The 57412-nt window shown below is 41.4% G+C and carries 58 protein-coding genes (1 of these 58 cut by a window edge); 30 read left to right on the top strand and 28 right to left on the bottom strand.

What is annotated here, in order from left to right; translation table 11 throughout:
• Nucleotides 1-395, bottom strand: the 5' portion of a protein-coding gene (locus LRQ06_RS21225) for a methyl-accepting chemotaxis protein (protein WP_232768969.1). It extends 154 nt beyond the left edge of the window; 395 of the gene's 549 nt are visible here — the first part of the coding sequence; it begins with the start codon at nt 393-395; its stop codon lies off the left edge, out of view.
• A gap of 798 nt (nt 396-1193) precedes the next feature.
• On the opposite strand from LRQ06_RS21225, the gene LRQ06_RS13710 reads away from it, so the two are divergent.
• Nucleotides 1194-1472 carry a YhdT family protein gene (locus LRQ06_RS13710; RefSeq protein ID WP_232767282.1) on the top strand — a complete coding sequence of 93 codons (279 nt, stop codon included), beginning with the start codon at nt 1194-1196 and terminating at the stop codon, nt 1470-1472.
• The gene (gene panF, locus LRQ06_RS13705) at nt 1465-2922 is read left to right on the top strand and encodes a sodium/pantothenate symporter (protein WP_232767280.1); all 1458 of its coding nucleotides are present in this window, start codon (nt 1465-1467) and stop codon (nt 2920-2922) included. Before LRQ06_RS13710 ends, panF begins: the two co-directional genes overlap by 8 nt.
• Nucleotides 2923-3034: 112 nt before the next feature.
• Here panF and LRQ06_RS13700 read toward each other — a convergent pair whose 3' ends face one another.
• Both LRQ06_RS13700 and LRQ06_RS13695 read right to left on the bottom strand, forming a co-directional pair.
• Nucleotides 3035-3337, bottom strand: coding sequence for a hypothetical protein (locus tag LRQ06_RS13700; RefSeq protein WP_232767279.1), 303 nt, complete (start codon nt 3335-3337; stop codon nt 3035-3037).
• Between the two features lie 378 nt (nt 3338-3715).
• Complete coding sequence (locus tag LRQ06_RS13695) at nt 3716-4726, bottom strand: threonine ammonia-lyase (RefSeq protein ID WP_232767278.1); 1011 nt, start codon at nt 4724-4726, stop codon at nt 3716-3718.
• Between the two features lie 104 nt (nt 4727-4830).
• Between LRQ06_RS13695 and LRQ06_RS13690 the strand changes: the two genes are divergently transcribed.
• Nucleotides 4831-6222, top strand: coding sequence for an aminotransferase-like domain-containing protein (locus LRQ06_RS13690; RefSeq protein WP_232767277.1), 1392 nt, complete (start codon nt 4831-4833; stop codon nt 6220-6222).
• Here the strand turns inward: LRQ06_RS13690 and LRQ06_RS13685 are convergent.
• Nucleotides 6217-8541 carry a sensor domain-containing protein gene (locus LRQ06_RS13685; protein WP_373054851.1) on the bottom strand — a complete coding sequence of 775 codons (2325 nt, stop codon included), beginning with the start codon at nt 8539-8541 and terminating at the stop codon, nt 6217-6219. The genes LRQ06_RS13690 and LRQ06_RS13685 overlap by 6 nt on opposite strands.
• A 289-nt stretch (nt 8542-8830) precedes the next feature.
• On the opposite strand from LRQ06_RS13685, the gene LRQ06_RS13680 reads away from it, so the two are divergent.
• Nucleotides 8831-9205 (top strand): hypothetical protein, encoded by a 375-nt coding sequence (locus LRQ06_RS13680; RefSeq protein WP_232767275.1) that lies wholly within the window; start codon nt 8831-8833, stop codon nt 9203-9205.
• A 48-nt stretch (nt 9206-9253) separates the two neighbouring features.
• Entirely contained in the window at nt 9254-9721 is a 468-nt protein-coding gene (locus LRQ06_RS13675; RefSeq protein ID WP_308218844.1) for a 2-thiouracil desulfurase family protein, read from the top strand.
• 53 nt (nt 9722-9774) lie between these two features.
• Here the strand turns inward: LRQ06_RS13675 and LRQ06_RS13670 are convergent, their stop codons facing one another.
• Nucleotides 9775-11145, bottom strand: a complete 1371-nt coding sequence (locus tag LRQ06_RS13670; RefSeq protein ID WP_232767273.1) for a GGDEF domain-containing protein — start codon at nt 11143-11145, stop codon at nt 9775-9777.
• A 212-nt stretch (nt 11146-11357) separates the two neighbouring features.
• The gene (locus LRQ06_RS13665; protein WP_232767272.1) at nt 11358-12167 is read right to left on the bottom strand and encodes an AraC family transcriptional regulator; all 810 of its coding nucleotides are present in this window, start codon (nt 12165-12167) and stop codon (nt 11358-11360) included.
• A gap of 74 nt (nt 12168-12241) precedes the next feature.
• Here LRQ06_RS13665 and LRQ06_RS13660 point away from each other — a divergent pair, with 74 nt between their 5' ends.
• On the top strand, nt 12242-13636 hold the full coding sequence (locus tag LRQ06_RS13660) for an SLC13 family permease (RefSeq protein WP_232767271.1): 1395 nt from the start codon (nt 12242-12244) through the stop codon (nt 13634-13636).
• A 78-nt stretch (nt 13637-13714) separates the two neighbouring features.
• On the opposite strand, the gene glpX is transcribed toward LRQ06_RS13660, so the two are convergent.
• On the bottom strand, nt 13715-14734 hold the full coding sequence (gene glpX, locus LRQ06_RS13655) for a class II fructose-bisphosphatase (RefSeq protein ID WP_232768968.1): 1020 nt from the start codon (nt 14732-14734) through the stop codon (nt 13715-13717).
• 317 nt (nt 14735-15051) lie between these two features.
• On the opposite strand from glpX, the gene LRQ06_RS13650 reads away from it, so the two are divergent.
• The 8 genes from LRQ06_RS13650 (at nt 15052) to LRQ06_RS13610 (ending at nt 23460) form a co-directional block, all read left to right on the top strand.
• On the top strand, nt 15052-16383 hold the full coding sequence (locus LRQ06_RS13650) for a four-carbon acid sugar kinase family protein (RefSeq protein ID WP_232767269.1): 1332 nt from the start codon (nt 15052-15054) through the stop codon (nt 16381-16383).
• Between the two features lie 2 nt (nt 16384-16385).
• Entirely contained in the window at nt 16386-18449 is a 2064-nt protein-coding gene (locus LRQ06_RS21105; protein WP_308218832.1) for a RuBisCO large subunit C-terminal-like domain-containing protein, read from the top strand.
• 51 nt (nt 18450-18500) lie between these two features.
• Nucleotides 18501-19475 carry a DctP family TRAP transporter solute-binding subunit gene (locus tag LRQ06_RS13635; protein WP_232767267.1) on the top strand — a complete coding sequence of 325 codons (975 nt, stop codon included), beginning with the start codon at nt 18501-18503 and terminating at the stop codon, nt 19473-19475.
• Between the two features lie 51 nt (nt 19476-19526).
• Nucleotides 19527-20045 carry a TRAP transporter small permease gene (locus tag LRQ06_RS13630; RefSeq protein ID WP_232767265.1) on the top strand — a complete coding sequence of 173 codons (519 nt, stop codon included), beginning with the start codon at nt 19527-19529 and terminating at the stop codon, nt 20043-20045.
• 2 nt (nt 20046-20047) lie between these two features.
• Nucleotides 20048-21313 carry a TRAP transporter large permease gene (locus LRQ06_RS13625; RefSeq protein WP_232767263.1) on the top strand — a complete coding sequence of 422 codons (1266 nt, stop codon included), beginning with the start codon at nt 20048-20050 and terminating at the stop codon, nt 21311-21313.
• Between the two features lie 33 nt (nt 21314-21346).
• Nucleotides 21347-22105, top strand: coding sequence for a DeoR/GlpR family DNA-binding transcription regulator (locus LRQ06_RS13620; protein ID WP_232767261.1), 759 nt, complete (start codon nt 21347-21349; stop codon nt 22103-22105).
• Nucleotides 22106-22200: 95 nt separating this feature from the next.
• Entirely contained in the window at nt 22201-22659 is a 459-nt protein-coding gene (gene rpiB / locus LRQ06_RS13615; protein ID WP_232767260.1) for a ribose 5-phosphate isomerase B, read from the top strand.
• 24 nt (nt 22660-22683) lie between these two features.
• Complete coding sequence (locus LRQ06_RS13610) at nt 22684-23460, top strand: triose-phosphate isomerase (protein WP_232767258.1); 777 nt, start codon at nt 22684-22686, stop codon at nt 23458-23460.
• Nucleotides 23461-23558: 98 nt separating this feature from the next.
• Here the strand turns inward: LRQ06_RS13610 and LRQ06_RS13605 are convergent, their stop codons facing one another.
• The 4 genes from LRQ06_RS13605 to LRQ06_RS13590 form a co-directional block, all read right to left on the bottom strand.
• The gene (locus LRQ06_RS13605) at nt 23559-24515 is read right to left on the bottom strand and encodes a bifunctional helix-turn-helix transcriptional regulator/GNAT family N-acetyltransferase (RefSeq protein WP_232767256.1); all 957 of its coding nucleotides are present in this window, start codon (nt 24513-24515) and stop codon (nt 23559-23561) included.
• An 85-nt stretch (nt 24516-24600) separates the two neighbouring features.
• Nucleotides 24601-25434 (bottom strand): pyridoxamine 5'-phosphate oxidase family protein, encoded by an 834-nt coding sequence (locus LRQ06_RS13600; RefSeq protein ID WP_232767254.1) that lies wholly within the window; start codon nt 25432-25434, stop codon nt 24601-24603.
• 109 nt (nt 25435-25543) lie between these two features.
• Complete coding sequence (locus LRQ06_RS13595) at nt 25544-26065, bottom strand: GNAT family N-acetyltransferase (protein ID WP_232767253.1); 522 nt, start codon at nt 26063-26065, stop codon at nt 25544-25546.
• A gap of 80 nt (nt 26066-26145) precedes the next feature.
• Complete coding sequence (locus LRQ06_RS13590) at nt 26146-26865, bottom strand: type 1 glutamine amidotransferase (protein ID WP_232767252.1); 720 nt, start codon at nt 26863-26865, stop codon at nt 26146-26148.
• Nucleotides 26866-26961: 96 nt separating this feature from the next.
• Between LRQ06_RS13590 and LRQ06_RS13585 the strand changes: the two genes are divergently transcribed.
• Nucleotides 26962-27783 (top strand): helix-turn-helix transcriptional regulator, encoded by an 822-nt coding sequence (locus LRQ06_RS13585; protein ID WP_232767250.1) that lies wholly within the window; start codon nt 26962-26964, stop codon nt 27781-27783.
• Here LRQ06_RS13585 and LRQ06_RS13580 read toward each other — a convergent pair.
• The 4 genes from LRQ06_RS13580 to ada form a co-directional block, all read right to left on the bottom strand.
• Nucleotides 27780-28289, bottom strand: a complete 510-nt coding sequence (locus LRQ06_RS13580; RefSeq protein WP_232767249.1) for a DUF6653 family protein — start codon at nt 28287-28289, stop codon at nt 27780-27782. The genes LRQ06_RS13585 and LRQ06_RS13580 overlap by 4 nt on opposite strands.
• Nucleotides 28290-28328: 39 nt before the next feature.
• Nucleotides 28329-28733 carry a GNAT family N-acetyltransferase gene (locus LRQ06_RS13575; RefSeq protein WP_232767247.1) on the bottom strand — a complete coding sequence of 135 codons (405 nt, stop codon included), beginning with the start codon at nt 28731-28733 and terminating at the stop codon, nt 28329-28331.
• 188 nt (nt 28734-28921) lie between these two features.
• The gene (locus LRQ06_RS13570) at nt 28922-29761 is read right to left on the bottom strand and encodes a class I SAM-dependent methyltransferase (protein ID WP_232767245.1); all 840 of its coding nucleotides are present in this window, start codon (nt 29759-29761) and stop codon (nt 28922-28924) included.
• A 185-nt stretch (nt 29762-29946) separates the two neighbouring features.
• Nucleotides 29947-31011, bottom strand: coding sequence for a bifunctional DNA-binding transcriptional regulator/O6-methylguanine-DNA methyltransferase Ada (gene ada / locus LRQ06_RS13565; RefSeq protein ID WP_232767244.1), 1065 nt, complete (start codon nt 31009-31011; stop codon nt 29947-29949).
• 275 nt (nt 31012-31286) lie between these two features.
• On the opposite strand from ada, the gene LRQ06_RS13560 reads away from it, so the two are divergent.
• The gene (locus LRQ06_RS13560; protein ID WP_232767242.1) at nt 31287-31910 is read left to right on the top strand and encodes a DNA-3-methyladenine glycosylase family protein; all 624 of its coding nucleotides are present in this window, start codon (nt 31287-31289) and stop codon (nt 31908-31910) included.
• A gap of 81 nt (nt 31911-31991) precedes the next feature.
• Nucleotides 31992-32633, top strand: a complete 642-nt coding sequence (locus LRQ06_RS13555) for a LysE family translocator (protein ID WP_232767241.1) — start codon at nt 31992-31994, stop codon at nt 32631-32633.
• Nucleotides 32634-32639: 6 nt separating this feature from the next.
• Here the strand turns inward: LRQ06_RS13555 and LRQ06_RS21100 are convergent, their stop codons facing one another.
• The 9 genes from LRQ06_RS21100 to LRQ06_RS13510 all read right to left on the bottom strand — a co-directional run bounded on the left by LRQ06_RS21100 (nt 32640) and on the right by LRQ06_RS13510 (nt 43266).
• Complete coding sequence (locus tag LRQ06_RS21100) at nt 32640-33077, bottom strand: acyltransferase (protein WP_232768966.1); 438 nt, start codon at nt 33075-33077, stop codon at nt 32640-32642.
• Between the two features lie 50 nt (nt 33078-33127).
• Nucleotides 33128-34093 (bottom strand): sensor domain-containing diguanylate cyclase, encoded by a 966-nt coding sequence (locus LRQ06_RS13545; protein ID WP_232767239.1) that lies wholly within the window; start codon nt 34091-34093, stop codon nt 33128-33130.
• Nucleotides 34094-34373: 280 nt separating this feature from the next.
• Nucleotides 34374-35828, bottom strand: coding sequence for a pyridoxal-phosphate dependent enzyme (locus LRQ06_RS13540; RefSeq protein ID WP_232767237.1), 1455 nt, complete (start codon nt 35826-35828; stop codon nt 34374-34376).
• A gap of 136 nt (nt 35829-35964) precedes the next feature.
• A complete protein-coding gene (locus LRQ06_RS13535) occupies nt 35965-36432 on the bottom strand; it encodes an Lrp/AsnC family transcriptional regulator (RefSeq protein ID WP_232767236.1) in 468 nt (155 codons plus the stop codon).
• 215 nt (nt 36433-36647) lie between these two features.
• On the bottom strand, nt 36648-36959 hold the full coding sequence (locus LRQ06_RS13530) for a hypothetical protein (protein ID WP_232767235.1): 312 nt from the start codon (nt 36957-36959) through the stop codon (nt 36648-36650).
• A gap of 361 nt (nt 36960-37320) precedes the next feature.
• Complete coding sequence (locus LRQ06_RS13525; protein ID WP_232767234.1) at nt 37321-38478, bottom strand: benzoate/H(+) symporter BenE family transporter; 1158 nt, start codon at nt 38476-38478, stop codon at nt 37321-37323.
• Between the two features lie 236 nt (nt 38479-38714).
• Nucleotides 38715-41339 (bottom strand): S8 family serine peptidase, encoded by a 2625-nt coding sequence (locus LRQ06_RS13520; protein ID WP_232767233.1) that lies wholly within the window; start codon nt 41337-41339, stop codon nt 38715-38717.
• Between the two features lie 146 nt (nt 41340-41485).
• Nucleotides 41486-42502 carry a LacI family DNA-binding transcriptional regulator gene (locus tag LRQ06_RS13515; protein ID WP_232767232.1) on the bottom strand — a complete coding sequence of 339 codons (1017 nt, stop codon included), beginning with the start codon at nt 42500-42502 and terminating at the stop codon, nt 41486-41488.
• Nucleotides 42490-43266 carry an MBL fold metallo-hydrolase gene (locus LRQ06_RS13510; RefSeq protein ID WP_232767227.1) on the bottom strand — a complete coding sequence of 259 codons (777 nt, stop codon included), beginning with the start codon at nt 43264-43266 and terminating at the stop codon, nt 42490-42492. Before LRQ06_RS13510 ends, LRQ06_RS13515 begins: the two co-directional genes overlap by 13 nt.
• A gap of 171 nt (nt 43267-43437) precedes the next feature.
• Between LRQ06_RS13510 and LRQ06_RS13505 the strand changes: the two genes are divergently transcribed.
• The 4 genes from LRQ06_RS13505 (at nt 43438) to LRQ06_RS20935 (ending at nt 47414) form a co-directional block, all read left to right on the top strand.
• Complete coding sequence (locus LRQ06_RS13505; RefSeq protein ID WP_232767225.1) at nt 43438-44475, top strand: ABC transporter ATP-binding protein; 1038 nt, start codon at nt 43438-43440, stop codon at nt 44473-44475.
• 9 nt (nt 44476-44484) lie between these two features.
• Nucleotides 44485-45633, top strand: coding sequence for an ABC transporter substrate-binding protein (locus LRQ06_RS13500; protein WP_232767223.1), 1149 nt, complete (start codon nt 44485-44487; stop codon nt 45631-45633).
• Between the two features lie 87 nt (nt 45634-45720).
• Complete coding sequence (locus tag LRQ06_RS13495; RefSeq protein WP_232767222.1) at nt 45721-46557, top strand: ABC transporter permease; 837 nt, start codon at nt 45721-45723, stop codon at nt 46555-46557.
• Entirely contained in the window at nt 46554-47414 is an 861-nt protein-coding gene (locus tag LRQ06_RS20935) for an ABC transporter permease (RefSeq protein ID WP_232767220.1), read from the top strand. The genes LRQ06_RS13495 and LRQ06_RS20935 overlap by 4 nt, the downstream gene beginning before the upstream one ends.
• Before the next feature lie 372 nt (nt 47415-47786).
• On the opposite strand, the gene LRQ06_RS13485 is transcribed toward LRQ06_RS20935, so the two are convergent.
• On the bottom strand, nt 47787-48074 hold the full coding sequence (locus LRQ06_RS13485) for a hypothetical protein (protein WP_232767218.1): 288 nt from the start codon (nt 48072-48074) through the stop codon (nt 47787-47789).
• A gap of 293 nt (nt 48075-48367) precedes the next feature.
• Between LRQ06_RS13485 and sbmA the strand changes: the two genes are divergently transcribed.
• Complete coding sequence (sbmA, locus tag LRQ06_RS13480) at nt 48368-49654, top strand: peptide antibiotic transporter SbmA (protein WP_232767216.1); 1287 nt, start codon at nt 48368-48370, stop codon at nt 49652-49654.
• A 100-nt stretch (nt 49655-49754) separates the two neighbouring features.
• On the opposite strand, the gene LRQ06_RS13475 is transcribed toward sbmA, so the two are convergent.
• Nucleotides 49755-50930 carry a dicarboxylate/amino acid:cation symporter gene (locus tag LRQ06_RS13475; RefSeq protein ID WP_232767215.1) on the bottom strand — a complete coding sequence of 392 codons (1176 nt, stop codon included), beginning with the start codon at nt 50928-50930 and terminating at the stop codon, nt 49755-49757.
• Between the two features lie 403 nt (nt 50931-51333).
• On the opposite strand from LRQ06_RS13475, the gene LRQ06_RS13470 reads away from it, so the two are divergent.
• The gene (locus LRQ06_RS13470) at nt 51334-52257 is read left to right on the top strand and encodes a LysR substrate-binding domain-containing protein (protein ID WP_232767213.1); all 924 of its coding nucleotides are present in this window, start codon (nt 51334-51336) and stop codon (nt 52255-52257) included.
• Between the two features lie 75 nt (nt 52258-52332).
• Here the strand turns inward: LRQ06_RS13470 and ansB are convergent, their stop codons facing one another.
• Together ansB and LRQ06_RS13460 are read right to left on the bottom strand one after the other, a co-directional pair.
• Nucleotides 52333-53394, bottom strand: a complete 1062-nt coding sequence (gene ansB, locus LRQ06_RS13465) for an L-asparaginase 2 (protein WP_232767211.1) — start codon at nt 53392-53394, stop codon at nt 52333-52335.
• Between the two features lie 59 nt (nt 53395-53453).
• Complete coding sequence (locus LRQ06_RS13460; RefSeq protein ID WP_232767210.1) at nt 53454-54686, bottom strand: aspartate ammonia-lyase; 1233 nt, start codon at nt 54684-54686, stop codon at nt 53454-53456.
• A 498-nt stretch (nt 54687-55184) separates the two neighbouring features.
• Between LRQ06_RS13460 and LRQ06_RS21050 the strand changes: the two genes are divergently transcribed.
• The 7 genes from LRQ06_RS21050 to LRQ06_RS13435 all read left to right on the top strand — a co-directional run bounded on the left by LRQ06_RS21050 (nt 55185) and on the right by LRQ06_RS13435 (nt 57115).
• Nucleotides 55185-55361 (top strand): anaerobic C4-dicarboxylate transporter family protein, encoded by a 177-nt coding sequence (locus LRQ06_RS21050; protein WP_257794110.1) that lies wholly within the window; start codon nt 55185-55187, stop codon nt 55359-55361.
• Between the two features lie 29 nt (nt 55362-55390).
• Nucleotides 55391-55912: an anaerobic C4-dicarboxylate transporter family protein gene (locus tag LRQ06_RS13455; RefSeq protein WP_257794109.1), complete on the top strand. Its 522-nt coding sequence runs from the start codon at nt 55391-55393 to the stop codon at nt 55910-55912.
• 181 nt (nt 55913-56093) lie between these two features.
• On the top strand, nt 56094-56372 hold the full coding sequence (locus tag LRQ06_RS13450; protein ID WP_232767209.1) for an anaerobic C4-dicarboxylate transporter family protein: 279 nt from the start codon (nt 56094-56096) through the stop codon (nt 56370-56372).
• Nucleotides 56275-56505, top strand: coding sequence for an anaerobic C4-dicarboxylate transporter family protein (locus LRQ06_RS21315; RefSeq protein WP_505513519.1), 231 nt, complete (start codon nt 56275-56277; stop codon nt 56503-56505). The genes LRQ06_RS13450 and LRQ06_RS21315 overlap by 98 nt, the downstream gene beginning before the upstream one ends.
• Before the next feature lie 97 nt (nt 56506-56602).
• Nucleotides 56603-56779: a hypothetical protein gene (locus tag LRQ06_RS13445; RefSeq protein WP_232767208.1), complete on the top strand. Its 177-nt coding sequence runs from the start codon at nt 56603-56605 to the stop codon at nt 56777-56779.
• Nucleotides 56766-56957, top strand: coding sequence for a MarR family winged helix-turn-helix transcriptional regulator (locus LRQ06_RS13440; protein ID WP_232767207.1), 192 nt, complete (start codon nt 56766-56768; stop codon nt 56955-56957). The genes LRQ06_RS13445 and LRQ06_RS13440 overlap by 14 nt, the downstream gene beginning before the upstream one ends.
• Nucleotides 56954-57115: a hypothetical protein gene (locus LRQ06_RS13435; protein ID WP_232767206.1), complete on the top strand. Its 162-nt coding sequence runs from the start codon at nt 56954-56956 to the stop codon at nt 57113-57115. Before LRQ06_RS13440 ends, LRQ06_RS13435 begins: the two co-directional genes overlap by 4 nt.
• Nucleotides 57116-57412 lie beyond the last annotated feature (297 nt).

Raw genomic sequence — 57412 nt, 5'->3', positions numbered from 1 at the left:
TGGGCTGATTTCTGTGTTTCTCCTACAATAGACTCAATACTTTGTTCAATCTGTGTGCTGGAAGAGTGGGCCCGGGTTGCCAGATTCCGGACCTCATCAGCGACAACCGCAAAACCTCTTCCCTGTTCACCGGCTCTGGCCGCTTCAATAGCCGCATTCAGCGCTAATAAATTGGTTTGATCCGAAATATCCCCGATATCCTGAGCCAGGTTATTAATGGCGGATACGCTGACGCCTAAATGTTCAATTTGAGCTTTGAAGTTGCTTATGAATGTTGCATCGTCTTTTGTCGCTGATACCGATGCTGACAGGTTCTGACAACTTTTTGCTACATCTTCTTTGATGGTCAGTATGTATTTTGATGATTCTGCCACGTCTAGAGAGAGTTGTTGCATTATATTCGTCAACTCATTCAGGGCTGTCTCTTTTTCATTGATGATCTGTTCCTGGCCAGAACGCCGCTTTTCATTGTCAGAATTAATGCGGTTTATCTCAGCTTCGTAATGAGCATTTTCAATTTTGATTTGCTTGAGTTTTTTCTCATTCTCATCATTGTATTTAAATAAAACAGACAATTTCCCTGATAAGAGAGTGGAAGGATGATTTTTTTTGGTAGTAAACGGAAAAGCCCCTTTATCTGTTAGATAAGATGAAATGTCTTTATCTATTTGATTGACAAAATGATAAAGGGCATGACACACAATATAAACGTTGAGCAAACCAATTAAACACAGCGCGGTAATTATGTGAGCAATACTGGTGGTCTCTGAAAACAGAAAATAGGACAGGATAACAATCAGAGCGACAGTATTACCTATTGCTAATTTTCTTTTAATAAATGAATTGGAAAACATAAACGATCTCGAAAGTACGGCGATAAAAAAGCGTTGAGAAAGGATTAAATCAAAGATTTACTGAAAAAACTAATTATTTTCTCAATACCGATACTGTTTGCTGAAATTGTTTTCACTGAAGCATTTGATTTTCTTAATGAGAACAGTGAAATTTGCCTTTGACCTTGCCTGTTGATTGCACTGATTACCACGGAGAGGTAAATTATGCGCAAAATTTTGTAGGTATCTTGTTCTGACTATGGTAACCCGATGGTCCTTATACGAACAGAAAAGTGATTGCCTTGTCATGGGGTGAAGAAGAACATCGTCATGCATTTTCTTAGATTTATGGAGTTATTAATGCAGATCGAAAAAATATATAAGCAGGCAACAAGAGAAGCCATCTGGGCTGTGGCTCTTGCCTTAGGATATTTTGTCTGGTGGTATGTGACTGCCTATGGTTTTTCACCAGCTCCGGGCGATTCCTCAATGCCTGCTTTGTACTGGGGATTTCCTCTTTGGTTTTTGCTTTCCTGTATTGTTGGGCCGGTAATCTTTACAATATTATGTGCACTGATGGTGAAAGTGATTTACCGGGATGCCCCTTTAGAACCACAGAATGACACTGATTATGAATAGTTCTCTTATTATTCCACTTATTATTTATATACTGACTGTTTTTGCATTAGCATTTTTGACTCAAAAACATAAAAAGGCTGGTAATTTTCTAAAGGAGTACTTTGTTGGCAACCGCAGTATGGGGGGATTTGTTCTGGCAATGACTCTGGCTGCGACCTATGCGAGCGCAAGTAGTTTTATTGGTGGTCCCGGAGCCGCTTATAAAATGGGGCTGGGGTGGGTATTACTTGCTATGGTTCAGCTTCCAGCCACATGGTTGACATTGAGTGTTTTGGGCAAACGGTTTGCAATAGAAGCCCGTAAACATAACGCTCTGACTCTGAATGATATTCTGTTTGCCCGTTTTCAAAGCAGAGCGGTGGTGATTCTTGCTTCACTGACGTTGTTACTTGCCTTTTTCGGTACCATGGTAGTGCAATTTGTCGGTGGTGCCCGGTTATTGCAAACCGTAACCGGCTTACCATATGAAGTCGGATTGATGATTTTTGCCGGAACGGTTGCGCTCTACACCACGATTGGTGGTTTCCGGGCTGTGGTATTAACAGATACCGTTCAGGGAGTCATGATGCTTATTGGTACAATGGTTCTTTTATGTGGTGTTATTTATACTGGTGGGGGGCTTGGGCATATCATGACTAAATTGCATGATATTGATCCTGCTCTGGTTACACCTTATGGTCCGGATCATTTTATCAGCCAGCCATTTATTCTGAGCTTTTGGGTATTGGTGTGTTTCGGTGTTATTGGACTTCCTCATGCTGCTGTCCGTTGTATGTCATACAAAGACAGCCGTTCTCTTCATAAAGGTATGATCATTAGTACCGTTATGATGGCTTTACTCATGTTAGGTACCCATTTATCCGGTGCGTTGGGAAGGGCTATTGTTCCGGATGTCGGCAGCCCTGACCAAATTATGCCAACCCTGATGATGACAGTGCTGCCTCCCATGTTTGCGGGGATTTTTCTGGCCGGCCCGATGGCCGCAATCATGTCAACCATTGATTCTCAATTGATTCAGGCTTCTGCTACCTTACTGAAAGATTTATATATGAATTATATAAACCCAAGAGTACTGGAAGAGCAAAATGCGGAACGTAAGCTCAATAAATTATCATTATGGATTACCGGTGTGTTTGCTCTGTTGGTGTTTTTTGCGGCAACGAACCCACCGGATATGATTATCTGGCTTAATCTGATGGCCTTAGGAGGATTACAGGCCGTTTTCCTCTGGCCATTAATTTTGGGTTTGTACTGGGTCAGAGCTTCAGCTTCGGGAGCTATTTGTTCCATGGTAACCGGTCTTGGAACGTATATTGCCTTAATGTTTATCAAGCCTGATATGATGGGGATTCATCCTATTATTCCGACATTGTTGCTGGGGTTATTTGTATTTGTTGCGGTCAGTTTGTTCAGGCCAGCTGTTTCAGCGAAAGCAATAGCAGAAAGCTAATAAAGATAAAAAGGATAGGGATATTAGGTGACAAAGTAACCAAAAAACTATCGATGGCAATTATTTAATCGTGTCACCGATAGTTTCATGTTTTCGTCTTACAGGCGAACCATTATTTACCCATAAGGGTTACCAACCTTAAGGCTGCCGGTAAATGTCTCATTCTATCCAAGTTAACAGATTTAATTGCGCTGACGGCAAAAACACGTCCCCACCTGTCATTCTTGACATAGTCACCATGTAATTCGTAAATAGTATCATCGTCAATATCTATTCTGCTTACTTTATCTTTAAATCTGAGAAGACTTTTTACATCCGTATCAGCCTCGGGCTCAAGATTCCGTACTTCAATTACTGCCATATGACCATCTGCGGATTGTTGCAATACCTGATTTAATTTACCGATAATCATCATAGGATCACCTTATTATTTTAATAAACTCTATTAAAGCAACGATGATAAAATCCTATTAATACTCTGCCTCATTACCGTCAGTATGAATCAAACTGAATTGGATAAGGCTTTAGCTCCCTCTTCAATTTTTCAATTGCTCGCTAAATGAGAAAATAGGCCGGTAATTCTAGCCATCCCGCTAATTAGTCCTCCTCCTGAATGATCCACCGTCATATCTTCATTCTGTGGTTTTGCAGATATTTTCTACCACTGAGGCAAAGTCTACTACTTTAGATTGACAGTTTGTATACCTTGCTCACGTCGCTGGTTTATTTTTTTATAGCAACGCAAATTTGTGCACTTCCTCAACTTAATAACCTGCTGATTTAACATTATTAATTATTCGCTTCCATTGATAATGACTTGTCCATCCCGGAATGTTGATAAATTAAGAGCCCGATTGATTTCCTCCGCAGAGGCATTGGCTCCACTGAACTGCATAACAACATTTTTTCCTTCTAATTGTTTTCTTAGCTTCCAGGCCGCCATAAGTGTTGCTCCTCCGGCCCCTTCGACCATATTATGTGTGTAGTGAGCGGACAGTGCGATGCCTTGCAGAATTTCGTTCTCGTTTAACAGAACAAAATCAGTTAGTGAATTTTTATAAATATTGAATGTTGTTGAGTAGGCTGTCCCGGTTGCAAAGCCACCGGCAAACGTCGTGTTATCACGCTCACAAACTGATTTAGATTTCCATGATACATAGGCCGCATCAGAAGCTTTGGCCTGAACTGCATAAATTTCAATTGCGGGTTTCAAAGCTTTGAAAACCGTGATTGCAGCTGCAACTTCACTTCCTCCTCCCAGAGGAAGAATAATGGCATCAATATTATGAAGCTTGTCCAGAATTTCCAGAAATTCAGTCGCAACACCATTGATCAACAATGGTTCATTTGCTGGGTGTACATTATAAAACCCTTTGTTTTCATTGATATCTAAAACCACTCTGGCAGATTCATCGAAGTTGCTACCGGCTTCGATAACCTTTGCGCCGGCATTTTCGATTAGTTGAACTTTAGCTCGTGGCGTTCCTTCCGGGACAACAATAATGGACGGAATGTTATTCATACTGGCCGATGTCGCAACGGATAAGCCATGATTCCCGGTTGAGAAGGTAACTACTCCGTTTATATGATTTTGCCTGATGTGTGACATCAGATTGAGTCCTCCCCGGATTTTAAAACTACCGGTCATATTGTAATTTTCGTGTTTAATGTAGGCGTTGCAGTTTAGAAACTGGCTGAGGTTTTCATATCTGTATAATGGTGACGCCGAGAGATATCCAGAGATGACGGATTTTGCTTTGAGTGCCTCATAGAGTGAAATTGGGTAGTTTTTTAAACTGTCCATTGTTATTTCCTTTTGTATCGATACAATTTTAATTTTTAAGTTTAAATGTCTTAATTTTTATGGTATCAATGGTTATTAATATAAACAAATGATTTATTGTTACCATGACAATTATAAAGATAGACATATCTAAGCAAAGTGGAACGGCAATATATAAACAAATTGCCGGGCAGATTTCTGAATTGATAAACAAAGGTATTTTAGAGCCAAATCATAAATTGCCGACCCACAGGGCTTTAGCTGAGCAACTTGGGGTGACGGTTGGCACAGTAACAAGAGCTTATGCAGAAGCGGAGCGGCTTGGGGCCGTGGAAGCCAGAGTGGGCGCTGGAACTTATGTCGTTGATAAACAGAAAGGGTACTGGGAGTTCGATGGACTGGGTGATGGAAAGTCGGATAAATGGAATTTTGCATACAACGTACCACCGTCGGTGGGGCAGAACTCAGCAATACGTCGTGCTATGGTGGCATTATCCGAATCGGATTCATCTTTAATGCCATTGTTAGCATATCAGCCTTCTGTTGGTTGTGAATCTCACCGGGCAATTGTTGCATCCTGGTTGCAGGAGAAAGGTCGGGCCATTAAAAAAGAACGGTTTTTATTTACGTCAGGTGTCCAACATGGAATTCAGATGATTCTGGATACATTTACCCGGTCCGGCGATACCATTTTAACAGAGACGTTGACCTATCCGGGCCTATTCAGCATGGCTCGTCATAAGCAGATTACTATAAAAGGGGTGGCGTTTGATAGTGATGGAATGTTGCCTTCTGCGTTGGAAAATGCCTGTGTTCAGTACCAACCGCGGTTTGTGTATTTAAATCCGACGCTGCAGAATCCGACGACTTTGACGATGCCGACTGAACGGCGTGAGGAAATCATTGAAATATGTGACCGCCACAATGTATATATCATCGAAGATGACGTAAACGGATTTCTGCCAGAGAATTCTCCTGTTCCTTTTGTGAATTTATCGCCGGAAAGGGTGATTCATATCGGCTCTTTTTCTAAATGTTTAGCGCCGGGTTTACGGGTTGGCTATATCCAGCCGCCCAAAGCGTTGTTTCAACAACTTTCAGTTGTCTTAAAAAACCACAGTTGGATGACAAGCCCATTATTAACCGGATTAATTTGCGAATTGATTTACTCTGGGAAACTTGATGTGGTGCTGAGAGATATTCGCTCAGAGAGCGCTCAGCGTATGCAGTCTGCACTTGAGTATATTGGTGATGTATCCCCTGATACCCATGGTGACGGCTTTCATATTTGGCTGCCTTTACCTGAAAACTGGCGTTTGAGTGATTTTATGAAATCTGCGCAGGAAGAAAATATTTTGATTAAGTCGGCCGAGCAATTTACGCCGCCAGCCGGTCATATTCTACCGGCTATCCGGGTGTCGCTAAGTTCAGCAGTGAATCAAAGTCAAATGATGAAAGGACTTCAGGCGTTAAAACGGCTTCTGGTATCAAGCCCGGTTTATGATTTTGATTTATGAGCCACTGTGTGCCGGATTGGCTTTCAGTAATGCTGTGATTTTTGCTTTCGGCAATGGCCGTGAGTAATAATATCCCTGAATTAGCTGACAACCTTTTCCGGAGACAAAGTCTAGCTGCTCTTTGGTCTCGACACCTTCGACAACAATATTCAGTTTCAGTGCATGAGCCATTTGTATGATGGTTGATGTTAGCTGGCATTGTTCCGGGTTTTCCGGTATATCAGAAACAAAACTCCGATCAATTTTTAATGTATCCCAGGGCATTTTAGAGAGATAGGATAAAGATGAGTAGCCCGTACCAAAATCATCAATTGCCAGACCGATTCCCAGCGTTTTTATTTTTTCCAGTACCGGTAATACTTCTTTTTCCCGTTCTATATAACCAGATTCCGTAAGTTCCAGTTCTAAAAGATGAGGTGGATAATTTGTCTGTTTTAAAATGTTCTCCAACCGAGTAATAAACCGCCCTAACCGGACCTGGTAGGCTGAAACGTTGACCGATATTTTTAATTCTGAAAACCCCTTCTCTGTCCATTCGCAGCCATTAAGACAGGCTGTTCTTAAAACATAACTGCCTAATTTTTCGATGAGGCCGGTTTCCTCGGCAACCAGAATAAATTCTTCCGGAGACACCCATCCTAACTCGCGGTCATTCCAGCGGGCTAATGCCTCCAATGCTACTGGTTTTTCGGTTTTTGGATCGTATTGTGGTTGGTAATAGACTTCAAGTGCATCATTCTCAAGCGCAACTTTCAGTTTTGAGCTCAAAGTGAGTTTTCTCTGGCTTTCTCTGGTCAGTCTGTCTTCGTAGATGCCATAGCTTCCTCTTTGGTTCCGCTTGGCTTCATATAATCCGGCATCCGCTTCCTGAAGAAGATCCCGGGTTTTGCCAATTGACTGAAAACTAACTCCTATTGTGGCTGAAATATACACTTCGGTATGATTATCTAACACAATGGCTTTCCGGAGCTTTTCCTGAACTGACTTGATGATCTCTTTTGTAATCTCAATATCATATGACTGAATCAGCAAGGCGAATTCATCACCACCGGTACGACACAGACAGCCGGAGTTTTTTACATATTCATTTTGAATGAGTAACAGTCTGGTGGCGATTTCTTTGAGAACCTTGTCTCCGGAAGTATGGCCGTAACTATCGTTGACGTCTTTAAAATGGTCCAAATCAATGAGTAACAGGCTGGCTGGTTGACCTTCGAGAGATGATAACTTGTCATCAAGGACCCGGCGGTTTGGTAATTGAGTCAGTTGGTCATGAAGGGCAAGATGATTTAATTTTTTCTGAATGTTTTTTTGTTCATCAATATTGACCAGAGAAAAAACATAAGTTGCCTGCTTCTCCGTCTCTGACATGACTTTGGTGACGGACAGTAATCCCTGATGTCTGAATTTTTCACCGAATGTAACTTCACCGCGCCATTTATCTGAAAGCACCTGGGAGTGATTAATTAACAATCCGTTATGCTGAAATAGCGAAGTGATAACACTTTTGCCATTGGTCACATCGTCATGACATAATTTTAGCATTTTGGTGAATGACTGATTTGCTTGCAGAATATGTCCGGAATTATTAACAAAAGCCAGGCCATAATTTGAGTTTTTAAACACGGTTGCTGCCTGATCAAGGCTGTACTCTTTTTCTGTCATTTCTTCCATTAGCTGTGAGCTGGTTTTAAATAACAGTTTCCAGCGGAAATGGTCAGATTCGAGGTAATAGATAAAAGATTGCCGCTTTATGAGAGCAAACAGTAAAAGCGGGATGCTAAAAAATGCTGCTGTGAGGATTTTTCCATCCAGTCCTCCGAAAACGATAGTAACAATTTCCGGACTGAATCCAAAGGCAATAAGAGGAAAAGCTATTCCATCGAAACATAATATGGCGATAAAAGCGATGATGTATAAAATTGCCGTGAAGATAGGATTAATGTTAATTTTTTTTAATTTTTCAAAAATGAACAGTAATGACAACAGCTCAAATATGATTAAAACCCCACCTAAAGTAATAAATGGTATTGATATGTCGAATAAAGACGAGGATGTGTTATGAGGATTAATAATACCGCTACTTTGCAGACTTTTTGCGGCCAGAGAAGAAAATAGCACATTAAAAAGATCCACAAAAATAACCAGCCTTACGATATGTCTGAGTATGAACAGATCTTTTTCAATCAGAACAAACAGTACAGTTGCCATCATAAATGCGCCGTAACATAAGTTACCGCCAGAGACATTGATGCCGGACGCAACGGGTAAAGAATAAACATTACCGAAAAAACCACCGATTAGCAGCACCAACGAAATATAAATATAGAAAGATACTTTTCTGACAGGGCCTTACAGTGAAGTAAAATACAAAGGAAATATCGAAAACAGAGCAACCTGAAGGATAAACAGTCCAAACATGTCCATGAGTCACCAGCCTGATTTATTATAAGTACGATTTTACACAGTGTGAGTCTTTTACATTTGTTTAAAATGCATTCAGCTCGTAAAGTTGTTTCTGAGTATAGTACTTGTACTGGTGTTGAACTCAACCATCTGGAAGTTCATTATATTGCAGTGACGCATAAGTTGGACAGGATCTGAGCTGGTGTATGTTAGAAAAATTGAAGGGAGAGAAATAATGGACAATTTGTTTACTTATGTATCCCTGATTAAAAATTCTCCTGAAAGTGAGTGGATTGTTAAGCAGACAGTGGAGCAAGAAACAGTTGAAGATGATTGGAGTGTTTCCCATTATTCTGAACAACTTTTCACGTTCAAAAATGGTGTTGTTATCAGGAAATGCATGGAAAAAGAACTTGGAGATACCAATCCTGATATTGTTTGTGAAGAATGTTTTATTAATTATGAAGTGTTGGCAGAGCCTGAACATTTAAACGTTTCACCCAAATCTAAGAACTTCATTAACCTGTGTCAGGAAGCATTTTGGTTAAAAATCAATAAGGCTCAGAATCAACAATAAATCGGTATTGTTTCTGAAAATGAGGGAAATTATTTGGACAAAATATTAGTGAGCTCCTGTTTGATGGGGAGTAAAGTACGTTATAACGCTAGCTGTGTAAACATGAGCAGTTCAGATTCAGACTGGATTCAGACTCATTTTAACATTGTGACATTTTGTCCGGAAGTCGCCGCAGGATTGCCTATTCCAAGGCCTTCAGCAGAAATAAACATAGGAACAGGTGCTGACGTTCTGATTGGGAAAGCAAAGGTTATTGATCTGGAGGGCAGCGACGCTTCACAAGCCTTTCTCCATGGTGCTAAATTAGCATTAGCAATGTGCCTATCGGAAAATATTCGTTACGCTTTGTTGACTGAAGCAAGCCCATCGTGTGGAAGTGCCCTCATTTATGATGGCAGTTTCAACGGGATAAAGAAGGTTGGGGAAGGCGTGACAGCCGCACTTTTAAGACAAAATGGTATTCGGGTTTTCAGTCCCAATACCATTGACTTGTTAAAACAGCTAGTTAGTGAATAAGCGACTGCCAGGAAAGGTCGGCGAGTGGGTCGCTAAGAGAAGCTTTTCAACGATTAGAGATCATTTTTCTCACAGATTACCTGATTTCTCCCTTTCTTTTTGGCTTTATACAGTGCTATGTCTGCCCGTTTAAATAAAGTGGCTGCCGTATCGTCTTCGCGGTAAGTAGATACTCCCAGGCTGACAGTAAAGCCCGGCAGTCCATCGACTTTTAAACGTTCAATATGTGAACGTATTTCGTCTGCGATTTTCTGTGTGTGAGAGGTATCTTTCATTGGACAAATAATGGCAAATTCTTCTCCGCCCATACGAAAAATTAAATCAATATCTCTTAAGCGTTCGGTTAGTTCTTTAGCGAGTCTGATAAGTAATTGATCGCCGGTAGGATGACCATAGCGATCATTGATTTTTTTGAAATGATCAACATCTAAAAAGATCAGACCGAACGGATAGCCTCTCTGTGCCCGTTTAATATGTGCGTTGATTTCTTCTTCCCATTTATGGCGGTTAAACAGGTCTGTAAGTTTATCTCGTGTTGCCAGTTTAAGAAGTTGTTTCTCTACCTGTTCCCGGGTTTGTATTTCTTTGGTTAGTTTTGACATTAATGCCTGAATATCATATTCAAGTTCTTCCAGTTCGTCCTTGGTTTTTAATTGCTGAGAAGCTGGTGATTTAACCGTAGCCGTTTCATTTAATGAGGCATCAAATGACTTTATTTTATCCTGAATATTGTTCACCCGGTTCATAATAAGCCGGATAATATAGACGGTCAGGAAAAAGCCCAGAATTAGAGCACAAATACCAAGGAAAGAGTTGATGATAAAAAAATCTTCTTCATGTTTTTCGGTATAGTATGAATCTTTGGTCGATAAGTTATTCAGCAAAGAAAGCAATGATTTTTCTTCTTTTTCCAGGCGGAAAGAAAACCGTTCCACTTTATTCAGTTCGTCTTCGCTTACACTGTCTTTACTATAAATATAATTCAGATGTTTTTCATAAGCTTCACTTTCTGAATGGTATTTTTCTAATTGATTTAGTACATGTTCATGATCGGATTCATCCAGAATAATGGTTTTTTTGTTTAAACTTGTGTCGAGAAGTCCAACGGCTCTGTCCAATAATTTTTTTAATTTTCTCTTTTGTAAAACCAGTTCTTGGTGAGGCTTTAGATCCTGAGCTGTTTTATCCTGTTCTAGTCGGTATTCTTCCAGTTGGAGGTGTTGTTCCATTTCAATAAATTCGATTTGAGTAACGATTTGGTTTAGTGGAATATCGAGGTAAGCAACCTCCTTCAGGTCCTGCTCCAGAATTTTTAATTTGTAGATAGAGAAAATGATGACGCAAAATAAAAATGTCAGTAAAACAATGAACAGGCCACTGATTTTTTGTTTAATAGATGCGCGTTTGAAATTAAAAAATGCCATATGTGGTTATATCTGAGCTCAATTTATGTCTTATATACTAATAGATCGTGATGAATAGTGACAATTTTATGTTTAATACGGAGACTTATTGTTCTGGTGAATTCACTTTATTCAATTCATATTGAAAATTATGTATAAATAATAAGAAAAACAGAAGAAAAGTAGAAATTAGGTTGTATTTTCGGTTGGTAATGTGAATTGGATCTTTATTATTACCGGGTTAATTTAAGATATTCCTGTGGCGTAGTGCCGAATCGTTTTTTAAACGCAGCGATAAAAGCGCTGGTAGATCGATACCCTAATGTTGCGGCAATTTCTATGCTGCTTTTATTTTCGTTGAGTAGTTCAATAGCCTGGATGAATTTCATTTTGTGTATCCATTCAGAAAAAGTAAGTCCCGTTTCTTTCTTAAAAAGGCGCTCTAGTGTTCTTGAACCAATGGCAAAGTTATCGGCTATCTGACTTAAAGTAAATGAACCGGATTTGTTTTGCATTAAATGCGTTGTGATTTGTTTGAAACGTTCACTGTATCCGGCCGGTAGATCGAGAGGTGTTTCAGATAATTGTGCTAATTCATCAAGAATCACTAAAGACAGATGCTGAAGTCTTTGTTCTTCAGGGACATCGGATTCTGATAAATTTAAGAAATGGATCAATAGCTGCTGCATCAGTTTTGTCATATGTAAAACGGAGCACTGATCTGGCATAGAATGGCAGGCATTTTGATCAACAAAAATGAAGCAGGTGGATATTTTTGTGTTAGCTGACATCTCATGCTCAATACCGCCCGGAACCCATATGGCATGACTGGTAGGGACCAGCCATTTTGCTCCGGGAACCGTGACTTTCATTATCCCCTGATTTGACCAGACCAATTGTGCTCTGGGATGAGAGTGAGCCGGACGGGTTAATTCGCCTGAATCAAATTGTTTTCCGTGGACAATGATAAGTCGCGATGGGTCATCAATGTGGCCGGGACCCGACGGATAATAGTTTGTCGAATTTTCGTTATCTATTGTCATGATATCGATATTTTCTATTTATCTGGAAAGATTAGAATAATACGAAAGCTCTTTAATCTGAACGGTTTTACGTTATGTCGTGTAAAAAATGGATTGTCTTTGTCGTCTTCTTATTTGCTGTCGTGATCTCAATTTTATCTCCTGAGAATATGAATCAGCAGCAATCATTAACGTTTGGTCTGGTATTGGTTGTGCTTAGTTTGTGGGGTACCAATATTATTCCCAATTATCTGACTAGCCTTGCTTTTTTTGCTTTTTTGTTAATTTTTAAAATAGCGCCGCCAGCTGCTGTCTTTTCCGGATTTTCTTCAGCGGCTATCTGGCTGGTTTTCTCCGGATTTATTATTGCTATTGCGATTAAAAATGTTGGACTCAGTGGGTACATAAGCCAGCTTTTTGAACGCTATTTTTCAAAAAGTTATCTGGTTTTAGTGTCTGGGGTGATGTTGTTTACCATGGCGCTTGGCTTTTTGATGCCATCCTCTTTGGGTAGGGCTGTTCTTATGGTGCCAATTGGTATGGCACTGGCAGATCAGGTTGGATTTGTACCAGGGAGTAAAGGGCGTACAGGAATTGCATTAGCTTTAACATTGGGCTGCCATGTCCCTGGTTTTGCTATTTTGCCGGCGAATGTCCCTAACCTTGTTTTGACAGGGGCTGCTCAAACGCTATATGGTTTGAATCTTACCTATGCTAATTATCTTTTACTTCATTATCCCATTCTGGGTATTGTTAAAAGTGCGTTGATTACCGGATTGATTGTTTTGTTTTTTCCAGACAAGCCGGTATATCAGACATGTCTTCATTCTGAGAAAATTCACTCGGATTCCGGTACAAAAACAGAGCGAAGAAAACGGTATTGGATTTCCGGGATTTTGATTATGACGTTATTGTTTTGGATGACCGACTCTATTCACAATATCAGTCCGGCCTGGATTGGATTAGTTGCTTCTGTTGTATTGATGTTACCAGGGCTGAAGTTGGTGGAGCCCGGTCAGTTTCAAAAAAATATTAATTTTGGTTTATTACTTTTTATTGCCGGAATTCTGGGACTGAGCGCTGTGATGAAACATACCGGATTAGGTAACGTTATCGCTCAGTGGTTAATACACGTTTTACCCTTGGCAAAAGGGGCTGATTTTACAAACTTTATGTCTCTTTGTGTGATGTCGTTTGTTACCGGGATTGTGACTACTCTTCCGGGGGTTCCAGCTGTTCTGACGCCTATGGCGCATCAGCTATCTGATATCACCGGTTTAAGTGTCAGTGCAGTTCTGATGACACAGGTTATCGGCTTTTCAACGATTCTGTTTCCTTTTCAGTCAGGTCCAATGACCGTCGGAATGCAGTTATCTAATGAGCGTTTAGGGTATGCAATGAAAATTACGGTTCCGTTAACCATTATTACTCTTTGTATTCTGGCTCCTCTGGATTATGTATGGTGGGAATACCTGGGGATGTTTCAGTGAGTTACCAGAGGAAATTTTATTGCAGAGTCTGGTCGTTAGGGCCTGTAGGCCCTAATCATGTACCCCAAGTCCCGGGTATCAGGCGGTACTTTTTAAGTGCACGGGTTTGACTGAACGATTCGCATTAGGGGGTAATAGCTTAGTATTACGGATTAACCTGACGTTACCACAGCCATCTATCAGTAAGCTTTCACAACTTATTGTACGATCAGTTTTTTTTATTCCGGTGTTTATGTGACCATCCGTAATTCCTGTTGCACAGAATAGGATATCTTGTGAACAAATAAGCTCATTCATTGAATAAACTTTTCCTAGCTGCGCACCATATTTTTTACATTGTTCTAATTCAATCGAATCGTGTGACAGGTTTTGCTCATTTTTTCCTTTTACCTGACTACGTAGAAGGAGTCTTCCCTGCATTTCTCCACCCAGAGCTTTGACGGCAGCTGCTGATATTACCCCTTCAGGGGCTCCCCCTATGCAGTACATGACATCAAAAGGACCGTAAGGAAGGCAAGTCTGTAAGCTGGCGATTACATCACCATCAGGGTACTCAAAGATTTGAACCCCATGGTCTCTCAGCTCATTTATCATTTTCTGATGACGTGGTTTTGCTAAGGTGACAATACGTAATTGGTTTATAGGTTTAAATAATGCCCGAGCAATATCTCTTAAGTTTGTTATGAGTGGCCGTTCAAGATCGATGACTCCTTTAGCCTGAGGAGATACTACCAGTTTTTCCATGTACATATCTGGTGCAGCTAACATTTGGTCTTTTGGGGTGGCAGCAAGGACGGTTATTGCATTATCCTGACCAGTCGCTACCATTCGGGTTCCGTCAATAGGGTCAACGGCGATGTCTAATGCGGTTCCACCTTGACCCAGTAGTTCGCCAATGTATAGCATAGGAGCTTCATCTATTTCTCCTTCGCCAATGACAATTCGTCCATCAATATTCATTTGATTCAGTTCATAACGCATCGCATCCACTGCAGCCAAATCTGCTTTGTTTTTATGTCCTTGTCCCAAGTGGTCATAACTGGCTATTGCAGCAGCCTCGGTTACTTTAACGAAAGAGTACGTAAGTTGTTCATCCATCATATAATCCCATTTTGATTGAATTTAATCATTTGTGAATGTATTTAATCAATTCAGTATTTTCTGTTAACTTAATCATAAGTTTAAATATTAAAATAAAATTTTAAAATAAAGTATTATTTTAGTGTTTTATTTCAATTTGATTTATTTTTGTGGATTTCGTCAATTTTTTAATAGTTGTTGATTGAATGTTAATCATAAATCTTTATTGTTTATTTATGATTTAATTTGATTGAATGATTGTAAATAATCAGCTTGTGGAGATTGGAATGACATAAGTTGTTTGGTAAATGTTTGACAAATAGGTAGTGAGAACAATGGCAGAAACAACGGTGTTAACCAGAAAAAAAGAGTTAGTTTATTATGGTGACGATTTTACCGGTTCTACAGACGTTTTAGAGAGTCTGAGTCTTAAAGGAAAGCGGACAGTATTATGGTTGCGAATTCCAGAGCCATCAGAACTGGCTCAGTTTGAAGAGTATTCATGCATTGGTCTGGCAGGCGTGAGCAGGAGTAAAGATCCCAAATGGATGAATACTGAACTACCGGCTGTTTTCCGGTTCCTTAATTCGATGAATCCTAAATATGTTCACTATAAAGTTTGCTCAACTTTCGATTCAAATGTTTCAAAAGGAAATATATCCGCAGCAATGCATATCGGTGTCGATATCATTAAGCCTGCCTGGACTTCTATTCTTGTTGGTACCCCTAAAATTAAAAGATACGTATGTTTTGGCCAATTGTTTGCGGATTATAAAGGAGAAGTGTTTTCCATTGATAGACATCCGGTAATGAGCTGCCATCCGGCAACACCAATGAATGAATCCAATTTAATTCAACACATGAAGGCATTGGGTAGTGATAATTGTGTGTCTCTTAATCTATCTATGTATCACCTGGAAAACACAAGCTCAATTTTGTCCGATTATATCAGAAATGAAAAAGTGGTTATTTTTGACACCTATGATGCTCAATCTCTGGCCTGTGCTGGGGCTTTGATTAGGGAGCATAGTCAGAGCGGAACTCATTTTACTGTGTCTTCATCAGGGTTCGAAGATGCCATTTATTCTAAAGACACTGATATTAAGAATATTGCTATCAAGAGTAAAAAAAGAATTCTCGCTTTGTCAGGTAGTTGCTCGCTAATAACCAGTGCACAAATCGACTACGCAATCGAACATGGTTTTTCACCGATCAAACTCAAAGTCTCCCGTCTCTTAAATCCAAGTGAGCGCAGCTCTTATTTAGATGAAGTAACAGGATATTGTATGTCGTTATTAGCTGATGACATCTCACCATTGGTTTATTCGGCTAAGGGACCCACCGACGAAAGTTTATCGCTAATAAAAGAAAGTGACTGTGATTCTTTTGATCAGATTCTCGGGCAATTTCTTGGAGATATAGCGGTGCAGCTTGCGAATAATAAGATGATTGACAGATTAGCTGTGGCAGGCGGTGATACTTCAGGATATTGCTTGCAGTGTCTGGATGTTGATGCATTGACATTTGTTGCACCTTTTTGTCCCGGAGTTCCTTTGTGCCGAACTTATTCCAGAAAAAACAATGTTGATGGACTGGAAGTCGCCCTTAAAGGCGGACAGTTAGGTGGTGATGATTTTTTTGTAAAGTTGCTTAACGGTGAGGAATAACCATGGATAGATTTAATGTTACGTATCGTGTAAGCAGTTATTTAAGTTTGGAAAAAATTGCAGAGAAAATTTGTAATGATCAGACTACCGGAACATTTATTAAAATTCCTGAAGTGTCAAAAGAAGCGTTTCGAAATTTTAGCGCTGATATTATTTCCGTTGAACAAATCTTTAACGGACTCCAGTATCAGGGGAAAATCGTTATTTCATATCCAATTGATTTATCAGGTTATGATTTATCGGCTATTTTCACTATTGCATGTGGCGGTGTTTCTTCAATAAAGCCAATTAATAGTTTAATGGTTGAAGACATTCATTTTTCACCGTTATTTATAAGTCAATTCCGGGGGCCTAAATATGGTATTTCAGGAACTTATAAAAAGTTGGGAATACATCATGGTCCTGTAATCGGTGGAATATTGAAACCTAATATTGGTATTACTCCATCAGATAGTGCGGAACTAGTCAGGTTATTAGTGGAAGCCGATATCGACTTTATAAAAGACGATGAAAAATTACAGAGTCCTCCATATTCAAGTGTCAAAAACAGAATTGATTCTATTATGCCGGTCATTCATGACTGGCAGCAAAAAACCGGAAAAAAAGTGCTCTATGCATTTAACATTTGCCACTCTGACATCGGTGAAATTGAACGAAATCATGATTATTTAATAAAAAAAGGCGGTGATGCCGCAGTGATAAACGTCAATCAGGTTGGAATTTGTGGCTTAGACTCCATCAGTAAATTTAGCGATGTGATTTTGCATGCTCATACGAATGGGCTGGCATTCAATGAGAGAAGCGAATGGGGTATTTCTTTCCGAGTCTGGCAAAAAGTCTGGCGTATGCTCGGGATTGATCATATGCAAATTAACGGTATTGATGGCAAGTACTGGCAGGACAATGATTCAGTTATACAGGCATATGAAGATGTGACGCAGCCACTTGGTGAGATGAAAGCCTGTTTACCCGTCTTCTGCTCTGGGCAATGGGGTGGGCAGGTTCCGGAAACCTATCTTCGTACTAATAAATCGACGGATCTAATGTATCTGGGAGGCGGTGGCATACATGGGCATCCATTGGGGGCTCAGGGGGGTGTCAAAGCTATCCGGCAGGCATGGGACTCTTGCCTGCGAAATAAGAGTCTGAAGGAATATGCCTCTACTCATAAGGAGTTAGCATTGGCATTAGATTATTTTTCAAATAACAGAAAAAAGAATGGAGTGAATATGACCACAATATCTTTAATTGGAGCAGGTGGCAAAATGGGTATGCGTTTGTCAAGAAACCTGCAAAAATCGAATTATGAAGTAAATCATGTGGAAATCAGTGAAGAAGGGCGTCAACGTTTAAAAGAATCGTTAAATATCGATGCTATCGGACCACAGGATCAGACGGAATGTCTGAAGAAATCGGATGTGGTCATTCTTGCTGTTCCGGATACGTTGATCGGAAAGATAAGCGCGGAAGTTTGCGAACACCTCAATTCTGGAACTATGGTCGTTATTCTTGATGCTGCAGCACCGTTTGCAGGACATCTTCCTGACAGAAAAGACTTGGTATATTTTATTACTCACCCATGTCATCCAATTATTTTTAATAAAGAGCTGGATGAAAATGCCAGAAATGATCATTTCGGTGGCTTATATGCTAAACAAAGCGTTGTTTCCACTCTGCTTCAGGGGCCAGATTCTTCGTGGGATTTAGGTGAAGATATTGCTAAGACCATTTTTGCTCCTATTAAGGACTCTTATCGTGTGACATTGCACCAGATGGCAATGCTTGAGCCCGGTTTAACAGAAACTGTGTGTGCCACGTTACTGACTGCGATGCGTCAGGCTATGGACGAAGTGATTGACGCTGGGGTTTCTTATGATTGTGCACGGGATTTCCTGCTGGGTCATATGAATATACTGTCTGCAGTTATGTTCGATGAAGTTGAAGGTCAGTTTTCTGATGCCTGTAATAAAGCCATCGAAAATGGGTTGGGGAAACTGTTGTATCCAGACTGGAAAAAGGTATTTAACAAAGAAGAGCTTGCACACAGCATCCAGCTTATTACCTAACTGACAGATACCTTTATTGAATGAAACGTGAAACAAAGTGAGAGAATAACAATGAATAATTACAAGCTCTTTAAATACATAGCGCTGGGAGGGTTACTGATGGCTCCGGTACTTTCCTCTGCTAAGACGATTAATATCGCATTTACTCAGACTCTTGATTCTCAACATGGTGAGGCGGCAAAAGCATTTAAACAGAAACTGGAAACGTTAAGTAACCATGAGTTTAATGTTGTTCTAAAGCCTGCCGGAGCCTTAGGTGGAGAGCGTGAGGTGGTAGAAAGTTTGCAGCTCGGCATCATCGAAATGACGATCTCATCTACAGGGCCGCTCGGGAATTTTGATAAAGATGTTTATCTATTTGATTTCCCATATGTATTTGAAAATTATCAACACGCTCATAAAGTCCTGGATAGCCATATAGGCCAGGAAATATTAGATGGTATGTCGCGCTATCAAATTAAAGGGCTTGCCTGGGGAGAGAATGGGTTCAGGCAGATTACCTATAACGGTAAACCCATTCTTAAACCTGGGGACTTGAAGGGACGTAAAATTCGTACAATGGAGAATAAAGTGCATATTGCGACGTTTAAAGCGTTGGGGGCATCTCCGGTGCCTATGTCCTGGACAGAAGTATTCACCGCGTTGCAGCAAGGGACAATTGATGGACAGGAAAATCCAATTAATTTAGCTGTAACGTCTAAATTATACGAAGTACAAAAGGAAGCATCACTGACACAGCATTTATACAGTCCTGCTGTTATCGCAATGTCTCAGAGTTATTGGGATGGGTTGTCCGGTCAGGAGCAGAAGTGGGTTGAAACATCTGCTCATAAAGCGGCAATTGTGATGCGCCAGACCCGGGCGAAGCTGGAAAGCGAAGCGTTTGATCAATTGAAAAAAAGAGGTATGACAATCGATAAAGTCGATATACATCCGTTTATTACTGCAACAGAGCCGATGAGGGAAAAATTAGCTAAACAAATGGGATTTACTAAGCGTTTAGCTGAAATTAAGTCTATGCAATAGCAAACGTTATGTTGAGGCCAGAGTGCATGCTCTGGTCTTAAGGAGTTAATTATGTCGATGTTTATAATCAGATTTAATCGATGGTTATCTTATTCTGTACTTATGGTATCAGCCGTTCTTCTTGGTTTAATGGCCTTGTTAGTTTTTTATCAGGTAATTACAAGATTTGTGTTTGACGCTCCATCAACATGGTCTGAAATTACAGCCAGAATTATGATGGTGTGGATGGTTTATATAACTATGGGGTGCGTATTCAGAGAAGGAAGTATGATCACGATTGGTTTTTTTGTGGATTTGCTACCGAATGCATTGGGCCTGTGGGTTAAAAGAATGGTAACACTCTCAATTATTCTTTTTTTGATGATATTAATTTGGTATGGGTGGGAAATGGCGATCAGAGTTAAGTCGCAGAATGTTTCTATGGTTAATATTTCTGCTTTTTGGCTTTATATCAGCATTCCTGTTGGTGCATTATTTTCTTTACCTGCATTAATTGAGTGGCATTGGGTTAATGTAGAAAGAAGAGTGGACTCAGATACCTTAAAGATTCATGATGCAACTGAGGTTTGATTATGCCAACTGCTATAGTTTCTCTATTATTATCTTTTATTACGTTATCCGTACCGATTGCTGTTTCAATTGTCATTGCCAGTGCAGTAGGGTTGTATTTCTTCAGTAATCTTCCTTTGATCCTGATTCCTCAGCGGATGTTTATCGGATTGGATAGTTTTCCATTGATGGCGGTACCTCTCTTTATTCTTGCCGGAAATATAATGGGGCAGGGTGGTGTGTCCAAACGCTTGGTAAAGTTTGCTAAATCGCTTGTGGGAAATATACAGGGTGGGCTGGCAATGTCTTGTGTCATTACCAGTATGATTTTTGCTGCTGTATCCGGTTCAAGCGTTGCCACAACTTATGCTGTTGGTTCTATTCTTCTGCCCGCCATGATTTTGCACGGTTATCCAAAACCGATGGCGACTGCGATTCAGGCTTCTTCTGCTAATTTGGGTATTGTTATACCTCCTTCCGTTCCTTTGATTATGTACGGTGTGAGTACAAATACATCGATCGGAAAACTTTTCCTTGCTGCTATTGGTCCCGGGCTTTTGATGGGTGCAGCGCTGATCGTCATGGTTATCTTGTGGTGTTGGGTAGGCAGCCATGGAAAAAATGATTCTGTTGGCAGGGAAAACTTCTGGAGGACTTTAAAAGACGCTGTTCTGGCTATATTGATGCCTACCATCATTCTTGGCGGGATTTATGGTGGTATGTTTACGCCTACCGAAGCATCGGCTGTTGCCGTTATTTATGGCTTGATATTAGGCTTATTTGTTTATAAAGAAATTACCTTAAGAGATATCCCTACAATTTTGAAGCGATCTGCGTTGGCCACAACATCGGTTATGCTTATTATCGCCGCTGCATCATTACTTAGTTTTCTGGTCAGCCGCTCGGATATACCCCAAACATTATCTGCGTTCGCTGCAGATAGTTTTTCAACCGGGATACAGTTTTTACTGGCAGTGAATGTTTTGTTGTTGATTGTTGGTATGTTTGTTGAAACCTCCGCCGCAATCTTATTGTTAGCACCTATACTAACCCCTATCGCTGTTAGCTATGGTATTGAGCCTGTTCATTTCGGTGTGGTTATGGTCGTAAATTTGGCGATAGGAATGTTTACACCTCCGTTAGGGGTAACATTATTTGCTGCAAGTCAGGTTGCAGATATTCAGGTTGAAAAAGTGGTGAAATCGACACTGATTCCATTGTTCACTTTGATATGCTGTCTAGTTGTTATTACAATCTTTCCAACCCTTACTCTTATGTGGGTAAATTGAATAGTGAATTGAATAAGTGAGTGTTACTTCTTGATGAAAAAACAACAGAGATTTAAAGAAATTGTTGACTATCTTAAAGATACGAATTTAACGACAGTGGAGGAGCTGGTTCATTATGTCAATGTATCACCGGCAACCATTCGTCGGGATCTGGTTGAGCTCGATAGCCAGGGGGTTGTGAGAAGAACACACGGAGGTGTGACATTAAATAATTTCGTAGCAACCCAACTTTCTTTTCAAGAAAAGAATGCATTATTTAAATCTGAGAAATCCAGAATATGCAAAGAGGCTGCAAAATTAATTGAGTCTGGAAATACTATTATTCTTGATGCTGGTACAACAACAATGGAAATTGCAAAAAACATTACTCATTTGCCATTGAGGGTTATTACGCCAGATTTAAGAATTGCGTTATTTTTAAGTCAGTTCAAGCAAATAGAAGTAACTGTATTTGGAGGGCAAATAGACAGTTCCAGTCAATCGTGTATTGGAGACCATGCGCGAAAATTACTTCAGTCTATTATTACGGATATTTCATTTATTAGTTGTAACTTCTGGAATATAGAATATGGAGTCACAGCGCCAACGGAGCATAAATCGACATTAAAAATAGACATGATGAACAGCTCAAGGAGAAGCGTTTTAGTTGCTGATAGCAGTAAATATGGGAATAACGCGCTATTTAAAATAGCTGAACTAGAGCAATTCGAAGAAATATATACAGATAGTAATATGAGTGATAAAAATAAAGAATTATTACTTTCTGTAAATTCAAAAATTAATTTCATTTAAATATTATTTAATAAATTTAAAATCACTTATTTAATTAATCCTGTGTGAATGAAATTCATACAGGGACTCCTACACGTAAACAAAAGGAAATAAATATGAAAATAGTAATCGGATGTGATGACGCTGCATTTGAATTAAAGGAAATTATAAAAAAACATTTGTCAGATAAACATATTAATTTCTGTGATATGGGATTAAAACCCGAAGATTCTTATTATTATCCTGATATCGCTAAGAATGTGGCACTAGCTGTTAAAAAAGGTGAATTTGACCGAGGAATTCTGTTATGCGGTACGGGAATTGGTGTTTGTATTGTCGCGAATAAGGTACCGGGTATCCGCGCTGCGCTTTGTCATGATACGTTTTCAGCTGAGCGAGCCAGAAAAAGTAATGATGCTCAAATAATCACCATGGGATCAAGAGTTATTGGCCCTGAACTGGCCAAAAGTATCCTGGATACCTGGTTAGAAGCTGAGTTTTCCGATGGTCCATCAACACCTAAAGTCAATCGTATTAAAGAAATTGATTCTGAATTTCATGCGGTTCGTTTTTAACCGTCAATCGATTAAGGAGATATTATGAAACCTTGTTGGATCGGAACCAGTTGGAAAATGAATAAAACCGGCCGGGAGGCTACAAAATGGATAGAAAATGTCGTGGATTATTTGCAGACAGCAAATTGTCATCATCAGATTTTTGTTATTCCTCCTTTCCCATATATTGAGCAAGTGAGCAGAATGGCTCATGTTGGTAAAGTTCTTGTTGGGGCGCAGAATATGTGTTGGGATGATGCCGGTGCTTATACCGGAGAAATTTCACCGATCATGTTGAAAGACTGTGGTGCTACTCTTGTTGAAATAGGGCATTCGGAAAGACGTCACTGGTTTAATGAAAGTGACGAAACAGTAAATAAAAAGGTACTGGCTGCCTTGAAACATGGTTTAAGGCCCTTAATTTGTGTCGGAGATACTGAACAGGAAAAAAACTGGTCAGTGTCGGTGGAATCGGTTGTTCGTCAGGTAAAAATTGCATTACATAATGTTCCTCATGAGAAGTTATCTTCTGTGATTATTGCCTACGAACCTGTGTGGGCTATTGGTGATAAAGGAATACCAGCGACAGAAGAAGAGGCAGAGTTCATTCATTCGGCTATCCGGACAGCACTTACAGAGATGTATGATAAGGAAATAGCGGATTCTATTTATATTTTGTACGGTGGTAGCGTTAATCATAGTAATGCTGTAGGACTTTTAAAGAAACCAAATATAGATGGTGTATTTATTGGACGATCAGCATGGGATTCTGAGGACTTTTGTCGGCTAATACAAATAAGTGAAACATTAAGTGTTGAATAATCAATCACAAAGAGTACGCTGCTGAAACCTGATCTTTCTGGCAGCGTTTCTGATAGTCACATTATTGGACGGTTAGATTAGCCATATTCTGACAATACTCAGTCTGTTTGTGTTGATGGGTTTAATCTGACAAAACGAAGTTCTTTCATTTGTTTTCCCCATTGATGGCCATACTGTTCGTCTGTGCAGGAAAATCCATTGGCAATGTACAGATGATGTGCGGCGCCCAGTCCCTCGATGGTATTCAAATGAGTTTCACGAAATCCTGCATTATCAACAAAGTTAAGTGCTTCGTTGAGTAAACGATGGCCAACGCCTGTTCCTCTTGAGTTTTCGCTTACGATGAACCAGCGAAGATGAGCCCTGTTTTGTCCTAAATCATCACCATCAATAGCAACAGAACCAACGATTTCATCTCCTTGTCTGGCCAGCCAGATTTCGTTTTGAGGTTTACTCAGTCTCTGACTAAATTCTGCTAAACCGCCTGCAACAGTAGATTCGAAAGACAAACCAAATCCTACCGTTTTTGAATAATAGGAACTGTGCAATTCCGTTATTTTAGAAATCATTCCATTATAATCGCCGGTTGATATTTTGATCTCCGGGCGAGTAATCTCTGAGCATGACTCACCGGCTAACGCATCAGCGTATAATTTTAATCCTTTGATGATGGTTTCTTTATCTTTCTTATTTAAATTTTTCAGCGCCTGCACTATCTGATTGCGGGCGTATTTATGTATTTCAGCAACCCTTTTCTCACCTGAGGGTGTTAGTATCAGTTGTTTGCTTCTTGCATCATTGGAATGCGGTATTTCCATAATATCTCCCGTTTGCAAGAGCTTTTTAAGCATCCGGCTTACAGAGGATTTCTCCAGTTGGAGACAACCACATAAATATCGGGCAGTAACCGCATGGTTTTTATCGATTTCCAGTAATGTATGAACGGCCGAGGGAGACAGATTTGTGCCTGCAAATGCGCCTCCCATAAAGCCTAATTCTCGTACGAGTTGTCTTGATGATGAGCGTATAGACTCAACCGATAGCGATGAAATCATAGAATCTTCCCCCCTTATATGGTTGTACTACACAACCATATAATTAACCCAATAATGTGTCAAGGGAGCAATTGGTCTCGAAAGATTACATGATGTTTGTCGAACGCTTAGGACAGACAACGTGCGCGGCTTTTAAATGATATAACTGAATGTCCGGATGACTAAAGAAACCGACTTCCCATGGATTTTTAGCGATAAAGAGTTCCTGAATTTGTTCGAATACCGGCGATGACTTTGGTATTTCATAAACTTCACCACTGATGATACTGTAATTCCACTCAATGGCTTTTTCGAAAGTAAATGTCGCCCGGCTATCGATGGCAAAGTAGCAGCGGTTATCGCGGCTCAGAACCTGACCTTTAAACGTCGAAGGGAAAGTAATAAAAAAGATATCATCTTCCTCAGAAGATAAAAATGCCATCACCGTGGTATGGGGTCTTTGTTTTGCAAAGCTGAGCAGAACACCTATTTTATTATCATGCTCTGTTGCATCAATAACCGGTGACTGTTGTATGAGTGAAATGGGCAGAGCTTTAGACGGCCGGTCATCGTCCGGGAACTCGTAGTTCTCAATTTGAAACGCTTTAATGAGGGACAATCCATAGTAGACCTGATATTCAACCGCACTGACGATTGCTTCGTATTCGTTGAATCTCTCCACCGTTCCTTTGAATGATAAACGATTTACGTTAAGTTCTGCATCATATTCAGAGATACCGGTACGGTTATCAAGGTGCAGAGTGACTGGTTGATTCTGTAATAAACTGTGACCATGTGGGAAAGACAGTTTCAGTTGGGTATCGGACTGAATTTCGATACCACAAATATAGACATCCATACCTTCTGCATCTTCGGTATAGGTTCCCAGAACACCGATAACCTGATGTCCAATTAATTCTCTTAGTGACTGATATTCCATATTTTTATTCAATTTTTGATTTAATTTTATTTGTGAGACATCGTTTTAATCAAATGTCAGAAAATGGTTTAAGTTCGTAGCGGTTCTGAAGCCTTTTTGAACCGAAAAATCACTTATTTCCGTGTAATGATTTAGCCATAACCAGCATGCCAATCTCATATTTATCGGTTTTATATGGGATTTCATCGATAACATGAAAGCCATGTTTTTGATAAAAATTTTGAGCCTGAGTATTGGTTTTCAATACATCCAGCCAGATATATTTACTGCGGGTTTCAGAGGCCAGCTTTGCGACTTTCTCCATTAAAATGGAACCAATATTCATTCCGACACACTCTTTTTTAAGATAAATTTTTTGCAACTCAATACAGGGGCATCCTCGGTCATGCAGTTCTGTATTTAAGTTTAATTTTGCGAAACCGACTAATCTGTTTTCATGCATGGCCAGATAATAGCGTGATTCAGATGGAGAATTAATGCATGTCTGGATTGCATCCTCGGTGAAATCGTTATCTAAAAATGTATCGATGTCGTGCCATATATCGCTAAAATGATCTTTATAAGTTGTACGTCCAAGTTCTGATATTACACTGATGTCTTTTACGGTGGCTTCCCTGACTTGTAAATCCATTTTAATCTTCTCTGTGTTCATCCGCTGGATCATATACTTATTATACATTTTGTTGAATGTACTGGCAGATAAGAAACCGGTTATTTGGTTATTGACTGGTAATATATGGTCAGTTTATCTAAAAACGCATACAGTTTCCGGTTCATGTCGTCGTAATCATAGTTCTTTAACTTATCCGGGCTGTCAACAAAAGGGAATTTCTGCCCCGGTTGAGGAGTGTCATGGATAATTAACTGTTCGACTACCTCTTTTGTGAACTCCATATGGCACTGAAAACCGAACACCAAATCGTTATAAGCGACGATTTGCCTTGGACACCCATCGCTGTAGGCGATGATGACCGCATTCCGGGTAAGTCCTGGCATATCATTGTGCCAGTGAGCGACGGAAAGTGTCTGACCAAAATGAGAAAATAAGGGATGCGACAGGCCATTTTGAGTTAAGAAAATAGGGAACTTCCCGATTTCTTTTTCGGGACTATGGTCATATTGGGCTCCCAGTGCTTCACCAATCAATTGCGATCCCAGACAAATACCAAGTACAGCTTTCTTTTTTTCTATCGCTTTGGCGATAAAGGCTTGCTCATTTTTTGAATTGAAATGAGAACATTCTTCGATCGTTGTTGCCGGATTCTGTGGGCCGCCCATAACAATGAGGAAGTCGATATTTTCCACTGTTTCCGGAAGTTGGTCACCTTCGTATACACGGGAGTATGTGATCGTATGCTGATTCTTGTTTGCCCAGTATTCATAAGCACCCGGGGCTTCAAATACTTCGTGAATAATAAAATGAATACGCATTTTCTTTCCTTGTCTTATCTTTGCTGACAATGCTATATAAAAAAGAAATGGCATGTTTTATATTAACAGACATAAAACATCGATAAGTTGCCAATAATGAAAGCCAATCAACTCATTCAGAAATATGCCAGCCATCAACTGATAACGAAAAAGATAGACATGCCAGCCGGTTATCTTGATGACAGTCACTCACACCCATGGCATCAGATTGTGTTTCCGCTTACCGGATTGTTGCAGTCAAATATGGGCCATAAGCGGGCGATTGTTCCGCATAATGCGCTGTTATTCATTCCTGCCAATACCGTGCATAAATCGGTGGCCGTGACCGATACGCAGTTTTTTGCTATTTACCTGAACCCCAATGCTTTAATCCATTATGGTGATACCCCCAAGTCGTGTCTGGTGACCGCCTTTTTAAAAGAATTACTTTTATTATTGTTTGATAAGCGAACGGCTCATCAATCGGAAGCATCCATTGCGCATTTACTGGCGGTGCTAAACGATCAAATTGAAACCGCCGAACACTATGAAATTCCGCTGTTAATTCCGGAAGACCGCCGGCTTATGGCAATTTTTAATCAACTCAGACAACAGCCGGATCTGAAATTTACATTGAAAGACTGGGCAGAAAAAGTGGGCGCATCTGAGAGAACGCTATCACGCCTTTGTGCGAAAGAATTCAATTTGTCATTTTCGCTCTGGCGGCAAAATATCAGACTGGTTTTATCTTTACAATTGCTGGATACCGGTATGGCAATACAGGAAATAGCAGTAGAACTGGGCTATGCGTCGGATTCTGCTTATATACATGCTTTTAAAGGCATGTTTGATCAGACTCCCAGCCGGTACCGACATAGCCGTTTGTTATATAGTCTGTCTGCTGATCAGAAACTGACTCAGTCTGAGACAAACGTCTAATACTCCCAGTTTTGATAGGTTTGATTGAGGTTTTTCATATCTTCATATAGCCAGACCATCCTATCAAGAAACCAGCTTTTCCCCAGATAGGCCATTGCTATGCCTGATATCGCGCCCCATACCGAGAAATAAACAGTTGACCAGACAGCGAGAAGAAACCCAACCGACGAAATGCCATTGAGAATAGTGTATAAGGGGGTGTTGTGATGAGCCGGAAGAGGTATATTGTCTCTGTTCAGGTAAACCCGCTCACCTAATACGGCTTTGGACGCCCAGTTTTTCGTCGTTTTAGGGGCCTTGAACACAATGGGATTTAAAAACATCCACAGTATGGACAAGGTTCCGGGAAGTAAACACCACCAGCCAATCCAGAGACGGCTCCAGAAAGCCATGATAATTAATGGCAGAACGGAGTACCGTGTCCAGACACTTAACGGGTTGGCATGTCTCATCCAGTTTTCATCGGTTAAACGAAAGACATCGGCTATCTTTTTTTCAAATGTCATTGGAATCCTTCACTTTTTTAGTGGAAGTGACAGAAACTGCTATTTCTGATCGGATAATACCCAGGCGCTGTTATGAGGCTGGAATCCTACCTTCGGATAGTAATTCTGCGCCTGAGGAGCAGACAGCAAGATGACTTTACAGGCCGGGTGCAGTTCTTTTTTTGTTTTTTGGATCAGCGCTTTGCCTATGCCTTCCGATTGAACCTGTTCATCGACAGCCAGATCCGATAAATAGCAGCAATAATGGAAATCGGTAACGGACCGGGCGACGCCAACAAGTTGCTCATGCTTCCAGGCTGTGATGATAAGATTGGCGTTTTCGAGCATTCCTTTAATCAGAGCTTTATTATCCAGAGGCCTGCGCTCGCCCAGCGACGTTTTTTTCAATAGTTCGATAAACTGTTCTGCTGTGATCGGGTGATTGATTTTATATTCGATATCCATTGATTTTCCTTGTTTTTTAGAACTTTATTGCTGAATCCGTCTTTATCTGAATACACGATAACGCCGTTTTTTGTTGAGTAAAAGTGTTTTTTATCATCGGGTTGAATAGTAAATCTGAGTGCCGATACGAGGTGGTAGTGGGGTGGAGAAAACGGGGCTTGTCACCCCGTATGAATCCCGGTGTTTGATTACCGGTGGCTGATGATGAATGCCATTTCATCTCCGTCATCCAACGGTCGTCCTCTTAAATCTCGGTAAACTGACTGGATTTTAAGGCCGTGTTTTTCAAGTTCATTTTGCATCGTGTCAATACTAAAATGTTGAAGCCAGTTATAGACAGTTCGGCTTCGCCCTTCTTCGATAATGACAAATTTATCCAGCCAGACCTGATCAGTCTGATAGGCAAAGGAAGAATGAACGCACCAGTATTCATTATCACTCCAGAAACCATTCATATGATTTTTAATCAGATTCACGGATTCGGCCTGTTTACTGAATCTTGCTGATGTAAAAACATCCAGAGCAATGATTCCATCCGATTTTAGCATTGTCCGGAATTTATCCAGTAGACAGGATCGTTGTACCGGATTAAGAGCACAGAAATCACACATCACCAATGTGATTAAATCAAATTTTCTGGTGTCGTTGTAATTCAGATAGTTACTCTGGTGGTATTCAATATTCAGGTCTGCTGCTTTCGCCTGTTGAATTGCATAGTTCAGAGAGTTTTTTGAAAAATCAATACCAGCGACATGCCCTGCTCCTTTGCTTTTTAGACGGTAGGTATAGAGTCCGGGCCCGCAGCCGAAATCAATGATACTTGAGTGCTCATTCAAACCCCATTCGGAAATAAGCCAGTCAACGGATTCATCGATAAAATCAAAGGGTCGCGATGACACGTTTAGTTCAGGGTTAAGATGATACGTTAGCATCTGTTTGGATATATGAGGGTCTGTCCACAAAAGTTCTGCGGTATAAGATGACCATACAACCGGTTTGGCCGTGGCTTCGTTTAATGTTTGAAACATAGTTGTAATTCCGACAAAAATAAGTGTGTCGTCCTTACTTCATTGGTCGAGACGTTAGTCATCTCCGGCGACGTAAGGACGGTATTGGATTCCTGATTGAGTCATAGAATTCATTGAGTACCTCCTTAGTTTTGAGATTGCGGATAGTTTAGGCGCGGCAATTCTATCAATGGATTGTGAAATGTTCAAGAAGGGGTCTTAGAACGTTCTTTTTTCAGCAGAGCCTGTTTGCGCTCCAGTCCCCAACGGTATCCCCCCAAAGCACCGTCGTTTCTCAGCACACGATGACAGGGGATCAGAATGCCGATCCGGTTTTTGCCACATGCCGTTCCGACGGCCCGGGCGGCCTGAGGTTTTTCTATGTGTTCAGCGACTTCGCCGTAGCTCATCACCTCTCCCTCTTTGATGCTGAGAAGAAATTGCCAGACTTTTATCTGGAATGCGGTTCCCCGGATGTCAAGGGGCACATCCGGCCGGGGGCCGCCCTGACTGATATGCTGATCTAAGGCGCGGATCCAGTGATCCAGTTCGGGTTTGTCCTGAGCCTCAGAAAGTTTCCGGGTTGCTTTGGGGAACTCCTCTGATAACAGGGCGATTAATGATTGTTCATCGTCTCCGAACTGAACTGAACACACGCCTTTGTCAGTTGCCGCCATCATCATGTAGCCGAGGGCGGTTTCCCGGCACGCGTAATGGATGACTTCGCCTTCCCCGCCGGATTGGTAGGATTTTGGTGTCATTCCGATGTTGCGGGTGCCTTCGCCATATATCCGGCTGACAGAACTGAATCCGGAGGCATAGATGGCATCAGTGATGCTTTCCCCGTTTTTTAGCGAATCTTTAAACCGGGACATTCTTACAGCATCCTGATAGTGTTTTGGAGATACACCGAACACGTCTTTAAATACTTTTTGTAACCGGGAAGGGGACAGCCCGGCGAGCTTCCCAAGGCCGGTCAATGTTAGTTTGTCTTCAACGTGCTGTTCAATATAACGGGCTACATCTATCAGCTTTTGAGTCCGGGTATTTTCTCCGACAGGCTCACATCGTTTACATGGGCGGAATCCGGCTTGTATAGCCGACTCAATATCCGGGAAAAATCTTAGATTTTCCGGCTTTGCCGTTTTAGTCGGGCAAGATGGGTTGCAAAACACACCAGTAGTAATGACGCCATAGTAAAACTGACCATCGAAGCTTTTGTCCCGGTTTTTTATTGCGGCTTTCATTGTACCTTCATTTGGCATGGTCATGGTTTGTTCTCACTATCACGGGTTTGCAATGGGAATTATCTCATCATATTTTTTCAGATTCTTCTATCCGGTTATTGCCGGATAATACTAAATAGTCAGTGATACCTAAATCATAAAAATTTGCCGCAATATTCGGATAGTCTGAGTCAGTCTGTTTCGGTAGTATGAATTTATATCTGGCTTACCTAAATATTGAATCATGGATCAGGTTAGGTACGTATCAATCATAAAAGGAACAGGCTATCGTATTTTTATGAGTATAAGGAACTCAATGTATGGATATAGAGACAATTCAGCATGGTATGACGGCATTGAGTCTTGTTGATCCGGATGTTAAAAATGCATTGGATGAGGTTGGTTTGCCTGCCCCCAGGTATATGCCTGAAACCGGATTTGAAGCATTTTTGTCCATAATTATCAGTCAGCAGGTATCGACCACCGTTGCAAAAGTAATCATGGGGCGGGTGGTATCATTGATGGATGAAGTAACCCCAGAAGCATTTTCAGAAATTTCAGAGCAAAGCCTGAGACGGGCCGGAATGTCATACCGGAAGATTGATTATGCCAAAGGCTTATCTGAGGCCGTTCTCAAAGGGAGTTTTGATATTGATGGGCTGAAAACACTAAGTGATAAAGATGCAATTAAAACTATCACCGGGCTTAAGGGACTGGGTGTCTGGAGTGCGGAGATTTATTTGATGTTTTCGGTGGGGAGAACAGATATTTTTCCTGCGAATGATTTGGGTATTCTGGTAGCTCTGGAAAGGTTGAAAGGCCTTAGCGAGAAACCGACGCCTGCTCAGGCCCGGGAAATCGTGAACCGCTGGACGCCGTGGCGAAGTGTTGGGGCATTGTTTCTCTGGCACTATTATCACCAGCGTTTTTCCGAGGGGGAATAATGGTTTCATTCTTTATTGAAAGTGCTTTATGTATATTGTTATTCTTATCACCTGATTGGATTCAATTTTACTTGAGGAAACATGGAAATAAGTACCTGGCTTATCTACGTAAGTGTTATTAGTTTATTAATTCTGACTCCTGGACCTTCAGCGCTTCTTTGTATCTCTGACGGTCTGAAGTTCGGGAAAAAAAATTCGATTGCAACTGTATTGGGTGGCGCCATTGCGGCATTAGTGTTGATGACTGTCTCCGCGGCAGGTCTGGGTGCTCTTTTAGTTGCCTCTGAAAAGCTGTTTTTTGTACTTAAAATTTTAGGGGCAATGTATTTGATTTATATTGGTTGGAAGTCATGGTGCGATAGTGGTTCTGCGGAACTATTTCGTGATTCGAACTTTTCCGTTGCCGATAATTTTTCTTACTTATCCCTATTTAAAAAAGGTTTTATGGTCGGAATCAGTAATCCCAAGGACCTTCTGTTTTTTACCGCATTGTTTCCCGGTTTTATCGATATGGCGACTCCGCATTTTGAACAATACACAATATTGGCAAGTACTTGGTTTGTGGTTGATTGCTCATCAATGTTTATGTATGCCATTTTGGGGTACCGGTTTGGTCCCTGGTTATCAAATGCAAAAAATATTCGTTACTTTAACCGGGTTGTCGGTGGCGTTTTTATGTCTCTTGGCAGTTCTCTGGCATTCACAGCAGGGGCATCCCGCTAGTGGAGGCTATGCGGGTAAATCTCTGAACTTTCGAGCCGGATTTCCCGCATAAATGCCTTTAACTGTAATGTCTTTTGTGACAATACTGCCGGCACCTACGACGGCACCATCGCAGATCGTCACTGGAAGAATGGTGGCATTAGAGCCGATTGTAACATCATTACCAATAATGGTACGTCCCCAATTATCCGGGTTCGGGTCAGGTCTACCATGTTTGAACAGGTCGTTAGCAAACATGACTCCATGTCCGATAAAACAGTTTTTCCCGATGGTGACATATTCACATATGAAGGTATGAGACTGGATTTTGGTTTTTTCGCCGATGGACGTGTTTTTCTGTATTTCGACAAATGGTCCGATAAATACGTTATCTGACAGTTTGCATCCATAAATGTTTCCGGGCTCAACAATCGTGACACCAGTACCTAGTTCGACATCGATAATTTTACTTTAACTGAGTGTTGGACATTTAAGATCGATCTCCCTCAGACATTTTATTTTCTTTTGTTTGCTTTTTTTTGTTCGTACATTGCCGAATCGGCCAGTTCTATCATTTCTTCCAGAGTTTTCCCTGTGTCGAAGGGAAAACTCACTACCCCGTAACTGTATTCGATTCGGTAAGGTTTGTTGATTTTATTATTCATGAGATTAATCGCACTTCCAAAACGGTTCAGAATGCTTTCTACCTGAGTTTGATCAGTATCCGTTAACATGGCAATAAATTCATCGCCGCCTAACCGGCCAATAACATCACTTTCTCTGAATGTTTCTATCATGACTTCGGCAAATTTGGACAGAGCAAAATCACCTTCGTGATGACCAAATCTGTCATTGATTGGTTTGAATTTATTGAGATCGAATAATACCATGGTCATACTCATTTGTTTCCGGTGGCAAACTTTTTTGCTGTACTCAGATAAAGTGAGGAAGCCGCGTCTGTTTGAAATGAGTGTTAATTCATCCAAAGTGGCTAACTGAATGGATTTGATCTCTTGCTCTATCATTGCTCCCAAATCGGCGAGGAGTTGTTGATCTTCTTCGTTGAGTAATTTGGGCTTGGAATCGATGAGGCATAATGTGCCTAAATTGATACCTTCACGTATTTTTAACGGGCAGCCAGCATAAAAGCGTATATTGGGCGCATCTGTTACCAGCGGGTTATCTGCGAACCGGTCATCTTCCTGAGCATCTGGTATAATGAACAATCCATCCTGATTAATCGCATGTCCGCAAAACGATATTTCTCTTGGGGTTTCTGACGCATCCAGACCCTGTTTGGACTTAAACCATTGTCTGTTTTCGTCGACGAGACTGACCAGAGAGATGGGTACACCAAACATGCGTTTTGCCATGCGGGTGACTCTGTCAAATCGTTCTTCATGTGATGTGTCAAGAATTTGCAGAGTGCGTAATGCATGTAACCTTTCGGCTTCATTTTTGGGTTTTTCCGGTTTAAGCATGGTTAGCCTCATGAGTGTCAGGTGACTTTCCCCGATTATCGAATCAGCATTTTACAGATAAATCTTTCTGTTAAAGAGAAAATCACGTATTTGTCTGTAGCGGGGAAATGTCGTTTTGTTTTCTAAAAGTATATGACACATCAAAAGCTTTCTCCAAAGAGGAGAAATATTAATGCATAAGAAGAAAATGCCATGGGAAGAGAATCAATATGTCCTGATCGCATTTCCTGGGTTATACCGTGTATAAGAGCCAGTTTGAGTTCACTGACTCTTAATGAGGTTAGGCCCGGTTTGCACCGGTTAGTAAAACCGCAATGTTGCCATTCAGATTTTTTTCATTACGGTCTGAAAGTATGCCCGCCAGTCCTGCAGCACCTGATGGCTCAAGAATGATTGATTCATTCTTTTCTGCATATTCCATCGCTTTTAATATCAGTTTATCACTAACCAGAATGATATCATCAACGATGCCTTTCATATCCCCGACAGCTTCCGGGATTGGTGTTCTGACTGCCAGTCCGTCAGCAATCGTATTTACGGTTTCACGGAGGATAACCTGTCCTTGTTTCCAGCTTAAAAACATAGAATCGGCACCTTCAGGAACAACACCGATTACTTTCGTCATTGGAGAGCATGCTTTAATCCACCGGCTTACCCCGTTAATTAATGCACCATTCCCGAGCGGAACATATACCGCATCAAAATGTTTCCCATTGCTGAATAGTTCAACAGCAATGCTTCCGGCTCCTTCAGAAACAGAGACATCCTTCCCATCTTCTAAAAAGTCATAACCTTTTTTTATACTAAAATCTTTTGCTTTCTGTTTGGCGGCATCGAAGTCATTACCTGCTGTTATTATTTTTGCCCCTAATGCTTTAATTTTTTGGACTTTATTCTGGTTTGCATTTTCCGAAACAAAGACATAAAGCGGGAAATTTCTTTTATGGCAACTCCATGCCAGAGCCAGTCCCCAGTTACCGACGCTGGCGCATACGATGGGAACCGGATTATTTTGTGGTTTTGTTGATGAGAAAAAATTTTCGGCTCCCCGGCCTTTAAAGCAGCCAATCGGGTTTTGGGTTTCATCTTTCAGCCAGATGTTTGTGCTTAACCGTCGACTGAAAAAATCCGATTTTGATAGAGGGCTGTGTGTAAACACAGGGTCAATCTCAATGGCCGCTTGCTGAATGGCGGACAGAGAAATTCGGTGTTCTTTCTTTCTTAAAACAACAGCGTGTTTTTCTGAGGCAGGGCGGGTGTTATCTGATGATGAATGATCAATCATCAGTATTCCATCAAGATGCTCGTATTCATGCTGCAATAATTCAGACAAGTCTGCAGGCAGGTGCTCCCAATGATGAGCTATACCTTCCGGATCCTGAAAACGAAGGCTGATGCTGACATGTCTGGCTATGTTAACAATGACTTCCGGTGTACTCAGACAATCGTCCCAGACTTGCTGCATCTCATCACTGCACCATGTTATCTCAGGGTTAATCAGGGTTATCGGTCCGGCTCCCAGGTTCATCACAATGATTCTCAGTGAAATACCTGTTTGTGGAGCAGCCAGAGCCCGACCAAAACCCAGTACTTCCCGGGTATGGTTTAGAGTCTGATGCAACTGGGTAATGATCTGCTTCAGCTCATCAGAAAATTCGGTGACCGGCTTGGCTTTTTTTCTCAGGTACCCGGTAGGATCATTATCCGGGGTCAGGATAGATAAAAGGTCTGACATGTTATTTTCCTCACTATTGGACTTTTTTATTATCCTAAGAAATCGGGCTGGCTAATGGTGTTGTTTTTTGCCGTTTCGGTGCATGAAAAGAGCGTGAAAAAGGAAATGTACGCCGTTTACCGGAAGAGGGTGTTTATTACTCAACCCGGTGATCAATAAATGAGGATAAGTCGGTTTTCGAGTTTCGTACGACTAACAGTGATGTAAAGCTTCTTACGTTTTTGTCGGACATCAGCATATTTTGAGTAAAGAGGTCAAATTCGGAAACATCTTTTACGGCAATGATAATACAAAAATCCACCGTTCCGGTGACGTAGTAACACTGCTGGACACTTGGGTGCGAATACATTTTTTTCTCAAATTGCCGGATATCCTCATTTCTTTCATCTATCAGATCCACATTGATAATGAATTGCATTTGAATACCAAATTTTTCGGCTTTTAGCTCTGCAATTTCATTTTCAATAACACCGCTGCTTTTCAATTGTTTAATTCTCCGCTGAACCGCAGAAGCAGAAAGGCCAACGGTGGAGCCAATTCTTTCTGCACTGATTTTGGTATCTTTTCTGTAAATTGCCAGAATTTTTAAATCAAGATTATCCATGCTACGTCCATTATATCGGGTTAAGTTTGCAGCTATTTTTACTAATTCTTCCCCATTTTTAAAGAATTAAGTCTTGGTTTGTCTTACAGAATTCCGGAGGGGGGCTTTTGAATATTAAAAAATGAATTGCTTTCAGATGTTGTGCGAAAAAGAAGTGGCTCAGCCAGAAGAGGGCTGAGCCATAGGGGGTATCAACGTTAGCCTATTACCACTATTTAATGCTGGCGGCTTAAAAGGCGTTTGGTTGTGATAGTTGAGCCGTCAGCCTGTTTAATTGAAAACGTGTAGGTAGACGCATTATTGTTGTAGTTTTGAATAATGGCTGAACCCTGAGCTGATGTTTTTATAGTCCGGCTGGTAAGTCCTTCAACGGAAATTGGAATCCCTGCTGCTGGTTGACCATTTTCGGTAACGGTAACATGAGCAGCGTTACCTACGGTATAGATATCCATTTCCAGCGGTGAAGCAGAAACCTGGGAAGCTAAAGCTAATGCTGATAGAGCGGCTGCAGTTGCGATAATTTTCATAATACATTCTCCAATTTTTGTATTTGTTTTGTTTCGTTGGGGATATCATAGGGCGGGCTCGCAGGAGAAGATAGAGCAAAAAATAGTGCTCAATGTTCAAAAATTTCGAATATAATTTTATTTACATGAGCAATACTATTAACCATTTTTTAGTGATTTTTTATATTTTATGAAAATATAATTAAAAATTTTTGTTTTTATTCTCTTTTATAATTCATCTGAACACGCTTTAATTATTTTTCTGAACCTGATTGATTATGTGTTGTTCTCGATATTTGAATAGTTTTGACTGTAGATTTTTGTGTTGCAATATAAAGAAACGGCATCAGTGTAAATGACGTTTCTTTATGATACTGGTTTGTTACTCAGTCTTTGTTATTTTCAGATGAATGAGTCCGACAAGCAACCCCCATAGTGTGGCGCCTATTCCTAAGAAACTGACACCTGAAAGAGTGATAAGGAAAGTTAGGAGTGCCGATTCTTTGTATCTTTCTTTTTTAAAGGAAGTTTGTAAGCACATCAGTAATGTTCCCAATAGTGCAAATCCGGCTAAATTTTTAGTGATTTCTTGTGGAAGGGATAAAAAAATGGCAACGACAGTTGTAGCGAATGTACCTGCAATAATATAAAACAACCCAGCCCAGAGCACCGCGCGATATCGTTGTGTTTTATCAGAATCAACTTCCTGAGTCATGCAGATAGCAGAAGAAATTGCAGCAAGGTTGATACTAAAACCGCCAAAAGGGGCAGACATAATGTTGGCTAACCCCGTTCCTATTAATATGGGTTTTACCGGTGAACGATATTGGTAGCTTTTCATCATGGCGAGTCCGGGTAAGTTTTGCGACATCATTGTTATGATATACAGAGGAATGGACAGGTTAAGGATTGGCGAAACATCAAATTGTGGTGTTATCCAGACTGGTTGTGCGATAGAAAGTTTGGTTGATCTAATCTCTGAATTGCCTGTTACGATAGTACAGACAACACCAACAACCAAAAGCACAAGCATTGCGTATTTAGGGATATAACGCTTAGCCAGTAAAAAGCTGATGAACATACTGATAAAAATCCATGGTGTATTTGTGAGAGTCTTAAATTCTTCAAGACAGAATGGAAGTAAAATAGCACCCAGCATAGCAGCTCCAAGTTGAGGTGGAATGCGTTCAAGCGCTTTACTTAAAGGCGTGATAAGGCCTGTAATGAGAATAAGTAGTCCTGACACTATAAAGGCACCGATGGCGGTATTTAACTGATATTGTCCGACCACTCCTACCAGCATTGCGGCTCCTGGGGTTGACCATGCCATAAGAATCGGCATTTTATAAAACCATGAATATCCGATAGAGGTTATCCCCATGGAAATTCCTAAGGTAAGTAACCAGCTTTCAATTTGTGCAGGAGTTGCCCCGGCATTTGTAGCCGCCTGAATAATGATGACCACCGAACTGGTATAACCGACTAATACTGCTGTAAAACCAGCAGTAAAGTGACTTATGTTAAATTGTTTTCCTATCATTTTCTTTCCCTGATTTTCTGTTCCGATACGTCAATGTGCGTGATAGCGCACGAAGATAAAGATATCATTGTATGCTATAACGCACAATTAATTATTCGCTATGCAGAGGTATGCGGTATTAGTTGAATTGTGTTATGGATAAGGGAAGAAACAATCGAATGAAGTCAGGCGGTTTATGAATGACAGCACGGAAATTTGTGCTGCCATTCGCTCTACGGGATCGGTACTGTTAGTGTTCAGAACGATGCGACAAACACATTTGAGCAATTGTCGGTTTCTGTTTCACATACCTGATATGTGTACTGAACCCCGGTGCCTCTGGCAATTTTTGCATCGGTGTAAGTGCCACCGGCCAGCGTTGCGATGGTATTTCCATCGCGGTAGATATCGACGACCATTTCGGGGTTATTCCACTGAAGATCAACATACTGCCAGCCGGAAATATAGCTGTTTCCTGTCAGTTCAAGATCTGCCATTGTTGTGGCCAGAGAAGTGACAGAAATGAGGTTGCTGTAGCTTGAATAACCGGCACCATTGAAAGCCCTGACCCGGTAGTCGTAAGTGGTTTCAGAGGCAACGGATTCATCACTGTATGCCTGCACATCCGTTGTAACGCTTTTAATCAAAGACCAGTTTCCTGTTCCGGTTAATGAACGTTCGATTTCAAATCCACTTTCATCGGAGGCATTATCCGTCCATGTTAAGTCGATTTGTCCTTCCACTGTTGCGGTTCCGGCCAGTCCTGATGGGGCCGCAGGAATGGTACCTGTGTTTGATTCAGACAAAATATACATTTTATCGACGAAGATGGTATTCAGCTCCAGATTGCCTGCGGTATGATTACTATCGTTAACCTGAATATAAACCGTGCCGGAGGTACCCGGAGGGAAACTGACCGAGTGCCAGTCAGCGTTACTGCCCCCTGACACCGTCAGAAGATCGGTGAAAGTGTTTCCATCCAGAGAGTAACTGAATTCAAAGATATCGCCGTCAGTGGAGATGTCCGACCAGGCATTCAGGTATAACGTTGAGCTACCCGCCGGCACATTAAACACCCAGGTATGTTGAAGCAGACTGTACCGGTTGGACGGTTTTCCGCCAGAACGGCGTTCTGTGAGAGTTTGGTAAACCCCATCTGCATTCCATGTATCGACATAAGTGCCTTCAACACTGCCTGCGGAAAACAGTTCGCTGTTAGTCAAGATTTCCTGTCCGTCCGGAGCCGGATCGGTTGTGGCAGATGACAGATAGGAATTGGACGAATTTCCGACGCTGTTATAAGCATACACCCGGTAGGTATAGGTCGTTTCGGCATCCAGCTCCGAATCGTTATAGTTCTCAGTGTTGGCGGCCAGATTCACTAATTCGCTCCAGTTTTGGCCGGAATCCTGACTCCGTTCAATCACAAACCCAAGTTCATTGTCGGCGTTATCCCGCCATGACAGAGCTATCTGGTCATGCGAAACGACGGTGGTTGTCAGGTTATCGGGGGCATTGGGTACACTGGTTGCATCGGTGGTCGCAGCCTGAGCATCGATCACGCCTCCGGTGACTGTTTTTCCGGACAGTACGGCAACCGGCCGGATAGTGCTAAGCAACCGATCTTTTATTTCCGTATATCCCCAGTCAGGATGCAGGCTTAGTATTAATGCCGCCACCCCGGCAACGTGGGGAGCGGCCATCGAGGTGCCGCTTGACCAGTAGTAGGAGCCCAGCATAGTGCTGACAATATTGACGCCGGGGGCACCGACATCTACGCTGTTTAGTCCGTAATTAGAGAAGCCGGCAAGTTGATCGCGGTTATTGGTTGCGGCAACCGAGATAATATTTTCCAGATTATAGGATGACGGATAGTGTGGAAGTATGTCTGTATCATCACCAATAGAGTCCGCCCCGCCATTCCCTGCTGCGGCGACAAATACGTGTCCATTGGCGGCAGCGTTGCTAATGGCGTCGTACAATCCCTGAGAATAGCCACCGCCACCCCAGCTGTTGTTGGAAATTTTTACGCCTTTGGCAACGGCATAGTCTAAGGCCGTAATCGCATCACTGGTATAACCGCCATTGGGGCCGAGAAAACGCAAAGCCATTATTTTACACTGCCAGGCAACCCCGCTGATTCCTATGTTATTGTTGCTTTCCGCGCAAATGGTGCCAGCGACGTGTGTTCCGTGACCTTCCTCATCTATGGGGTTACTGTCGTTGCTGAAAAAGTCGTAACCGTAGATATCATCGATGTAGCCATTACCATCGTCATCGATGCCATTGCCGGCAATTTCGCCGGGATTGATCCAGACATTTTCATTGAGATCATTGTGGTTATAGTCAACTCCGGTATCGATGACGGCAACAATAAGATCGGGGTTTCCTGTTGTTGTTGACCAGGCCAGATCGGCATCGATATCAGAGTCATAGACGCCGGTGACACCCCGGATATCCTGCCCCGTATTTTCCAGTCCCCATAGCAGACCATAATATTGATCATTGGTATCTGGGCGAATGACATAGTCCGGCTCTGCATAACTGACAAATGGTAGTTGTTGCAGCGTTTCAATGGCTTTATCCACATTCCGTCCCGGACCAAGCTGAAGATGTTCAAGGGCGTTGACGATGCCATATCCCCGGATCAGAGTCCCATTCACCAATTGTCTGGCTTGCTGTTTTTGGTTGGGAAGGGCATTGGATGTAAAGCGGATAAGCACCGAATTGGTCGAATACGCTAAGCCTGGGTTATTTTCCAGCGCCGCTCTTGCCTGGGGGGTAGCAGCATTAGCGATGCTGGTAGTGAGCCCGATAAAAAACAAAAACAGGAAAGGAAAAATTAGTGTCCGGAGTGTATTTATGCGGAGTGCAGTCAACATAGGAAATTCCTTATTGATAGTTCACATAATATATATTAGGACACTTTCCCGGGGGTGAGTTGTAATTTGTGGTAATAATGTATTGATAATATTTTATATGTATTATTTATAATTAGTTATCCGACAGGCTTCGATATTAAAATTCTTCATGGTGCCGATTTCCGGATGATTAGCTTGACCGGAACGTTGGCAATCCTTTGTCCGATACCAATATTTCCAACCCGGCTTTTTAGAAATTCCAACGTTTGTCTGGCTATTGCCTTGGTATCCTGTGCGATCGTCGTTAACTGGTAACTTTGTTGAGATGTTATAGGTGTATTGTCAAATCCAATGACCTGAAGATCATCCGGAACTTTAACGGGAGATTGTTTTATTCCGTCTAAGAATCCACAGGCCATCATTGCGGTTGAGCAGAGAAGAGCATCAATGGGAGGGCCGGATTTAATCCATTTTTCCGCCGCTTTCAGTCCGCCTTTGTACCCCCCCGAATGGGTCGTAAAACAGTTATACGTTTTTATCTGGCCAGAGCGTTGTAACTGTACCATTAAGTCTTCAAACTCGCTTCCACGATTCATTCCTGACCAGGTCGATTTTTCACAATTCAGCCAGCCAATGTTCCGGCGTCCTGAATTAATCAGGTGAGTGACAGCAAGCCGGATACCGTGACGGTTATCTGAACAGACAAAATCGACGTTGGGGATTGAGGCGTGCCGGTTAATTCCAACGACCGGAATATTTGAGGAAATGCATTCTTCAACGATTTCAATCGGCGGTTGCCCGGAAGTGACAACGACGCCGGAAACCCGGAATTGGGTGAATCGGCGTATAACGTCATCCAGTTCATTGTCATCCCTGATTTCAGTAACGAGGGCCTGATAGCCCTGATGCTGAACTTCTCTTAATAAGGCTTCCAGTAACGTGCTTCGAAATGGGTCCGTCAATTCAGCAACAACCAGTCCGATTAAATTACTGCGTTGCCGGTTTAATCCCTGAGCCAGAAAATTAACCTGATAACCGAGTTGTTTTGCGGCAGTCAGCACCTTTTCTTTGGTTTCATCTGCAATGCTGCCATTGTTACTGAATGTTCGGGAAACGGCGGAGCGTGATACTCCGGCCAGAGTTGCCACATCCTGAGCCGTAACGGTATTTTTTATTTTTGACATTGTGTTAGTGACTCTAGTTGATGTTTGTCCGCTAAGTCGATGATAAGCCCATCCCGGCTGAGAAACAGGCCGGGAGCGGTATTTGCCCGTTGGTGAATGTCTTCGATGGTTTCATCGAAACAGTGGTAAAGCCCCAGAGCGGATACCCCGGTTTCTTCAATCAGTGTTTGACATGAGTAGAAATCGCCGTGCGAGGATTCTTCCGGTAGGGGATCTGCACAGGCACATTCCTGAAAAGCAAGATCTGCCCCGATCATCAGAGCTTTGGTCATTGGTGTCGGACGGCCATCGCCACTATAAAAGAGACACTGAGAATCAGCTTGTATACGAAGAGCGCGGTTTGTGACCTCATGTTGTGTGGTTGCTGTTTTTATTTCCCATGTTTTCCAGTGAAAATGATCCGTGATTGGATGCCATCGAACGTCAAAACACAATGAGTCATCTGGCCAGTTAGCCAGTTGTAATAATGACTGAAGTGGTTCTTTTTGCTCTTGTTGACAGAAAATATCAAGAGGTTGAGTTCTTTTGAAGCTCTTCCACTGATTCAGGAGGGCCGGTAATCCGGCGCAATGATCTGGGTGAATATGAGTAAAATAAATTACCTGAATACTATTTATGTCGGTTTTATTTTTCCAGAGAGCCCGGGGTATTGTTGGGCCACAATCAATAAGCCACTGATTATTATGATAATCTGAAATTAATACTGACGATGTATTATTTTGTTTTGAAAATGCACTACCGCATCCAATCACTTCTATTTTCATCAATTCTCACCAAGATTTCTTTTTAACTTAATTAAATTGTCATAAATAAAATGGAAAGTATTTACATCATGTCTGTTGCAGTTTGCATTTTTTTTACAGATTGATGAACACGTGTTCATTATAGAAAGATAACAGACAACGAGTGAATAAATTTTTTCATCAGAGGGAAAGATGACAAGGTTACAAATTGAAAATCTTCAGGTGGCATACGGGGACACATACGTTCTGAATGATCTTAACCTGTCGGTTCATGATGGAGAGATGATTGCTTTACTGGGGCCTTCCGGTTGTGGAAAGACAACATTGTTAAATGCGTTATGTGGCTTTACTCCCGTAACGGGTGGTGAAATATGGCTTGATAAAGCTCCCATAACCTCAGAGCCGGCAGAGAAAAGAAAAATCACCATGGTGTTTCAGAGTTATGCACTTTGGCCTCATATGACGGTTGGCCAGAATATTGGCTTTGGACTAAAGGTGCAGAAGCGGCCGGAAAAAGAAATTTCAGCCCGTATTGATGAGATGTTGGTATTGGTTGGTCTTCAGGGCCGGAAGGAAGATAAAGTGACGGCGTTATCTGGTGGTCAGCGTCAGCGGGTTGCGCTGGCAAGAGCACTGGCTATTCGTCCGGATATTCTTGTTCTGGATGAACCTTTATCCAACCTGGATGCGAAAGTCCGTATGCAGGTACGCCATGAAATTAAGCAGTTGCAGAAGAAACTGGGTTTTACTTCTTTAATTGTGACTCATGATCAGGAAGAAGCGATGGTTATGGCGGACAGGATCGCTGTACTTAATAAGGGAAAAATTGAACAGATAGGAAAACCCGAAGAGATTTATCAAAACCCTAAAACTCCTTTTGTTGCGGATTTTATGGGGGTTGATAACCATTTGTCATGGCCGGTTCCGGAAGGAAACCGTTCATTTTATTTTCGTAGTGAAGAGGCATCGCTGGAACCTTTGGCGAAATACACACCGATTCGTTCCTATTCGGCTCACGGATTAATTTTATCTGGCAAGGTGGCCCAGAGTGTCTTTTTCGGAAGTTATTACCGGCTTCAGATTGATTGTGCTGGTTATTCACTGGCAGTGAATCACTGCGACCCTATTTTAGAAAATACGCCCGTGAGAGTGCATGTACCCCAAAGTGCACTTCACATTTTCGATTTAAATCATAACCCAAGACAAACTTCGTTACAGGCACATTGTTAAGGACATATTATGCATACGAAATCTAAGGTTGTTTGGCTTAGCGCACTAAGTTGTATTTCACTATCAGGGTGGGCAAATGCTGAAACAACATTGAATGTGGCATCCGCCGGAAGTCAGAATATGGTTGATTACGTTAAATCTTATCTGGCACCGAAATTTGAGGCATCTCATCCCGGTGTCAAAATTAACGTTGTCGGCACAGGACCGGGTGATGCCGGTTCTCATAAAATCTATGAAAAGCTGGATGCACAAAAGAGTAGTGGAGCGAAGAACTGGGATATCGATGTTGCTGTTGTTCACCAGAAAATTGGCGGTGATATGGTCAAAGATGGCCTGCTGGAACAGTATCGTTCTGATATTAAAACCGGTGGTATGGTTTCTCGTGATAGTGCCAAAAATGCACTGGGGACGAATGTGGATGGTTATGTGATGCCAATGTTCCACAGTCAGACGGCCATTGCTTATAACAGCGATATGATCGCTCATCCACCGTCTTCTTATGATGAGTTGGTGAAATGGACGAAGAAGCATCCGAAAGCATTTGGCTACAACGGAATCAAGAACGGTATGTCTGGTGTTAGCTTTGTGACCGGATGGATTTATGCTTACGGCACTGATGCAAAGCGTTTGTCCAGCATGCCATATGATAAGAGTGTTGAATCCGGATGGCAGGAGGCGTACGCAAAACTGAAAGCCTTTAATGAGAATGTCACGTTTACACCGGGTAATGCCGGTACGCTTGATATGCTCAACCGCGGTGAAATTTTCATGGGGCCGGTTTGGGTTGATATGTTCTACAGCTGGAAAGCTGACGGGAAGTTACCGCCATCAATGAAATTGGCTTTGATTGCACCGGGGATGCCAGGGCAACCAATGTACTATGTGATACCAGCAAAAGCGAAACACGCCAAGTTGGCTAAAGAATTTATCGCGCTGGCAACCAGTCCGAAAATTCAGGCGGAAGGCATTGTGAAACGATTTAACTGGTATCCCGGCATTGATGCAAAATACGTTAAACCTCAGTTGGATAAAGCAACCTGGAATAAATTGTTCGCGGAAATAACACCGGATGATTTATCGAAATACGGTAAGAATTTTCCTATTGCATCTTATTTCGATGACATTAAAGAAGGGTATGAACGTAATGTAGCTAACTAGCTTGATTTCGTTCCTTTATTTTCTGTCGCCGGAGTCAGAGTCTACCGGCGGCAGAAGCTTATATACTGTCAGGTTTTGAGTTTTTCCATGTACCGTTCTTCTTCATTATTAGTCTGGCTGGTGATACCGGCGGCATCCATTATCGGGATTTTCTTTATTTATCCCTTATGTTTTTCTTTATATTCGGCGTTTGCCTCGTCAACCGGCGGTTTTACTTTTGAGCACATGAGTAAGTCGTTCGGGCTGTATTCCCGCGACATCGGATATACCGTCTTTATTGTCTTTTGCTCGCTGAGCATTCTTGCCATTATTTCGGTTGCGATTGCATCTGTTTTAAGACTATCACCGATTTATTCGCTGGTAAAATGGCTGGGGGTATTGTACCGGATCCCTTTATTTATTCCGCTTATTGTGACGGCTCAGATGATGAGAACGTTTTTAGCCAAAAACGGATTAATGAATAACGCTCTGGTGGCGACAGGAATGCTGACCCCTTTTGATACGGTTTCTTTTTTGGGGGGCAGTGGGATTATTATTACGTTTGTCTGGAAACAACTGGCGTTTTCAACCTTGTTAATTTCCGGTGCGATGGCGGCTTTGGATGATACACAAATACGTGCTGCACAGAACTTAGGGGCTTCCCGGGTTCGTATTCTATTTCAAATTATTCTTCCTCAGATTGCTCCGACACTGGGTGTCACACTCGTGTTATCCGCCGTTACTATGATGTCTGCTTTATCTGTTCCTTTGATGATAGGGACGGGGTCTCCGACGATGATGACGGCAGATATTGCCTTTCGTATTAATTCTTATGGTGATTATCACGTGGCCAATTCATTAGGGATCATCTCGTATCTGATATGTGCGGTTTTTGCCTGGTTCTATCTCCGCCACAGCCTGAAAGAAAAAGGAGCATCGTCGTGAACGGAATCAGTATAAAAGAAAAATATGCGATAAAAATAATACCTAGGATGCCTTCAATCCATCTATCTCGCTGGTTGCACGGTGTTCTTATTCTGCTGTTTGCCCTGATGATTTTCGGTCCCATTTTGAATCTGCTGATCTGGACAGTGGCCGAAGTCTGGTATTTTCCGCATTCGTTGCCCAGTCAGTGGGGACTCAAGTACTGGCATCAGGTTTTCAGTCCATACAGTGATGTGTCCGGTTCGTTGTCAACCAGTGTCTTTATCGCGGTTTCGACGGTGATGGTTTGCCTACTGGTATCGGTTCCGGCGGGATATGCATTATCAAAACGTTCTATGCCTTTGCGCTTTTTATGGATGCTGCTGTTTTTGTTGCCACAGGCTTTTCCTAATTTAACGGTCTATGTGAATATTGCCCGTATTTTCTATGGCTTGGGTTTAAATGGAACATTGTTGGGGGTGGTGCTGGTTCATTCGGTACATGGCTTGATGTTTTCGGTATGGATTTGTGTGGCGGCTTTCTCAAACCTGGATGTATTGCAGGAAAGGGCTGCGAGGAATTTAGGTGCATCCGGAATGTATACGTTCTGGAAAATTACGTTTCCTCAGGCGTTGCCCGGTGTGATTGCCAGTGGCATTTTTGTTTTTCTTGAGTCTTTGGATGAATTTACCGGAACGTTTTTTGTCGGTGCTCCGGATGTACATACCTTGCCATTACTTTTGTATACGGCGAGTATGGAAGGGAATTATCAGATAGCATCAATAACAGCATTAATTCTGCTGATACCTTCTGTCATTTTTATGTTTGTAGTCAGCCGGTTTATGAATGCCAATATGCTGGCGAAAATCGGCAAGTAGAGTCTGCCTCACAGGCAGACTCTGTGCTACGGTTGAAGCCGAAAGAGTTTGTGGGAAGAATACCCTTCACTATACCGGGTCATCCAGCCTTTAAATGCTAATAATTCGTCCTTTTGCTCCGGAGAATCTTGAATACACTCCTGTAAATCGGTGAAGACAAGGTGATAAATATCCAGACAGGAAGGTGTCGTGCTTCTGGCTAAGTATTCAACCTCAAAATTGCTGGCAGTGAGTGTATAAATTACAACGACACATAAGTCAGCAACACATAGGCAGTCGTAAAAATTAGGGTTAGTGATTTGTTTAGTTATTTGAAAGAGCTGGGTTTGCAGAATTTAGCCGACTTTACTGATGCTGATTTCTCGGTATTGTTTATTCGGTCAGAGACTTTAGCTCAGCCTGTTCTTTTTTCATTTCTTTCTCGATTTTCTGAAAGTCTTTGTTCCAGTCAGGCGATTTCTCTTTGTCTGAGGGCTTTCTGATCGTCCCTTTATTTCTTGCCTGTCCGGAACGCTTATTTACCGGATGATGCTGGGCTTGTTTTTTTTCCTTATTCCGGGTTGTCGTTGATGCGTTATCTGCCATTACATTGGCAATTCCAATTCCCCATACTAAAAATAATAAAGCCATTATTGCCGCTGCTGAAATAAGTTTCTGCATTATTACGCTCACATATGAAATCGAAATAGTAAACTTACTACACATAATAAGAACGCTAAGTATGAGCAATGAACAGGGTGTGTCATTTTTCAGTCAATACTTTTGTTATCGAGTCTTATTTTTAAATTGAATTTTTGTTTACTTCTTTGGTCAAATTAATCAATACTCGTCGTCGTAGTTAGGGTAAGACATTATTCTGTAATGAAAATGTCTAATTTGAACACAAAAATATGATTATTCAGGTGGAGAGGATATCCATTTTGCTACTGGCTGATGGATAAGAGGTAAGTATTTTGTTTGATTCGTTTTTTCCAAAACCTAAGTTGTTTTTTTTCAGTTTTGTTTTCTGGTCATTATTGTGTGTTATTAGTTGGTATACCGTTGTTCAGGGGCTGGGGCCAAAGTTGAGTATGGCATCCGTATTCGGTATTGATTATCCAGATTCATTAGCGGCAAATGCGAATCAGTTGGCTAAGATGCATTTTCATGAACTGACAGAGAATGCGACGAACGCATGGCTTTATCAGTATATGGCTGTTTGTTACGCCATTTTTATTGGTGTCTGGATGATATGGGGCGGGCAGAAATGGGCCAAGTGGTCTGTGTCTGGCTCTGCTCTGATTGTCTTTATTACCTGGTTTCAGGTCGAAGTGAGTGTCAGGCTAAACGAGTGGTACGGAGAATTTTATAATCTGATTCAAAAAGCACTTGCCACACCGAATAGCATTACGTTGACGAAATTTTATTCAGAGTTGTCGACGGTGTTAATTATTCTGATGGTAGCTATTATTGTTGCGGTTTGTAATGCCTTTTTCGTCAGCCATTTTGTCTTCCGTTGGCGAACAGCTATGACGGACTACTATACCTCCAAGTGGCAGCATGTCCGTCACATCGAAGGGGCTTCCCAGCGTATTCAGGAAGATACCATGCGTTTTGCCTCTATTATGGAAAGTCTGGGTGTCAGCCTGTTAAATTCCGTTATGACGCTGATAGCATTTTTACCCATTCTCTGGGGGTTGTCCGGTTATGTCAAAGAATTGCCTCTGGTGGGAGAAGTCCCTCAGGCGCTGGTGTTTATTGCTATTTTGTGGTCAATCTTTGGGACATTATTGTTGTCCGTTGCAGGGATAAAACTGCCGGGACTTGAGTTTAAAAATCAGAAGGTTGAAGCGGCTTATCGTAAAGAGCTTGTTTACGGCGAAGACCATGAAGAGCGGGCTCAGCCGGTTACACTGCAGGAGCTGTTTGGGAATGTCCGGCAGAATTATTTCAAGCTTTACTGGCATTATGTGTATTTTAATATTGTTCGGTATGGATACCTGCAGTTTGGGGCGTTTATTCCCATGATTGCTTTAGCGCCTTCCATTGTAGCCGGTGTATTTACTCTCGGTATTATGCAGAGGATATTAAATGCATTCGGTCAGGTTGAGAATTCGTTCCAGTATCTGGTTAACTCCTGGACTACAATCGTTGAACTGTTGTCTATTTATAAACGTTTAAAAGCCTTTGAGCAGGCTGTAGACCTTAAGGCATTGGATCCTATTGAAGTTGAGACGCAGGAAGTGTTAGAAAACAATTAAGTTTCTCTGACTGAACGTTTATGAATGCGCTGCTATTAATGGCAGCGCATATTATTTGTGGAGCGTTATTCTTTTCGTATTGTTGCGCGGTAACCTTTAGTTAGATGACTGAGTCGCCAACAGATTCTATTTCCTGCTCTTCTTCTATCCGGTTAATCAGCAGTGCGATAACACCATCCCCAGTGACATTGCAGGCTGTTCCGAAGCTATCCTGTGCCAGATGAAGAATAATCTGAAGCGCAATCATTTCTTCAGTAAAACCCAGCATAGAACCGAGGAGTCCGACAGAAGCCATGACTGCTCCACCCGGTGCTCCGGGGGCTGCAACCATGGTAACCCCCAACATTGCTAAAAATGGCAAAGCGTGAGTCAGTGAAATAAGATGAAAGTATCCTGTCATTAACATGACGGCGACGGAAACCCCCGCAATACTGATTGCTGAGCCGGACATATGGATATTCGCGCAGAGTGGCACAACAAAATTTGCGACTGACTTGGAAACGCCGTTCATTTTCGTTTGCCGTAAAGTGACCGGGACGGTAGCGGCTGAAGACATAGTACCGACTGCAGTCAGGTACGCCGGTAACATTACTTTTAAAATACCTAACGGAGAACGTTTCAGGATAGCTCCGGTAAGGGAGAATTGAAATAACAGCCATATCCAGTGCATGACAATGATTGCAAGAATTACCAGACTAAATGTTTTTAATGTGGCAAAAATGGTTCCTTTTGCTGTCACATCTGCAAAGACACCCGCGATGTAAAGTGGTAAGGCGGGGATCATTACTTTGTTTAAGAACATTTCAACAACATCCCGACCCTGATCACTGACTATTTTCAGATGTTCGTAGCCTTTATGTGAGATTCCGATACCAAACATAAAAGCAATGGTTAAAGCTGTCATGATGTTCATCATGGGTGGAATTTGCAGATTTATTAATGGGCCTAATACCGTACCGGTTTCTGGTAATTTGCCTGCACCGTGTAAAAGGGGAGGGAAAAGAGTTGATGCAACGGTAAATGCAAAAATACCAGCCAGTAATGTGGATAAATAGGAAAGCCCGACAGTTTTGGACAAGAGTTTTCCTGAGTTTTTTGGAAGTCCGGCTATTCCACTGGTAACATAGAACAATATTAGCAAGGGAATAACAAATTTTATAAGTTGACTAACAAAAGCTTTGATTGTTATTAATATTTGGATTAGAAAGTCAGGCATAAACTGACCAACTATAATTCCGAATATTATTCCGAAAAATAATTTTATAATTAAGTTCATTTTTATAACCTATGTTTTACGTTTGGATAATATGTTTATTTTTATGTTATTATTTTTTATAATTAAACCACATGATAAATGGGTTTATTTCATTTAAGAAATGCTAATTTATACATATGGATTAAAATAAAGCATTATTATCTTTCTTACATTGTGATCTGTATAACTGAAAAAATTATTTCATATATAAATCATGTGGTTGCATTTTTTATCTTTTTTTAACTAAAATAATAGAATTAAAACTAACTTGTGTTATTCTTTGATCCCGGTTTTTGACTTAGTCTTATTAGAATTAATTTGTAAATTGTACTTTTAATAAGCTAATAAATGGATATTAATTGTTAAAATCTTCATGCATGGAGTGCCAATATACTTGATTATCAAAAAGTAATTCGGTTACAAAATGAATAATATCGAAACAAAATGGTTAAAAGATTTTTTAGCGCTCAGTGATGTCCGAAGTTTTTCTCAAGCTGCTGAAATTCGTAATGTCACGCAACCCGCATTTAGCAGACGAATAAAATCACTTGAATCTGAGTTAGGTGTTGAACTGGTTTTCAGAGGGAAAACGCCAATTGAACTGACTGTCGCCGGGCGACAATTTAAATCAACAGCAATTTCAATTCTGGGGCAGCTTGAAGAAGAAGCCAACCGTCTCTCAGGAAGCCTATCTCGTGGATGCCATACCGTCAGGTTGAGTGCCGTTCATTCTATCGCAATTACATTATTACCCAAATTGCATGAGAGTCTTTTTAAACCAAGGCAGAACAGTACCCGTTTAGCTGTCGTTGCAAATGAAGTGAAAGATGGAGTTGATCTTCTCGTGGATGGAAAATGTGATTTTCTGTTTTCATTTTACGAAGATAAATTACAGGTTTCACCCTACCGATCCATTTATTTAGGTAAGAGTTACCTGTACTGTGTTTCCGGAACGGATGGTAAGGGTAATCCACTGTTTAGTTTAGATAACGATGATAACGCTCAAGTTCCCTGTCTTGACTATACTCCGGAAAGTTATATGGGAAGAATTATTCAGAGGAATAATGCCCAGCTGACTCAAAATAGTATTTGTTCCGCTTCCATGACCAACTTTATAAAAGCTCTCGCTTTAAATGGGCAAGGGGTTTGCTGGCTGCCGGATTACTCTATTCGCAAAGAGTTAGAAGAAAAAAAATTGGTGATTCTTACAGAGAGAAAGCCAATCGCTATGGAGTTGTATATTTACCGGTACCACACAAGACTTCATGAAACCTGTGAAACTATTTGGAATGAATTAAAGCAGATATGCCCAATTAAGGACCTTTGTGGAACGTTGTTGGTTGGGTAAGGTTATTTGTGGATACAAAGATTAAAAAGCCTCGTATGAGGCTTTTTAAGTCTGTGTTCTTTTCGTGTATTCGTTTTAATACAAAGAAAAATTCTTTTGAATGACTTTGTAGTTTTTGGTTTCAAGCAAAGACAGCATCAAAAGAATACGTGCTTTCTGAGGGTTTAGTGTACCGGATGCGACAAAGCCGTATTTATCATCATTGACTTCTGCATGCAGTGTCGTTGAACCGCTACCGGTTCTTGAGCTACGTACGACGACAATGCCGTTTTTACTGGCCTTTTCTAATGCGTCAAATACAGTGTGATACATGTTACCGTTTCCGACTCCGGCACTGACAATGCCATCAAATTTCGACTGAGTATATGCCTGAACCGGCAGAGCCGATGCGTTAGCGTAGTTATAGACAATACCAACCTTGGGTAAATGGTTGATTTTGGATACATCAAAAGGGGTTTGAGTGGTGTGTCGGTGACGGGGTGCCCGGTCGTACTGAACATCGCTGTTATGAATATAACCTATAGGGCCGTAGTTGGGTGATTTGAATGTCTGGACTGATGTTGTGTTTGATTTTGTGACATCACGAGCATCAAATACTGCGTCATTCATAGCAACCACGACACCCTGACCATAAGAATCTTTGTCTGTTGCTGTGACAACTGCATTGTAAAGGTTCATTGGACCATCTGCACTTTTGGCGGTAGAAGGGCGCATAGAGCCAACCAATACCACTGGTTTATCGCTTTTTATTGTCAGATCAAGAAAATAGGCAGTTTCTTCCATGGTATCTGTACCATGTGTAATCACAACACCATCAATATCGTCTCTTTTCAGTAAGGCATTAACACGCTTTGCCAGTTTCAACCAAACTTCGTCATTCATGTCCTGAGAACCAATGCTAACCACTTGTTCTCCGGTGATGTTTGCTAACTTTTCGATTTCAGGAACCGCTGCTACCAATTGTTCTACGCCAACTTTACCTGCCGTATAGCTGGAATCTGTCGCACTTTGTCCGGCTCCTGCGATGGTGCCGCCTGTCGCTAAAATGGCAATATTAGGTAGTTCACCGGCTGTAGTAAAACAGCTAAAACAAATTGAACTCAATAAAAGACTCTTGCCCAAAGACGTTTTCAACATAGATTGCATCCTTATAAATATGAAAATGCCAGCGGCAATTCGCTGGCATTTTTCAGGGGTTATTTGTATAAATTTGCTGTATATTTCGGTTGCATAAAGTTTGATGCGGATAAGATCTGGTCAAGCTCCGCTTCGCCCAGAAGCTTCCTTTCCAGAACCACTTCACGGACACTCTTACCGGTTTGAGCGCATATTTTTCCGACGATATCACCTTCGTGGTGACCGATGAACGGATTAAGATAAGTGACAATTCCAATTGAGTTCAGAACGTAGTTTTCACAAATCTCACGGTTAACCGTAATTCCTTTGATACATTTATCTGCCAGAGTCAGGCATGCATTATTTAATAAAGAAATGGATTCAAATATAGCCTGACCAATAACCGGTTCCATTACATTAAGCTGTAACTGTCCTGCTTCAGCGGCGAAAGTCACGGTTGTGTCATTACCAATAACTTTGAAGCATACCTGATTTACGACTTCAGGTATTACTGGGTTTACTTTTGCCGGCATGATTGAGGAACCCGCCTGTAATTCAGGAAGGTTGATTTCATTCAGTCCGGCTCTTGGTCCTGAAGAAAGTAAACGCAGGTCATTACAAACCTTGGATAATTTAACGGCAAGCCGTTTTAGCGCAGCATGAACAGTAACATAGGCACCGCAATCAGAAGTCGCTTCAATTAAGTCTTCAGCCGGTGTACAGTTAAAGCCTGTAAATTCAGCCAGATAATGCACAGCAAGTTCCTGATATCCTTCAATGGCATTCAGGCCAGTGCCGATAGCGGTTGCCCCCAGGTTGACTTCAAGCAGAAGATCAACGGTATTTTTTATATTTTTAAGTTCTTCTTTTAGCAATGTTGAGTAAGCATGAAACTCCTGACCGACAGTCATTGGACAGCATCCTGAAGCTGAGTTCGGCCCATTTTCAGAATGTCTTTGTATCATTGCTTTTTCATCGATTTCGTGTTGAAGATATTCGATGGATTTGATCAGATTCATCACGCTGCTGTAGACCGCAATACGGAAACCGGTAGGGTAAGCACAGTTAGTTGACTGACTTTTGTTCACGTGATCGTTAGGGTTGATGATATGATATTCACCTTTCTTATGCCCTTTCAGTTCAAGTGCAATATTGGCGATAACTTCATTGGCATTCATGTTGACGGAAGTACCTGCGCCGCCCTGATACACATCGGAAATAAAGTCATTGATGCATTTATTTGATACTAATACGGCATCACAGGCTTTTAAAATATAGTTTCCAATTTCTTTTTGAATGGTACCGAGTTCCATATTGGCTTTTGCTGCTGCTTTTTTGTGAAAATAATACCTTTCACTAAATCAGGAACATCTGCGATGGTAGTAGATGAGATATTAAAGTTTTTTGCGTGCCCGCAGACTGTGAATGCCATAGTATGCAGATGCAGGAAACCTGCATTTTCCCTAATAGATCTTCTTCCGTTCTAAATTCTTCTTTGGTCGCTAACATTTTGTTACCTTTTACTGGATTGCTAACATGTGTGAATAACATAATCCTGATTTATTTAATTAGGAAATGCCGAAATATTAGCTCTGATAAATATTCTGCATGAGCTGCAGTTCGTAGCTTAAAAATGTTATTGATACTTTGACTTTCGTCAATTTGGCCTATGCGATATTTTTATTGATGGTAAATATTAGGCATTTCAAATTTTGGGTTTCTATCGGTTATTTTAATAATACTTTGATGAGTTTTTTATATTTTGTGACATTTTTAATTATTAAAATAATAACGATTAAGGAATCTACCCCATGTTATTTGTTCAAGTTTTACTGCTGTTGGGATGTATTATCCTGGCAGCGAAATTAGGCGGTGTCGGTGTTGGATTAGCCGGCGGATTAGGAATGGTTGTGGCCGTTTATATATTGGGATTAGCTCCCGGAAATATCCCTGTTTCTGTTATTTTGATTATTATGTCCGTTTATTAGCACTTTCCGTAATGCAGGAAGCCGGCGGAATGAAATACATGGTTAATGGTGCGGAAAAATTATTAAGAAATAATCCCAGATATATTAACATTATTGCACCTGCAACTACGTTTGTTTTAACTACTTTGGCAGGTACCGGATACACCGCTATGTCTGTTTTAAATGTTATACAACAAGTCGCGAAAGATAATGGTGTAAGGCCAAGTCAGCCACTGAGTTCTTCGGTTGTTGCGTCACAGATTGCGATTACGGCGTCTCCAATTTCCGGTGCAACAGCGGCGATGTATGTTGTCGTGGAAAAAATGGGGGTCAGCTTTGTTGACGCAATGGCTGTGATTTTCCCATCCGCATTATTTGGTTGTATCGTTGCGGCATTTGTTGCCAGCAGACAAGGTTGTGAATTAAAAGACGATCCCATTTATCTTGAACGCGTGAAAAATGGTTTGGTTAATTTAGATGATATTGAAGATACCGATGAACCTATAACACCGGAAGCGAAACGTTCGGTTTTCTTTTCCTTGGGGGCGTTATCTTTATTGTTGCTATGCTGATGTTTAAGTCTGTTATCGGTCATCATTTAGGTTCAAAAGACATTATTATTATTACGATGTTTTTTGTTTCTCTGGTATGGTATGGCTGTATTTTGTAAAGTACCCCTAAACCGGATTAAACAGGCACCAATTTTTCGCGATGGGGCTGAATCAATCCATTGTCATTTTGGGTATGTAGTGTATGGCTGAGTTCAACTATTATCGGGGCCATATCGGTCAGATTAAAGATATTGCGGCAACGGTTTTGCATCATTATCCGTTTCTCTTCTGTCTCTGTGTTTGTTTTTGTACCAGCGCTCTATTGTTCAGTCAGGGAGCGACCAGTGCACTTCTTATCCCTATAGCGGCTTCAATTGGTGTCGATGCCGGAACCATTCTGGCAAGCTTCATTGCGGTCAGTGCCTTGTATATTTACCAATATTATTATCCGACCACCGCATTTGCTATCGCAAACGGATGATACCGGTTCGTTTTTGAGCCGGAAATGGAATGGGTCTTTTCATTTGAATCATCCTTTCTTCCTGCCCGGAATTTCCGGCATTATTGCTGCGGTTCCGTTCGGATTTTTACTTGCTACCGTTTTTGTTCACTAAAATGTGTTAGCTGTCTTATTCAGGTTAGTCTTGACAAAATTGCGCACCGCAACTAAATTTGGTTGCGGTGCGCAATTTTATGTAAGGATTATGCCAAATGAAGGATTCATTATTACGTCAGTATTCCCGTCAGATGGTTCGCCTGCTCGGAATGCTGGATAAACAGTGCGGAATGCTCCACGTTACTCCCGTTCAGGCTCATGCTTTGGGAGAAATTCGTTTACAGCCTATGTCTGTCAACCAGCTATCTGAGCAGTTGGTTGTGGATAAATAATCTAACGCCACCGGACGGTGTCCGTCTTGAGAAGGCAGGGTTAGTGTCTGTTCAGCCAGACCCGCGTGATAAAAGACGCCAGGTTGCCGACATTACTGCTGAGGGATGCGCTGTGCTTGAACAGTTAGACCGGCAGCAATCTGATTTTTTTTCCCGGGTGATAGGGCAGTTTAAGTGAATCCGGAGCAGCAGCAGGTAAAGCTGGGAATGGAAAACTACCTCAAAGGTCTGGTGAAGCATTCCAGTCAGAAAATTATATTATCGCCCGGTGACAACCGGGCGATAACGCAGATATTGCTTCTGTTATACGCAAGGTATCGGCTGAATATGGATTAACGCCGGACAAAGGTTATGGCGTATCTGATCCGACGTTGGTGTGATATGTACAAGTTTACATAAAACCGGATCAGGTATTGGGTGATTGAACAGGAAGTGAAGAGTGATTGGTGGCGGTGGATATGCACCTTTGAAAGGAAATGAAGCGTATTGTGAGTTGCAGAAATGTATTTTTTACCGGGAGCACGGGACACGGATTAGCAAAGCGTATCGTCGGTATGATGGAACCTACAGGCAAAGGCATTGGGATATTCTCGTTATCTTGAAAGTACAGAAAGCCTTAAAGAAGCTATAACA

Origin of the sequence: Vibrio salinus (assembly GCF_021272385.1) — a bacterium.
GTDB classification, from domain to species: domain Bacteria; phylum Pseudomonadota; class Gammaproteobacteria; order Enterobacterales; family Vibrionaceae; genus Vibrio; species Vibrio salinus.
Note: the sequence above shows the minus strand (reverse complement) of the source record. Positions and strands in the feature narration are given on the sequence as shown.

What these genes read in the sequence shown, in the direction of transcription:
- LRQ06_RS13590 (WP_232767252.1), bottom strand. Translation starts at nt 26,865, where the DNA reads ATGCGTATTCATTTTATTATTCACGAAGTATTTGAAGCCCCGGGTGCT.
- glpX (WP_232768968.1), bottom strand. Translation starts at nt 14,734, where the DNA reads ATGGATGAACAACTTACGTACTCTTTCGTTAAAGTAACCGAGGCTGCT.
- LRQ06_RS21050 (WP_257794110.1), top strand. Translation starts at nt 55,185, where the DNA reads ATGTTATTTGTTCAAGTTTTACTGCTGTTGGGATGTATTATCCTGGCA.
- panF (WP_232767280.1), top strand. Translation starts at nt 1,465, where the DNA reads ATGAATAGTTCTCTTATTATTCCACTTATTATTTATATACTGACTGTT.
- LRQ06_RS13455 (WP_257794109.1), top strand. Translation starts at nt 55,391, where the DNA reads ATGAAATACATGGTTAATGGTGCGGAAAAATTATTAAGAAATAATCCC.
- LRQ06_RS13470 (WP_232767213.1), top strand. Translation starts at nt 51,334, where the DNA reads ATGAATAATATCGAAACAAAATGGTTAAAAGATTTTTTAGCGCTCAGT.
- LRQ06_RS13660 (WP_232767271.1), top strand. Translation starts at nt 12,242, where the DNA reads ATGTCGTGTAAAAAATGGATTGTCTTTGTCGTCTTCTTATTTGCTGTC.
- LRQ06_RS13665 (WP_232767272.1), bottom strand. Translation starts at nt 12,167, where the DNA reads ATGACAATAGATAACGAAAATTCGACAAACTATTATCCGTCGGGTCCC.
- LRQ06_RS13610 (WP_232767258.1), top strand. Translation starts at nt 22,684, where the DNA reads ATGAAACCTTGTTGGATCGGAACCAGTTGGAAAATGAATAAAACCGGC.
- LRQ06_RS13670 (WP_232767273.1), bottom strand. Translation starts at nt 11,145, where the DNA reads ATGGCATTTTTTAATTTCAAACGCGCATCTATTAAACAAAAAATCAGT.
- LRQ06_RS13695 (WP_232767278.1), bottom strand. Translation starts at nt 4,726, where the DNA reads ATGGACAGTTTAAAAAACTACCCAATTTCACTCTATGAGGCACTCAAA.
- ada (WP_232767244.1), bottom strand. Translation starts at nt 31,011, where the DNA reads ATGACCATGCCAAATGAAGGTACAATGAAAGCCGCAATAAAAAACCGG.
- LRQ06_RS13620 (WP_232767261.1), top strand. Translation starts at nt 21,347, where the DNA reads ATGAAAAAACAACAGAGATTTAAAGAAATTGTTGACTATCTTAAAGAT.
- LRQ06_RS13585 (WP_232767250.1), top strand. Translation starts at nt 26,962, where the DNA reads ATGAAAGCCAATCAACTCATTCAGAAATATGCCAGCCATCAACTGATA.
- LRQ06_RS13515 (WP_232767232.1), bottom strand. Translation starts at nt 42,502, where the DNA reads ATGTCAAAAATAAAAAATACCGTTACGGCTCAGGATGTGGCAACTCTG.
- LRQ06_RS21105 (WP_308218832.1), top strand. Translation starts at nt 16,386, where the DNA reads ATGGATAGATTTAATGTTACGTATCGTGTAAGCAGTTATTTAAGTTTG.
- LRQ06_RS13450 (WP_232767209.1), top strand. Translation starts at nt 56,094, where the DNA reads ATGGCTGAGTTCAACTATTATCGGGGCCATATCGGTCAGATTAAAGAT.
- LRQ06_RS13690 (WP_232767277.1), top strand. Translation starts at nt 4,831, where the DNA reads ATGACAATTATAAAGATAGACATATCTAAGCAAAGTGGAACGGCAATA.
- LRQ06_RS13475 (WP_232767215.1), bottom strand. Translation starts at nt 50,930, where the DNA reads ATGAACTTAATTATAAAATTATTTTTCGGAATAATATTCGGAATTATA.
- LRQ06_RS13485 (WP_232767218.1), bottom strand. Translation starts at nt 48,074, where the DNA reads ATGCAGAAACTTATTTCAGCAGCGGCAATAATGGCTTTATTATTTTTA.
- LRQ06_RS13530 (WP_232767235.1), bottom strand. Translation starts at nt 36,959, where the DNA reads ATGAAAATTATCGCAACTGCAGCCGCTCTATCAGCATTAGCTTTAGCT.
- LRQ06_RS13555 (WP_232767241.1), top strand. Translation starts at nt 31,992, where the DNA reads ATGGAAATAAGTACCTGGCTTATCTACGTAAGTGTTATTAGTTTATTA.
- LRQ06_RS13635 (WP_232767267.1), top strand. Translation starts at nt 18,501, where the DNA reads ATGAATAATTACAAGCTCTTTAAATACATAGCGCTGGGAGGGTTACTG.
- LRQ06_RS13700 (WP_232767279.1), bottom strand. Translation starts at nt 3,337, where the DNA reads ATGATGATTATCGGTAAATTAAATCAGGTATTGCAACAATCCGCAGAT.
- ansB (WP_232767211.1), bottom strand. Translation starts at nt 53,394, where the DNA reads ATGTTGAAAACGTCTTTGGGCAAGAGTCTTTTATTGAGTTCAATTTGT.
- LRQ06_RS13600 (WP_232767254.1), bottom strand. Translation starts at nt 25,434, where the DNA reads ATGGAATATCAGTCACTAAGAGAATTAATTGGACATCAGGTTATCGGT.
- LRQ06_RS13595 (WP_232767253.1), bottom strand. Translation starts at nt 26,065, where the DNA reads ATGGATTTACAAGTCAGGGAAGCCACCGTAAAAGACATCAGTGTAATA.
- LRQ06_RS13520 (WP_232767233.1), bottom strand. Translation starts at nt 41,339, where the DNA reads ATGTTGACTGCACTCCGCATAAATACACTCCGGACACTAATTTTTCCT.
- LRQ06_RS13625 (WP_232767263.1), top strand. Translation starts at nt 20,048, where the DNA reads ATGCCAACTGCTATAGTTTCTCTATTATTATCTTTTATTACGTTATCC.
- LRQ06_RS13710 (WP_232767282.1), top strand. Translation starts at nt 1,194, where the DNA reads ATGCAGATCGAAAAAATATATAAGCAGGCAACAAGAGAAGCCATCTGG.
- LRQ06_RS13505 (WP_232767225.1), top strand. Translation starts at nt 43,438, where the DNA reads ATGACAAGGTTACAAATTGAAAATCTTCAGGTGGCATACGGGGACACA.
- LRQ06_RS13580 (WP_232767249.1), bottom strand. Translation starts at nt 28,289, where the DNA reads ATGACATTTGAAAAAAAGATAGCCGATGTCTTTCGTTTAACCGATGAA.
- LRQ06_RS13460 (WP_232767210.1), bottom strand. Translation starts at nt 54,686, where the DNA reads ATGGAACTCGGTACCATTCAAAAAGAAATTGGAAACTATATTTTAAAA.
- LRQ06_RS13575 (WP_232767247.1), bottom strand. Translation starts at nt 28,733, where the DNA reads ATGGATATCGAATATAAAATCAATCACCCGATCACAGCAGAACAGTTT.
- LRQ06_RS13500 (WP_232767223.1), top strand. Translation starts at nt 44,485, where the DNA reads ATGCATACGAAATCTAAGGTTGTTTGGCTTAGCGCACTAAGTTGTATT.
- LRQ06_RS13445 (WP_232767208.1), top strand. Translation starts at nt 56,603, where the DNA reads ATGAAGGATTCATTATTACGTCAGTATTCCCGTCAGATGGTTCGCCTG.
- LRQ06_RS13630 (WP_232767265.1), top strand. Translation starts at nt 19,527, where the DNA reads ATGTCGATGTTTATAATCAGATTTAATCGATGGTTATCTTATTCTGTA.
- rpiB (WP_232767260.1), top strand. Translation starts at nt 22,201, where the DNA reads ATGAAAATAGTAATCGGATGTGATGACGCTGCATTTGAATTAAAGGAA.
- LRQ06_RS13510 (WP_232767227.1), bottom strand. Translation starts at nt 43,266, where the DNA reads ATGAAAATAGAAGTGATTGGATGCGGTAGTGCATTTTCAAAACAAAAT.
- LRQ06_RS13605 (WP_232767256.1), bottom strand. Translation starts at nt 24,515, where the DNA reads ATGATTTCATCGCTATCGGTTGAGTCTATACGCTCATCATCAAGACAA.
- LRQ06_RS13545 (WP_232767239.1), bottom strand. Translation starts at nt 34,093, where the DNA reads ATGCTTAAACCGGAAAAACCCAAAAATGAAGCCGAAAGGTTACATGCA.
- LRQ06_RS13650 (WP_232767269.1), top strand. Translation starts at nt 15,052, where the DNA reads ATGGCAGAAACAACGGTGTTAACCAGAAAAAAAGAGTTAGTTTATTAT.
- LRQ06_RS13535 (WP_232767236.1), bottom strand. Translation starts at nt 36,432, where the DNA reads ATGGATAATCTTGATTTAAAAATTCTGGCAATTTACAGAAAAGATACC.
- LRQ06_RS13495 (WP_232767222.1), top strand. Translation starts at nt 45,721, where the DNA reads ATGTACCGTTCTTCTTCATTATTAGTCTGGCTGGTGATACCGGCGGCA.
- LRQ06_RS13525 (WP_232767234.1), bottom strand. Translation starts at nt 38,478, where the DNA reads ATGATAGGAAAACAATTTAACATAAGTCACTTTACTGCTGGTTTTACA.
- LRQ06_RS13560 (WP_232767242.1), top strand. Translation starts at nt 31,287, where the DNA reads ATGGATATAGAGACAATTCAGCATGGTATGACGGCATTGAGTCTTGTT.
- LRQ06_RS21315 (WP_505513519.1), top strand. Translation starts at nt 56,275, where the DNA reads ATGCCGGAACCATTCTGGCAAGCTTCATTGCGGTCAGTGCCTTGTATA.
- LRQ06_RS13570 (WP_232767245.1), bottom strand. Translation starts at nt 29,761, where the DNA reads ATGTTTCAAACATTAAACGAAGCCACGGCCAAACCGGTTGTATGGTCA.
- LRQ06_RS13540 (WP_232767237.1), bottom strand. Translation starts at nt 35,828, where the DNA reads ATGTCAGACCTTTTATCTATCCTGACCCCGGATAATGATCCTACCGGG.